Annotated in this window: 57 protein-coding genes and 1 pseudogene (1 of these 58 only partly in view); 31 read left to right on the plus strand and 27 right to left on the minus strand. The window is 72.3% G+C overall.

The features are described from left to right. Positions 1–202: transposase (locus tag D581_RS01000000137785; RefSeq protein WP_032753176.1), on the minus strand; the 202-nt coding region annotated here is incomplete at its 3' end. Between the two features lie 463 nt (positions 203–665). On the opposite strand from D581_RS01000000137785, the gene D581_RS0127125 reads away from it, so the two are divergent. The 3 genes from D581_RS0127125 to D581_RS0127135 all read left to right on the plus strand — a co-directional run bounded on the left by D581_RS0127125 (position 666) and on the right by D581_RS0127135 (position 2,787). After that, the gene (locus D581_RS0127125) at positions 666–872 is read left to right on the plus strand and encodes a hypothetical protein (RefSeq protein WP_018960296.1); all 207 of its coding nucleotides are present in this window, start codon (positions 666–668) and stop codon (positions 870–872) included. Between the two features lie 246 nt (positions 873–1,118). Further along, a complete protein-coding gene (locus D581_RS0127130; protein WP_018960297.1) occupies positions 1,119–2,240 on the plus strand; it encodes an adenosylhomocysteinase in 1,122 nt (373 codons plus the stop codon). Between the two features lie 4 nt (positions 2,241–2,244). Next, positions 2,245–2,787 carry an NUDIX domain-containing protein gene (locus tag D581_RS0127135; RefSeq protein ID WP_018960298.1) on the plus strand — a complete coding sequence of 181 codons (543 nt, stop codon included), beginning with the start codon at positions 2,245–2,247 and terminating at the stop codon, positions 2,785–2,787. 70 nt (positions 2,788–2,857) lie between these two features. On the opposite strand, the gene D581_RS0127140 is transcribed toward D581_RS0127135, so the two are convergent. Then, the gene (locus D581_RS0127140) at positions 2,858–3,115 is read right to left on the minus strand and encodes a GntR family transcriptional regulator (RefSeq protein WP_026290951.1); all 258 of its coding nucleotides are present in this window, start codon (positions 3,113–3,115) and stop codon (positions 2,858–2,860) included. 175 nt (positions 3,116–3,290) lie between these two features. Here D581_RS0127140 and D581_RS0127145 point away from each other — a divergent pair, with 175 nt between their 5' ends. Both D581_RS0127145 and D581_RS0127150 read left to right on the plus strand, forming a co-directional pair. Continuing rightward, positions 3,291–3,635: a hypothetical protein gene (locus D581_RS0127145; RefSeq protein WP_018960300.1), complete on the plus strand. Its 345-nt coding sequence runs from the start codon at positions 3,291–3,293 to the stop codon at positions 3,633–3,635. Then, on the plus strand, positions 3,632–3,853 hold the full coding sequence (locus D581_RS0127150; protein ID WP_018960301.1) for a hypothetical protein: 222 nt from the start codon (positions 3,632–3,634) through the stop codon (positions 3,851–3,853). Before D581_RS0127145 ends, D581_RS0127150 begins: the two co-directional genes overlap by 4 nt. Positions 3,854–3,933: 80 nt before the next feature. Here the strand turns inward: D581_RS0127150 and D581_RS0127155 are convergent, their stop codons facing one another. Both D581_RS0127155 and D581_RS0127160 read right to left on the minus strand, forming a co-directional pair. Beyond that, positions 3,934–4,281 carry a VOC family protein gene (locus D581_RS0127155; RefSeq protein WP_018960302.1) on the minus strand — a complete coding sequence of 116 codons (348 nt, stop codon included), beginning with the start codon at positions 4,279–4,281 and terminating at the stop codon, positions 3,934–3,936. Between the two features lie 98 nt (positions 4,282–4,379). Beyond that, on the minus strand, positions 4,380–4,970 hold the full coding sequence (locus tag D581_RS0127160) for a dihydrofolate reductase family protein (RefSeq protein ID WP_018960303.1): 591 nt from the start codon (positions 4,968–4,970) through the stop codon (positions 4,380–4,382). A gap of 308 nt (positions 4,971–5,278) precedes the next feature. Between D581_RS0127160 and D581_RS0127165 the strand changes: the two genes are divergently transcribed. The 3 genes from D581_RS0127165 (at position 5,279) to D581_RS0127175 (ending at position 6,875) form a co-directional block, all read left to right on the plus strand. Beyond that, positions 5,279–5,515, plus strand: coding sequence for a DUF6243 family protein (locus D581_RS0127165; protein WP_018960304.1), 237 nt, complete (start codon positions 5,279–5,281; stop codon positions 5,513–5,515). Positions 5,516–5,771: 256 nt separating this feature from the next. Continuing rightward, positions 5,772–6,287, plus strand: a complete 516-nt coding sequence (locus D581_RS01000000137790; protein ID WP_032753180.1) for a MarR family winged helix-turn-helix transcriptional regulator — start codon at positions 5,772–5,774, stop codon at positions 6,285–6,287. 165 nt (positions 6,288–6,452) lie between these two features. Further along, a complete protein-coding gene (locus D581_RS0127175; protein WP_018960306.1) occupies positions 6,453–6,875 on the plus strand; it encodes a hypothetical protein in 423 nt (140 codons plus the stop codon). 136 nt (positions 6,876–7,011) lie between these two features. Here the strand turns inward: D581_RS0127175 and D581_RS0127180 are convergent, their stop codons facing one another. Continuing rightward, complete coding sequence (locus D581_RS0127180; protein WP_018960307.1) at positions 7,012–8,271, minus strand: MFS transporter; 1,260 nt, start codon at positions 8,269–8,271, stop codon at positions 7,012–7,014. A gap of 88 nt (positions 8,272–8,359) precedes the next feature. On the opposite strand from D581_RS0127180, the gene D581_RS0127185 reads away from it, so the two are divergent. Both D581_RS0127185 and D581_RS0127190 read left to right on the plus strand, forming a co-directional pair. Next, positions 8,360–9,340: a winged helix-turn-helix domain-containing protein gene (locus D581_RS0127185; RefSeq protein WP_018960308.1), complete on the plus strand. Its 981-nt coding sequence runs from the start codon at positions 8,360–8,362 to the stop codon at positions 9,338–9,340. A 121-nt stretch (positions 9,341–9,461) separates the two neighbouring features. After that, the gene (locus D581_RS0127190; protein WP_018960309.1) at positions 9,462–9,716 is read left to right on the plus strand and encodes a DUF6332 family protein; all 255 of its coding nucleotides are present in this window, start codon (positions 9,462–9,464) and stop codon (positions 9,714–9,716) included. A 114-nt stretch (positions 9,717–9,830) separates the two neighbouring features. Here D581_RS0127190 and D581_RS0127195 read toward each other — a convergent pair whose 3' ends face one another. From D581_RS0127195 to D581_RS0127210, 4 genes are all read right to left on the minus strand, one after another. Then, the gene (locus tag D581_RS0127195) at positions 9,831–10,067 is read right to left on the minus strand and encodes a hypothetical protein (protein WP_018960310.1); all 237 of its coding nucleotides are present in this window, start codon (positions 10,065–10,067) and stop codon (positions 9,831–9,833) included. 161 nt (positions 10,068–10,228) lie between these two features. Then, the gene (locus D581_RS0127200; protein ID WP_018960311.1) at positions 10,229–10,534 is read right to left on the minus strand and encodes a YrhB domain-containing protein; all 306 of its coding nucleotides are present in this window, start codon (positions 10,532–10,534) and stop codon (positions 10,229–10,231) included. Positions 10,535–10,739: 205 nt separating this feature from the next. Then, on the minus strand, positions 10,740–11,915 hold the full coding sequence (locus tag D581_RS0127205; RefSeq protein WP_106434466.1) for a MarR family transcriptional regulator: 1,176 nt from the start codon (positions 11,913–11,915) through the stop codon (positions 10,740–10,742). A 1,047-nt stretch (positions 11,916–12,962) separates the two neighbouring features. Then, positions 12,963–13,343, minus strand: coding sequence for an HIT family protein (locus tag D581_RS0127210; protein WP_018960313.1), 381 nt, complete (start codon positions 13,341–13,343; stop codon positions 12,963–12,965). 397 nt (positions 13,344–13,740) lie between these two features. Here D581_RS0127210 and D581_RS1000000140125 point away from each other — a divergent pair. After that, positions 13,741–13,974 (plus strand): annotated as a pseudogene (locus D581_RS1000000140125) (methyltransferase domain-containing protein); the annotation flags it as partial. A 52-nt stretch (positions 13,975–14,026) separates the two neighbouring features. Here the strand turns inward: D581_RS1000000140125 and D581_RS0127220 are convergent. The 3 genes from D581_RS0127220 to D581_RS0127230 all read right to left on the minus strand — a co-directional run bounded on the left by D581_RS0127220 (position 14,027) and on the right by D581_RS0127230 (position 17,010). Further along, the gene (locus tag D581_RS0127220) at positions 14,027–14,695 is read right to left on the minus strand and encodes a DUF6461 domain-containing protein (protein WP_018960314.1); all 669 of its coding nucleotides are present in this window, start codon (positions 14,693–14,695) and stop codon (positions 14,027–14,029) included. Positions 14,696–14,785: 90 nt separating this feature from the next. Beyond that, complete coding sequence (locus tag D581_RS0127225; RefSeq protein ID WP_018960315.1) at positions 14,786–15,952, minus strand: alanine--tRNA ligase-related protein; 1,167 nt, start codon at positions 15,950–15,952, stop codon at positions 14,786–14,788. A gap of 377 nt (positions 15,953–16,329) precedes the next feature. Further along, positions 16,330–17,010: a helix-turn-helix domain-containing protein gene (locus D581_RS0127230; protein WP_018960316.1), complete on the minus strand. Its 681-nt coding sequence runs from the start codon at positions 17,008–17,010 to the stop codon at positions 16,330–16,332. A 118-nt stretch (positions 17,011–17,128) separates the two neighbouring features. Between D581_RS0127230 and D581_RS0127235 the strand changes: the two genes are divergently transcribed. Further along, positions 17,129–17,794, plus strand: a complete 666-nt coding sequence (locus tag D581_RS0127235) for a class I SAM-dependent methyltransferase (protein WP_018960317.1) — start codon at positions 17,129–17,131, stop codon at positions 17,792–17,794. A gap of 42 nt (positions 17,795–17,836) precedes the next feature. Here the strand turns inward: D581_RS0127235 and D581_RS0127240 are convergent, their stop codons facing one another. Then, positions 17,837–18,442, minus strand: a complete 606-nt coding sequence (locus D581_RS0127240) for a DM13 domain-containing protein (RefSeq protein WP_078625944.1) — start codon at positions 18,440–18,442, stop codon at positions 17,837–17,839. After that, on the minus strand, positions 18,442–18,777 hold the full coding sequence (locus D581_RS1000000141385) for a hypothetical protein (protein WP_158688641.1): 336 nt from the start codon (positions 18,775–18,777) through the stop codon (positions 18,442–18,444). The genes D581_RS0127240 and D581_RS1000000141385 overlap by 1 nt, the downstream gene beginning before the upstream one ends. A gap of 123 nt (positions 18,778–18,900) precedes the next feature. On the opposite strand from D581_RS1000000141385, the gene D581_RS0127245 reads away from it, so the two are divergent. Together D581_RS0127245 and D581_RS0127250 are read left to right on the plus strand one after the other, a co-directional pair. Then, positions 18,901–19,107 (plus strand): hypothetical protein, encoded by a 207-nt coding sequence (locus tag D581_RS0127245; protein WP_018960319.1) that lies wholly within the window; start codon positions 18,901–18,903, stop codon positions 19,105–19,107. A gap of 7 nt (positions 19,108–19,114) precedes the next feature. Beyond that, entirely contained in the window at positions 19,115–20,227 is a 1,113-nt protein-coding gene (locus tag D581_RS0127250) for a sensor histidine kinase (protein WP_018960320.1), read from the plus strand. Here the strand turns inward: D581_RS0127250 and D581_RS0127255 are convergent. Together D581_RS0127255 and D581_RS0127260 are read right to left on the minus strand one after the other, a co-directional pair. Further along, a complete protein-coding gene (locus D581_RS0127255) occupies positions 20,224–20,625 on the minus strand; it encodes a VOC family protein (protein WP_018960321.1) in 402 nt (133 codons plus the stop codon). The genes D581_RS0127250 and D581_RS0127255 overlap by 4 nt on opposite strands. Positions 20,626–20,779: 154 nt before the next feature. Further along, entirely contained in the window at positions 20,780–21,880 is a 1,101-nt protein-coding gene (locus D581_RS0127260; RefSeq protein WP_018960322.1) for a citrate synthase 2, read from the minus strand. 331 nt (positions 21,881–22,211) lie between these two features. On the opposite strand from D581_RS0127260, the gene pdxH reads away from it, so the two are divergent. Next, the gene (gene pdxH, locus D581_RS0127265) at positions 22,212–22,856 is read left to right on the plus strand and encodes a pyridoxamine 5'-phosphate oxidase (protein WP_018960323.1); all 645 of its coding nucleotides are present in this window, start codon (positions 22,212–22,214) and stop codon (positions 22,854–22,856) included. A gap of 278 nt (positions 22,857–23,134) precedes the next feature. Here the strand turns inward: pdxH and D581_RS0127270 are convergent, their stop codons facing one another. Next, positions 23,135–24,592, minus strand: a complete 1,458-nt coding sequence (locus D581_RS0127270; protein WP_018960324.1) for a phytase — start codon at positions 24,590–24,592, stop codon at positions 23,135–23,137. 496 nt (positions 24,593–25,088) lie between these two features. On the opposite strand from D581_RS0127270, the gene D581_RS0127275 reads away from it, so the two are divergent. Next, the gene (locus D581_RS0127275; RefSeq protein ID WP_018960325.1) at positions 25,089–26,507 is read left to right on the plus strand and encodes a PAS domain-containing protein; all 1,419 of its coding nucleotides are present in this window, start codon (positions 25,089–25,091) and stop codon (positions 26,505–26,507) included. A gap of 189 nt (positions 26,508–26,696) precedes the next feature. Here D581_RS0127275 and D581_RS0127280 read toward each other — a convergent pair whose 3' ends face one another. Next, on the minus strand, positions 26,697–27,941 hold the full coding sequence (locus D581_RS0127280) for a hypothetical protein (protein WP_018960326.1): 1,245 nt from the start codon (positions 27,939–27,941) through the stop codon (positions 26,697–26,699). A gap of 264 nt (positions 27,942–28,205) precedes the next feature. Further along, entirely contained in the window at positions 28,206–28,961 is a 756-nt protein-coding gene (locus tag D581_RS0127285; protein ID WP_018960327.1) for an SIS domain-containing protein, read from the minus strand. Positions 28,962–29,181: 220 nt separating this feature from the next. On the opposite strand from D581_RS0127285, the gene D581_RS0127290 reads away from it, so the two are divergent. Together D581_RS0127290 and D581_RS0127295 are read left to right on the plus strand one after the other, a co-directional pair. Beyond that, positions 29,182–29,874: an iron-dependent transcriptional repressor DtxR gene (locus D581_RS0127290; protein WP_018960328.1), complete on the plus strand. Its 693-nt coding sequence runs from the start codon at positions 29,182–29,184 to the stop codon at positions 29,872–29,874. A 722-nt stretch (positions 29,875–30,596) separates the two neighbouring features. Then, complete coding sequence (locus tag D581_RS0127295) at positions 30,597–31,490, plus strand: alpha/beta fold hydrolase (RefSeq protein ID WP_018960329.1); 894 nt, start codon at positions 30,597–30,599, stop codon at positions 31,488–31,490. A gap of 41 nt (positions 31,491–31,531) precedes the next feature. Here the strand turns inward: D581_RS0127295 and D581_RS0127300 are convergent, their stop codons facing one another. From D581_RS0127300 to D581_RS0127310, 3 genes are all read right to left on the minus strand, one after another. Next, the gene (locus D581_RS0127300) at positions 31,532–33,169 is read right to left on the minus strand and encodes a hypothetical protein (RefSeq protein WP_026290953.1); all 1,638 of its coding nucleotides are present in this window, start codon (positions 33,167–33,169) and stop codon (positions 31,532–31,534) included. Then, positions 33,166–34,041, minus strand: a complete 876-nt coding sequence (locus D581_RS0127305) for an ABC transporter ATP-binding protein (protein ID WP_026290954.1) — start codon at positions 34,039–34,041, stop codon at positions 33,166–33,168. The genes D581_RS0127300 and D581_RS0127305 overlap by 4 nt, the downstream gene beginning before the upstream one ends. Positions 34,042–34,125: 84 nt before the next feature. Next, the gene (locus tag D581_RS0127310) at positions 34,126–34,812 is read right to left on the minus strand and encodes a bifunctional DNA primase/polymerase (protein ID WP_026290955.1); all 687 of its coding nucleotides are present in this window, start codon (positions 34,810–34,812) and stop codon (positions 34,126–34,128) included. Between the two features lie 290 nt (positions 34,813–35,102). Between D581_RS0127310 and D581_RS0127315 the strand changes: the two genes are divergently transcribed. Together D581_RS0127315 and D581_RS01000000137795 are read left to right on the plus strand one after the other, a co-directional pair. Then, positions 35,103–36,485 (plus strand): NsdA family TPR-like regulatory protein, encoded by a 1,383-nt coding sequence (locus D581_RS0127315; RefSeq protein ID WP_026290956.1) that lies wholly within the window; start codon positions 35,103–35,105, stop codon positions 36,483–36,485. 187 nt (positions 36,486–36,672) lie between these two features. Continuing rightward, positions 36,673–38,409: a hypothetical protein gene (locus D581_RS01000000137795; RefSeq protein WP_032753151.1), complete on the plus strand. Its 1,737-nt coding sequence runs from the start codon at positions 36,673–36,675 to the stop codon at positions 38,407–38,409. A gap of 38 nt (positions 38,410–38,447) precedes the next feature. On the opposite strand, the gene D581_RS0127330 is transcribed toward D581_RS01000000137795, so the two are convergent. Further along, positions 38,448–39,719, minus strand: coding sequence for an ABC transporter substrate-binding protein (locus D581_RS0127330; protein WP_018960337.1), 1,272 nt, complete (start codon positions 39,717–39,719; stop codon positions 38,448–38,450). A gap of 174 nt (positions 39,720–39,893) precedes the next feature. Between D581_RS0127330 and D581_RS0127335 the strand changes: the two genes are divergently transcribed. Then, a complete protein-coding gene (locus D581_RS0127335; protein WP_018960338.1) occupies positions 39,894–40,340 on the plus strand; it encodes an SCO4402 family protein in 447 nt (148 codons plus the stop codon). Between the two features lie 28 nt (positions 40,341–40,368). Next, a complete protein-coding gene (purU, locus tag D581_RS0127340; protein WP_018960339.1) occupies positions 40,369–41,265 on the plus strand; it encodes a formyltetrahydrofolate deformylase in 897 nt (298 codons plus the stop codon). Positions 41,266–41,338: 73 nt separating this feature from the next. Here purU and D581_RS0127345 read toward each other — a convergent pair whose 3' ends face one another. After that, a complete protein-coding gene (locus tag D581_RS0127345) occupies positions 41,339–42,811 on the minus strand; it encodes a zf-HC2 domain-containing protein (protein WP_018960340.1) in 1,473 nt (490 codons plus the stop codon). Continuing rightward, positions 42,808–43,401 carry an RNA polymerase sigma factor gene (locus D581_RS0127350; RefSeq protein WP_026290957.1) on the minus strand — a complete coding sequence of 198 codons (594 nt, stop codon included), beginning with the start codon at positions 43,399–43,401 and terminating at the stop codon, positions 42,808–42,810. Before D581_RS0127350 ends, D581_RS0127345 begins: the two co-directional genes overlap by 4 nt. Before the next feature lie 365 nt (positions 43,402–43,766). Between D581_RS0127350 and D581_RS0127355 the strand changes: the two genes are divergently transcribed. Both D581_RS0127355 and D581_RS0127360 read left to right on the plus strand, forming a co-directional pair. Next, positions 43,767–44,141 carry an STAS domain-containing protein gene (locus D581_RS0127355; protein WP_018960342.1) on the plus strand — a complete coding sequence of 125 codons (375 nt, stop codon included), beginning with the start codon at positions 43,767–43,769 and terminating at the stop codon, positions 44,139–44,141. Positions 44,142–44,225: 84 nt separating this feature from the next. Then, a complete protein-coding gene (locus tag D581_RS0127360) occupies positions 44,226–44,747 on the plus strand; it encodes an EF-hand domain-containing protein (protein WP_018960343.1) in 522 nt (173 codons plus the stop codon). A gap of 222 nt (positions 44,748–44,969) precedes the next feature. Here the strand turns inward: D581_RS0127360 and D581_RS0127365 are convergent, their stop codons facing one another. Beyond that, a complete protein-coding gene (locus D581_RS0127365; protein ID WP_018960344.1) occupies positions 44,970–46,541 on the minus strand; it encodes an AMP-binding protein in 1,572 nt (523 codons plus the stop codon). A 198-nt stretch (positions 46,542–46,739) separates the two neighbouring features. Here D581_RS0127365 and D581_RS0127370 point away from each other — a divergent pair, with 198 nt between their 5' ends. From D581_RS0127370 to D581_RS0127385, 4 genes are all read left to right on the plus strand, one after another. Further along, complete coding sequence (locus D581_RS0127370; protein WP_018960345.1) at positions 46,740–47,939, plus strand: amidohydrolase family protein; 1,200 nt, start codon at positions 46,740–46,742, stop codon at positions 47,937–47,939. 12 nt (positions 47,940–47,951) lie between these two features. Then, positions 47,952–49,109, plus strand: a complete 1,158-nt coding sequence (locus D581_RS0127375; RefSeq protein WP_018960346.1) for an acyl-CoA dehydrogenase family protein — start codon at positions 47,952–47,954, stop codon at positions 49,107–49,109. A 7-nt stretch (positions 49,110–49,116) separates the two neighbouring features. Continuing rightward, entirely contained in the window at positions 49,117–50,112 is a 996-nt protein-coding gene (locus tag D581_RS0127380) for an acyl-CoA dehydrogenase family protein (protein ID WP_018960347.1), read from the plus strand. Positions 50,113–50,519: 407 nt separating this feature from the next. After that, entirely contained in the window at positions 50,520–51,017 is a 498-nt protein-coding gene (locus tag D581_RS0127385) for an ATP-binding protein (RefSeq protein ID WP_018960348.1), read from the plus strand. A gap of 66 nt (positions 51,018–51,083) precedes the next feature. Here D581_RS0127385 and D581_RS0127390 read toward each other — a convergent pair whose 3' ends face one another. After that, positions 51,084–52,010: a cyclase family protein gene (locus tag D581_RS0127390; protein ID WP_026290958.1), complete on the minus strand. Its 927-nt coding sequence runs from the start codon at positions 52,008–52,010 to the stop codon at positions 51,084–51,086. Positions 52,011–52,094: 84 nt separating this feature from the next. On the opposite strand from D581_RS0127390, the gene D581_RS0127395 reads away from it, so the two are divergent. The 3 genes from D581_RS0127395 to D581_RS0127405 all read left to right on the plus strand — a co-directional run. Beyond that, complete coding sequence (locus D581_RS0127395) at positions 52,095–53,027, plus strand: SDR family oxidoreductase (RefSeq protein ID WP_018960350.1); 933 nt, start codon at positions 52,095–52,097, stop codon at positions 53,025–53,027. 230 nt (positions 53,028–53,257) lie between these two features. Then, positions 53,258–54,382: an acyl-CoA dehydrogenase family protein gene (locus D581_RS01000000137800; protein ID WP_018960351.1), complete on the plus strand. Its 1,125-nt coding sequence runs from the start codon at positions 53,258–53,260 to the stop codon at positions 54,380–54,382. Continuing rightward, on the plus strand, positions 54,379–55,113 hold the 5' portion of the coding sequence (locus tag D581_RS0127405; RefSeq protein ID WP_018960352.1) for a Zn-dependent alcohol dehydrogenase. The gene runs 315 nt beyond the window's last position; 735 of the gene's 1,050 nt are visible here — the first part of the coding sequence; its start codon is at positions 54,379–54,381; its stop codon lies beyond the right edge, outside the window. Before D581_RS01000000137800 ends, D581_RS0127405 begins: the two co-directional genes overlap by 4 nt.

Raw genomic sequence — 55,113 nt, forward strand, 5'->3', positions numbered from 1 at the left:
CCGGCGAGACGCCGAACGACTCCGGCAGATACCGCCACGCGCACCCGCTCGTCAGCACGTACACCACGGCCGCGAACACCGCTCGCTCGTCCACCGGAGCAGTACCCCCGCCCTGCGGACGGGACGTGAATCTTGGTAACAACGGAGCTGTCAGCTCCCACAGTTCGTCCGGAACCAGCCGACGCGACAGATCAACCCTCACGGTGCAGCATCATGCCGCACCACCAAAGCGCCACGTGAGACATCCTCTAAGTCCTGTCCTCTTCCCAACGGTACCGCCGTGCGTGGTCGGACGGTTGCCTAGTGCGAGTACAGACCACCAAGGGGTGACAGCGCAGGGAGGGCAAGGACATGGAGCAAGAGCACAGCGAAGTTGGAGGGAGCCCGCTCGCTCCCCGCCGGCTCGCAGTGCCTCCGGGCGGGCAGGCTGAACGGCAGCGCGAGCGCTGGGAGGCTGGTGCGGTCGTGGTGGCCCGTCAGGACTTCCCCGAACGAGGTGAGCTGCCCGTCCGGTCGGCGTTCCTGTGGCCCCGGTGCACGTGTGGTTCCCCGCAGTGCCCGGACACGGCGGGAGCGGCCGACGACGACTGGTCGCAGAGCCCGACCATGCAGCGCATTCGCCCCTTGATCGAGGCGGAGAACGACCGTTCACGCGGGGGGCGTCCGTGAGCGCCGAGACGGCCGAGAAGCCCGCTGTGGATCTCTTTACGGGCACGCCGTACGCGAACAGCCCCGAAGGGTGGTGGACGCCGTACGGGGGCGCGCTGGACGTGAAGTCGGGTGTGGTCTACCTGCCCGGCCCCTATCACCCCCCGTCGCCTTTCCACGCCGAGGACTGTCCGGACTGCATCCCCCGGCGGGGCAGCCCGTGAGGCGAGTCCGCCGCTACGGGTGGGCCACGTTCGTCTTCACGGTCGCCGCCCTGGCAACAGCGCTTCCCACACTGGCGGTGACAGGCCGCCTCTGATTCCCGTCCCCCTCGCGGTGCCGCACAGCTCCCCCGTGCTGATTGCACAGGCCCGCCAGGGGGGCGGGCATGGGTCACCGCCCCTTCGGCACTGCCGCTGATGCCGTGCGGGCGGGGCCCGCAACTACTACAGACAGAAGAGGGAGCGCCAATGGAAACCACCGAGCGCGCGAGACTTGACGCGTTCTTCGGCAAGATCACCGCAACGTTCGCCCCGAGCGAGCGTCCGTCCTCTCTGCTGATCACCCATCTCTTGCCCGAGCGCCCCTCGTTCGTCGAGGCCGTGGGCAAGGTGACGCAGCTCCGCGCGGTGCTGCCCAAGCCCAAGTCCATCCACGCGAACGCCCGCCGCGAGATCGAAAGGGCGCACCCGTGCGACGAGCTGTCCCGAGAGCTGTTCAGCGACCCCGACACGGCCGTGAGCTACCTGGAGAACAGAGCGGCCGGTGAACAGCTCGTCTTACTCGATGTGGGCGGCTACTTCGCCCCCGCGCTGGACGCAATCTGTGAGCGGTTTTCGGGAAAGATCCTCGGCGTGGTCGAGGACACCGAGAACGGCCACCGCCGCTACGCCGAACGGGACAAGCTGCCGTGTCCCGTGATCAGCGTGGCTCGCTCGCCGCTCAAGGAACCGGAAGACTTCCTGGTCGGACAGTCCGTCGTGTTCTCCACGGAAGCGCTGCTGCGGCAGCGGAACGACATCCTGCACGGGCGTCCCGCCCTGGTGATCGGCTTCGGCAAGCTGGGAAGCTCGATTGCCCGCCTGCTGCACGTCAAGGGTGTTCGCGTCATCGTCTACGACGTGAACCCCGTGCGGCGGGCACAAGCCATGTCGCAGGGGTTCGAGGTGGCCCGAGACCGCGACCAGGCCATAGCGACGGCGGGTCTCGTGCTGTGCGCGACGGGTCAACTGTCGCTGCGTGGCGAGGACTTCCCGCAGCTCAAGAACGGTGCGTACGTCGCTACGGTGACCAGCTCGGAAGACGAGCTGGAGTTGAGTGGGCTTCCCTCGGGCTACGCCCGCGACAGCGCCGGCGAGCACGTCACCTGCTACAGCACGCGGGGGCACTACTTCTATCTGCTGAACGGGGGCGAGGCGGTCAACTTCATCCACGGCGCGAGCGTTGGACCGTTCATCGCGCTCGTTCAGGGCGAACTCTTGGCGGGCGCCGCCAAACTCGCCCGTGGGGACCTGGACAGCGCTATGCATGAGGTGTCCACCACCGACCGGGAAGCCATCGCGGCTGTCTGGCTCCACTACTACAACAGGTGATCGAATGCCCATCACGGCAGACCACATCCGTACGACCGTCGCCGAGTACGCCGACGCGCACCCCGAGGATAAGCACGCCCTTGTCCCACTCGGTGAGCTGCTGGACCAGGGCGCCGACGTGACGAGCCGGAAGGAGTCCCGTGGGCACGTGACCGCCGGAGCAGTGCTCGTCAACAACCAGGGGGAAGCGCTGTTCATCCATCATGTGGCGCTCGACAGGTGGCTGACCCCCGGCGGGCACCTGGAACCCGAGGACATGAACCTGATGGGCGCGGCGCTGCGCGAGCTGATCGAGGAAACGGGAATCGCGCTCAGCGTCTCCCCCGCACAGGCGACCCCCGTACACATCGATGTGCACCCCATCCCCGCCAACGAGAGCAAGGGTGAGGGCGCCCACTGGCACGCGGACTTCCGTTACCTCTTCCGTGCGAGCGGCGACCAGGCCGTGAAGCTGCAAGAGGAGGAGGTGAGCGGGTACGCGTGGCGCAGCGTGGACACGATCGCTGACGAGGTTCTGCGTTCACGGGTCGCCGCCGCGCTCCGCTAGGTGGGCACAGTCGGCCCCGCCTGTCCGTGTCTCCCCCCGTCGAGGACAGGTGGGGCCGTGTGCTGTCTCTCTAGCCCTCGCCCTTACTGCGGTCGCGCACGTACGTGCCCCGCTGCGGCACCGTAAAGACGTGCCCCTCATCCCGCAGGAATCGCACCGCATTGCGGACGGTCTCTCGGGCCACACCGAAGCGCTGCACAAGGGACGCCTCAGAGGGAATCCGCCGGTTCACGGGCAGAGTGCCGCTCTCAATGTCGGCGATGATCACCGCCGCGATTTGCCGGTAGACCGGCGTTGGGGATTCGTGATCAATCTCAGATGCAGCCATAAAGGCAAGAGTAGACAACCGGCCACGTTGCCTTGCGAAGGTAGACGTCTATCAACTGAGGTAGACGAAGGTAGGCCAGTCGCCTTACCGTCGGACACGAAAACGCCCCGACAGACCGCTTAGGACCGGTCCGCCGGGGCTCCGCCGAAACAGCTTTTGGGAGCTGAAACGACTTATGCGCGATCTTATCGCCTGTGCCCTGTTGTCCCTGCTGCTGCCCGCCCGTGGACGACACGCGGCAGGCTCCGCCCCCACCTCCGAGCTCCTGCCCCCTGTCATCTGCGCCCCGACGACCCCGATTCCGGCGCATGTCCTCGCCCGCTCGATTCCGTCCCCGTGGCGCCACCGCGTAGGGCCGTGGCTGGTCGCGCGGGAAGCCGAGCGGACGCTAGACCTGTGCGTGATCCGGGAGCGTCGGCGCGCTGCCGTACTCGCTGCTGAAGGGGTGGGCTACCCCTACACGTACGAGGGTGCTCCGTTCCCCGCGTCCGCGTTCGCCGCTGCGGGGGTGTCGGCGTGATCCGCGATGCAGTCACCAGCGAGGGCCCCGAGTTCGCCCGGTCCGTGTTCACGGTCTGCGGGCACTGGACCGACGTTCCCGTGATCATCGGCGAAGTGCAGAGCCAGAGCGGCGGAGCCTGGTACACCTACTACGCGTGCGCTGAACATGCGCACCAGTACCCGCAGCGTGCGCAGTGGAACGAGCTTCCCGCGATGCGCTGGACCCCTCGGCGCTGACCAGTCCCGGACAGTGAAACGCCCCGTGCGGCCAAGTGCCGTGCGGAGCTCTGTCGTTGGTGCTGACGTGGCGCGTATGCTCAGAACCGGTAGTCAGATGTGTTGGGATCGGCGAGGATCGCCCAGCCCGAACCATCGGGATTCCGGTGATCGCCGACGAACGTGGCGCCGAGTTCCAGCAGCCGGCCCACCTCCTGATCGCGCGAGGTCTCCGGCCGCAGGCACAGATGGAGTCTGTTCTTGATCGTCTTGGCCTCGGGCACCTGATTGAAGTGCAGCACCGGGCCCTCCGCCAGAAGCACCTGGGCCTCCCGGACACCAGGCCTGTCCTCCGGGTGCAGCGGACGACCTGTCACACCGCTCCAGAACCGGGCCAGCCCGTAGGCATCCGCACAGTCGATCGCCACGTTCTGCACCACCGAAACCATGCGCCCCAGCCTTCCTGATCTTCCCGCGGAACGCCACCGACCTGCGCCCGTTCCGCGTCCGCGCGAGCAGCAGTGTGTTCGCTGCCGCCGATGAGGCCTTACCCCTCGGCGGCGCGGCGGTAGGTGTTGATCAGGACACCGGACGGTGTCGGCCGGGTCGCGGTGAGCGTCAGGTGACGAGGGCTCCCGCCATCGGCGAAGAGCCGCTTCCCACCGCCCAGGAGGAGAGGGAAGACGAGCAGCCGGTACTCGTCGACGAGGTCGTGCTCGATCAGGGTCGCGAGCAGCTCTCCGCTGCCCAGCACCACCGTCTCGTTCCCCGACGCGGCCGTGATCCGGCCGATCTCCGCCACCGGATCGGCCCCGAGGAGGACGGAGTTCGCCCAGCTCAGCTCCTTCAGCGTGCGGGACACGACGTACTTGGGCATCGCGTTCATCGCGGCCACAGCGGGGTCGTTCAGGTCGGCGTACGGCCAGGTCGCGGCGAAGATCTCGTAGGTCCTGCGGCCCAGGAGCAGAGCGCCGGCACCGGCCGTGGCCTCGCTCATGAACCGCTCGACCACCTCGTCGACGTACGGCAGCACCCAGCCGCCCTGATCGAACCCACCGTCCCGGTCCTCGTCGGCCGAGAGGACCGACTGCATGACGCCGTCCAACGAGACGAAGTTGACTACGACCAGCTGACCCATGTACTGCTCCTGTCCGTGCTGTTGCGTTGGTGCGGTTGCCTTCATCGATACTGACCGCACGCGGGAACGGAACTCATCGGTCGCGGCGGCGTGGGTCACGGCCCTCTTGCTTCTTGTGCGAGTCCGGCAGCCTCCACCCGAAAGCGGTGGTGTGCGGGGGGCGCCGGGACCGGGTAACGTCTTTGTCATTCCAGACGCCGATTTACGAGTGAGCGCGTGATGGGCCGCCGCTGACGTCCTGCCGACGTCGCCGCCCGTCCCCCACCGGTGAATCCGTAGATCACTTCACATCGCAACCGGGAGAACCCGTGACCGTGAGCAAGAACATCAACAACCCCGTGGGCCAGGGTGGCGGCCAGCGCAAGAAGCTGTCCCGCGCCGAACGGCAGAACAACGGCCCGCACCGCAATCTGGACCGCCGGAGCGCCGCCGACCAGAAGGCGGAGCTGGTGCGCAAGATGCGCGAGAAGACCGGCACGGCCGAGGGCACCGGTCAGGCGGGCGACGACACCGCCCAGTCGGGCGACGACACTGCCCAGGGCTGACGCCCCGCCGTCGCGGGGCGGCACCCACGGGGCAGGGATGCACCACACAGGATGGGGCATCCCGGCCCCCGGCGGCGTCCGAATGATCGTTCGCCTTCGCGCGGCGTTCTGCATGAACGCCGCGTTCCGCATGTACGCCGCGTTCATGCAGAACGCGGCGTTCCGCATGTACGCCGCGTTCCGCATGTACGCCGCGCTCTGCATGAACGCTGCATTCCGATTGTTCGGCGCGCCAGGGAAACGTAGCGTCCCGATCATGGGATCAACGACCGGAAACACCACCGACCAGGCGCCGGCGAACCCGGCCGCCACCGATGACATGCTGGCCACTCAGCCGATCGGCTACTGGAGCGACCTGGCCCACGCGACCGTCACGCGGCATCTGCGTGACGCGATGGCCAGGATCGACGTCACACAGCCGCAGTACTGGGTACTCAACAGCGTGAACGGCGGCGGCCCCGCCGGGCCGAGCCGCGATGAGGTCGTCGATGGGCTGACGCACCTCGCCGACGGGCCGCACGAGATAGCCAGGGTCGTGGACCAGCTGCTGCACCGCGAGTGGCTCAGGACCGATGACGGGCAGCGGCTGCACCTGACGGACGCCGGGGAGGCCGCCCGGGTGCGGCTGCGTGAGCTGGCGACCGAGGTACGCGCCGAAGTCCACCAGGGCATCAGCGACGAGGAGTACGTGGCCGCGCTCAAGGTGCTGCGCAGGATGGTCGCCAATATCGAGGGCGTCGGAAATCCGGGGGCGACGCCTCGCACTTCATGATGCTCGGGCTCGCCGATGCGAGGGGCTGATGACCTCGGAGGTAATTGAGGCCCTCCGTGGGGCCGCCTACCTTCGACATTGTTCGGAGGCCGACACTGTTCGGAGGTCCCACGGAGGGGCCGCTTCCATCCGGGCGACTCCCTGGCGCACGAGAGGAAGACGACCATGACTTCGACGCAGTACGACGGGGTTACCTCCTACGCGAGGGCGACGGGATCCGACGGTCTCGCGAGGCTGGCGCTCAAGCTGGACGCGGTGGTCACCGGCCTCAACGGCGTCGCGTACCTGGCACTCGCCACGGTCCTCGACTCCTTCTTCGGCATCACGACGGCAGTCCAGTACCCGGTCGGGGTCTTCCTGCTCCTCTACGCGCTGGGAGTGCTCGCCGTCGGGACGCGGAAGGAGATCAGCCGCACGGGCCTGACGGCGGTCATCGTGGCGAACCTGCTGTGGGTCGTGCTCAGTCTGGTGGCTGCGGTCTCCGGCGTACTGTCCCCGACCGGCGTCGGCACGGTCTGGATCGTGCTCCAGAGCCTGACCGTCGGCGGCTTCGCCGCCCTCCAGTACGTCGGGCTCAAGCGGCTGTGAGCCCGTCCGGAGGGGCCCGGGGAGCCCCGGGTCGGGTCCGGGGAGCCACCGGGTCGGGTCCGGGGGACGCGGGTCGGTCCTGCGAGCCCCGGGGAATGCGCCGGACCTCGGCGTCGGGCCGCGCCCGCCGAGCACGTCAGCGTCTCGTCATCGAGGTGGGCGGGTCCGGGTGCCAGGTGAGAATCCAGCCGGCGGTGAGCGCCACCGCGCCGCCCGCGACAGCGATGGCACCACCTGTTCCGACGACTGTGGCCACCGTGCCCAGGCAGACTGGTCCGACGCCCTGCAACGTCATGCTGCCGGAGCCGAGCAGGCCGAAGGCCTGGCCCCGGCCGTCCTGCGGCAGGGCGTCCAGGAACGGGCGTTGCAGGCCGAGGCCGTAGGCGTATCCGAGGCCGCTGAGCAGCAGCAGGCCGGACGAGACGCCCACCCCGGGCTCGGCGGCGAAGCCGATCAGAGGCAGGCCCGCCAGCGCGACCAACGGGGCTACCAGCCGCTCCCGGGTGCGTGGCCGTACCAGTCGACCCACCAGCAGGTCACCGACGAGCATGCCAATCGGCAGACAGCCCATCAGCACCGCGTACCCGCCGGGCGCGAAGCGGCGTTCTCCCGCGTAGGCGACGATGAGGCCTTCCGCGCCCGCTACGAGCGCGACGGGCAGCCACTGGGCCAGCATCAGCCGTCGCACCGTGCGTCCGCGCAGCAGCAGCCCCGCACCTTGGAGGCTCGCACGGACGGCCCCGCCATCGCCCCCGGCGCTGCCGGGTGCGCCGTCGAACTCCCCCGGCTTCAACCGGGGGAGCCGGATGCGGACAGCGAGTGCGCAGCCGATGTACAGAACGGCACTGACGGCGAGCGCCCGGCGTGGGCCGAGTGCCGCGACGGCCGCACCTCCCAGCGCCAGACCGAACAACTGCGCGCCGGCACCGGCGATGTTGTTCAGCGACCGGCCCAGTACGTAGGCGTCACCCTCCAGTGACTGGGCGACCAGCCGACTCGACGCGCCATGGAACACCGGTGTGGCGAGAGAGACCAGCGCCACGACACCGAGGCTCGCCGCGACCGGCATCCGCACCAGGGCGAGCAGCAGAGCGGTGGCGCACGTCAAGGCGTAGCCGCCGGTGATGAGCGCGCGGGGCGGCAGCCGGTCGGCCAGCGAGCCCAGCAACAGCGAACCGAACAGCTGCGGGATGAAGCCGATACCGAAGGCCACTGCGCTGAGCAGTGCGGAGCCGGTGGACGCGAAGACCAGAACCGAGAACGTGGTGATCCGCAGCGCGTCCGCCGTGATGGCGACGGCGCGGGTCGAGAAGAGCAGCCGGAAGCGCGGCTCGGCCAGCACCTCTCGGTAGGTGGCACGGTGGTCGCCCCGCGCGGGCTCGGCGGTTGAGGTCATGACGCGCAGCCTCACCGTGGGCCCACGTCACAGACCAATGATTCGTCGCTGGACGAATCGGAACAACGTCCCGCGGTAGCGTGGCCGGGTGCTGCGCTTCGAAGTCTCCGTCGAGGACCTGCTGCGCAGCCGCTTCGCCCTGTCGCCCGCGATGGACCTGTGCTTCCTGCTGGGCTCGCTCGCCGGCCGGGACAGGCCACTGCCGCGAGCCTGGGCCGCCCGGCTCCTGCCGGCCTTTGAACGGCTTCGCCGTGAGAGCGAACTGAACGCCGTCATCGCTCTGCAGACCCCGCACGGCGGACCGAACTTCGTCGCTCCGCCCCCGCGCGGCCTCAACCAGACCTGGGCGGACGACCTGGCCAGGATCCGGGCCACCCCGCTGGAAGCGGCCCGCCGCGAATTCGCCGCCAACGCGACCGGCCCGTCCGTCCGTGATCCCCGCATACGTGCGGTGCTGGACTCACCGGACGCCGTCTCCAGGATCGCCGAGGCGATGGACCGGGCGTGGCACGAACTGCTCGCCCCGGACTGGCCGCAACTGCGCGCGATCTGTGAGCGCGACATCGTGCACCGGGTGGGGGTGATCGGCGAACACGGATGGGCCACGACCATCGAGAGCCTGCACGCGAGCATCACCTGGCAGGCCGGCGGCATCGAGATCGGCCACTTCCCCCACGTCGGGACGGTCCGCCTCGCCGGCGACGGGCTCCTGCTGATCCCTTCGGTCTTCGTCAGGAACATCGCCGCCCACACGGAAGACCCCTGGCCCCGCACCTTGATCTATCGCGCCCGCGGCACCGCCGCCCTGTGGGGCGAACAGGAGACCGCCCCCCGCCCGGACGCGCTGACCGCCCTGGTCGGCCGGGCCCGAGCCCGGCTGCTGTTGACGCTGGACGCCCCGGCCAGCACCAGCCACCTCGCCCGGAGCCTCGCCATGGCACCCGGCGCGGTGGGAGACCACCTCGCCATCCTGAGGAGCGCGGGACTGCTCGCCCGCGCCCGGTCCGGACGGTCGGTGCTCTACCGGCGTACCCCGCTCGGCGAGGCACTGGTCGCCGGTTCGGGCTGAGGGCTCGGACAGGCACTGTCCTTTCGGCGTGCTTTTTGGAGCAGGCCAGGGCGGTGAACCGTGGGGCCGGACGCCGACTGCATCAGGCACCAGGGCTTGACCGCGCTGCGAGACTTCCGGCATGGATATGGGGCGCGAGTCGCGGTGGGAGAAGGACGCGATGACGGTAGAGATCGCCTTTGCCCTGGTGACCGCTGCTGTCCTCGCCGCGGTGGTCTTCGTCGTCGCGCTGATCCTCACTCTCGTCCTTGACCTCTCCGCTGCGGCCTCCGAAGGCGTACGGACGGGGGGAGCCCTGGTCGGAGGGGCGGCCGGGGTATGGCGTCTGGTACGGGTCCTGTGTCGCTTCGACGTGGAGCGCCGTAAAGGCCACTGACGGCACGGCTCGATGCGGCGCGGCAGAGCCCGTCGGGGAGGGCGGAGGGCCTCGGACAGCGGCAGGTGGAGCGGGCTCCGGGGCGGGCCGGCTCCACCTGGAGCGGCTGCGGCCTCAGCGGTACCGGATCACGTGCAACGCGTGGACGCCGGTCGGGTCGAACGACACGGGTTCCTCGGACGAGCCGTCGAGGAGTAGTACTCCCGTCGCTGTGGTGACTCCGTTGACCAGCCATCCCACGGCCTCGCGGCCCCGGCCGTCCGTGCGGCGGATCCAGATCAGGGCCCGTGACCCGGCAGGGAAGGTCGACAGTTCGTCGACCGCCGAAGACCAGACCTGGTGATCCGACATCGACAGGACGGGACCGAGCGGCGCCGGGCTGCTGCACGGTCCGGCAGGCCATGAGCCAGGCCGTGGCCGACTCGGCCACAGGGTGGGGCGCCGCCGGTTCCGCGAGCCCGCGATAGGTATGGGCGAGCCAGGTTGCGGCCTGTTGGTCGGGGCGGAGCATGCTACTGCCCTTTCCTGGGGGGCCAGTTGCCCGAGGCTTGGAGGGCCATGTATTCGTCTGTCGGCGGGAAAGTAGGGGCGAAGTGCGCGGCGGACCGGTCGTGCGGGACCACGATCACGGCAGAGAAGGGGGCCTGAGTGAAATCTCCTGTTTCGATGTGCTCCTTGAAATCGAAGCAGACTGTCCAGCCGTAGGTGAATTCAATAGCAGTATCCGGGCGCATGACGATGGAGTCCGCTCGGTCCGGGTATGCGACCTGCTGTAGGAACGCTTCGGCGCTTCTCACGGCTTCGTCTTGGGTCACCATCCAGGAAGCTCCCCTCCCTCTCTTGCACATGCTCAGGAAACGGCGTCCGCAGGTTTGGGTCCACGATCTCGCGTCGTATGCCAACTTCGTGAGCGCCGCGTAGACGACGGCGGCTGACGCCGATGAGTGCGCAGAGGCAGTAACAGCGAGGGACGACACCCCGGCAAGGGTAGACCGCGTCTCGCCGAGACCCTGTTACGAGTCCTCAAGGGGCCTTGAGTAAGTCACGGAGGCCGGCGACATGTGCCCCGATGTCGCGGGCGCCGGCCGCTACCTCAGCAGTACATGCCGGGGAAGCGGCCGTTCCGGCGAGGTGGGCGGCGCGGCAGGGGCGGCAGAGCCCGTCGGGGAGGGCCTCGGGGCGTCCGGGGGCGCCGCAGTCGGTGCACTCCACCAGGACGCGGCGGGCGGGTGCGGCGGGCAGGGCCTGCTCGGCGGGCAGCCGGGGCGGGATCTTGTCGGTGAGGCGGCGGCGGACGAAGCCGACCGGGGAGTCGACGCGCTCGGGGAGCCCTGCGGTGAGGGCGGCGGTCAGGTAGTCCGCGTCCACACCCCGGGCGAACCAGGCCGTAGCCGCCGCCTCCAAGGCGGTGCAGTCGTCGGCGGACAACGCCAGGCGTCGGTCCGTGCGGCCGAGTCGGGCCAGGGCGAGGTAGGCAGGGGAGTGGGGTGCGGCGGGCGGAGCGGTCGGGCCCGACGGCGGAGCCGAGCTCTGGGCCGGGCCCGGTGCGGGCGCTGTGCCCGGGGGGTCGGCCGGGGTGCGCTGGTGCGGTACGGAGGTGGGGGCTGGCGGCTCCGCAGGCTCTGCGGGCCCCTGGGCGGCGTCCGCGTGAGATGGCTCCGGGGATTCCGGGGTGGCTTCTCCTTGGGGTCCGCCCGGCAGCGCGGGCGGGGGCGGGTCCTCGGACGGGACCCAGGGAGGCGGAGGAGCGGCGGTGGCGGAGGCCGTCACTCCGGGCGCGGGGCGGGCGGCCCCGGCGTCCTCGGTGGCGAGGTAGGTGTTCCACCAGTCGTTGTCGCGTGCGGTGCGGGACCAGAACGTGCGGAACGCCCAGCGGGTCTCGTCGCCCACGCCGACCGCGCATCGGACGCGCCGCAGGTGGCCGGCGACGGAGAGGCTGGTCAGGGAGGTGGAGATGGCCTGTTGGCCGTAGAGCGGGAGCTGCTTGGCCAGGGTCTTCACGCTCATCGAGGCGCCCTCGGGGAGGTGGTCGACGAATCCGGCGACGTACCGCTCGCGGGCCGGGAGGAGCGCGAAGTCGCCCGGGGTGTGCGGGCGTTGGTCCGGCGCGGAGCGTTTGCCGTAGCCGGGCTTGGCCATCGGGTACGCGGCGGAGAGTGCGGGAACGGGCAGGGCGGAGCTAGTGTGCTGGGTAGCCACGGGATCGGCTTTCTGGGTTATCGATCTTGCGGTGAGACCCCGGCCTGGTGCTTCCAACACTGGTCGGGGTCGTTTGGTTCTCGCACCGTAAGCAGTCGTGACGCTGTGCCGCAAGCTGTCACGATTAGTCATACTTGCTGACCGTTACGGGGTAGGGAGGTGGGGGAGGTTTTCCCAACCCTCTTCTTCTACCTACCGGTTAAAGAGGGAGCTCGAACCCCGGGTCCCGCATCCCGAAGCCCGAGTCTTGGCACCCGAGCTTCGGGTCGGGTACCCCGCTCACGTACCCCCGGAAGAGTGACGCGGCCCGCCCCGAAGCCCGAAGCTCAGGGCTCGGGACCCGAGCTTCGGGACGCGCTCGCCCGGTCACCGCCAGGCAGGCCCAGCGCTATGGTGCTGTGCACCGACTCGGTCGGGCGCGAGGAACGCCCCTGCGTGCGCGGGGACCATCCCTACACCGAGACCGACGAGACCGGCGCGGTGGGAACACCCCCGCGTGCGCGGGGACCATAGTTCGTGACCTGCGGGTCTATACGGCCGAGGGGGCCGCAGTGCCTTGGTGACCGGTCTCGCCGATGTGCACGCCCTCTGCCTGCGTCCGGACTGCGTCTGCCCGTGCCATGCGGCGGCCACCGTTCTCCGGGAGGCCGGATGAGCGTCAGCTTGTCGGCTGCGGATGTGCCTACCTGTGAGGCGTGTTGGCGTTCCCCGGTGACCGCCGCCCGGCACCTGTTGCTCGTCCGACTCGGCGTTCGAGACGGTGGGCTCGCCGCTCTGGACGTGCCCGCCGTCCTGGTGCCCCTGCCGACTTCCGTCAGCCGCGGGGACCAGATCGACAACGCACGCGCCTACGCCGCCCAGTACCCCGGAGCGCTGCCGGGTCGTCGCCGACGAGGAGCTGACCGACCCCGGCGTACTCGTCCGGGCCTGTACCGCCCTGTCCGCCGTCCCCCTCGGCGGGCAGGGCTCCAGTCCCGAGGTGGGGGCTGCGGCCGGCCGCATCGCCGACCTCGTCCTGCGGGCGGCGGCCCGGAGCCGGTAGCACGGTCAGTCGTGGTTGCCGTACATGTTGCGGATCGCCGTCTCGCTCTCGCCCCGGAAGATGACGTGCCAGTGCAGGTGCTTCGACTCCTGGTACAGGCCCAGGTTCGTGGTCACCGCCGACGCCCCGTACTCCTTCTCGACCCCGGCGGCCACCTCCCGCACCACGGCCACCACCTCAATCAGCAAGTCCTCCTCGGCGTTGCCGAGGTCGGTGAGCGAAGGGACGTGTTCCTTGGGGATCACCACGATGTGCACAGGGTACGACGGGTTGGTGTGGTGGAAGGCCAGCACCCGGTCCGTCTCCACCACCTTCTCAATCTCAACCGTCCCGGCGAGTGCCTGGTTGCAGTAGAAGTCGGAAACAGCAGTCGCGGTACCGGTCACAGGGGCGCACCTTCACTGGGCGGCAATATCGGATCGGCACCCGCCCCGCATAGTCAACGGGCAAGCGCCAACGGCAGCGTACGAGACCTCAGTCCCCAGTCGAAATCCTTCAATGCCGTTTCACAGAAGGGATGTTCAACAAACTCACCCGTTCGAGGAGAACCGCAGCACGCCACACCTCAGCATGCATGATCCATCACGGAGGGAAGCGCCGATGACGGCCGTACTCGATTCCGCTGCGACGACAGCGCCCACTGTTCCTCAAGTCCTTGAGCTGGAGCTCACCAGCCGCTGCCAGCTCACCTGCGACGCGCTCTGCTTCGTGCAGGCCGGGCCCACCAAGGGACACGGCACCATGTCCGCCGACGAGTGGAAGGACGTCGTCAGCCAGGCTTCCGGCCTCGGTGTGCAGAGGACCCGGGAGGACGGGGGTGCTGCGACGGCCGCCTCGGGGGAGGAGGTGTGGCAGTACGGGCCCGGGTTCCTGTGGGAGGAGATCGAGCAGGCCTGGTGGGAGTACGAGTCGGTGGGGCGGCCCGACGGCGGGCAGTTCGGGCTGACCGTGACCGGCCGGGGCCAGCAGGTGTGGCTGCGGGACCCGGGCGCGGTCATCCGACCCAGCAGGGCGTAGCGCTGGCCGGGCGCAGGTCGTGGCCCAGGGCGGCGGACGGCGATTCTGCCGTTCAGGTTCGGGGCAGTCCGCTTGAAGGACCGAAATCCAGGACGGCCCCGGGCGGAACCGGTCCCTCTCCCGCGTAGGTGTGACCCAGGGGTACCCCTGGTGTGTCGTCCTCGGCGTGCGTCAGGCTGGGCCAGGGCCCGGCGAGGATCGCGTCGTCCAGGGTGATGCCCAGGTGGTCGAGTACGAGGGCCACCACTGGGGCCACCCCTGAGCCCTCGCCTTCGTGTGCGGCGAGCGCTTCGTCCACCCGATCCCACCAGGGGCCGAGCGGTTCGGACCGGCTGTGCTCCATGCCGGGCTCGAAATACTCGACGCACTCACCGTCGCGCCAGTGCTGGAAGACGTCGATTCCCTCGGTGGTCGCCACGCTGTACGTCTCGGTCCCCCTGGACAACTCCGCGAGCGATTCCTCCCGGCAGCCGATGTCGCCTTCCTCCTCGACGCAGAAGGCCCACTCACCGATCCTGCCGGCCCGCAGCAGCGAGACCGTCCCGTGGTCCGATTCACCCGAGGGCAGGTCCGAGGCCGCGTCCAAGTCGAGCAGGCGCGCCCGCTCCGGATCGGCGCCGTAGCGGGCGAACACCTCCTCGGGGCCGAGGCCGCGGGTGAAGGTCGCGCACATCCAGGCCCCCGCCCACTCCAGCGAACCCGCGTCCGCGTCTGCTCCCATGATCTGCCTCCGTCATCCACACGTCAGGGTCGAGCCTTCCGGGCTCCCCGCAGTGTGCCAAGTCCGGCGGGGGCGATCCGCTTCACCTCCTCACTCCTCGCGCAGGTTCAGGACCAGCTCGCGCGGCAGCCCATGGGTGTCGTGGAGGTAGTGGAAGTCCTCCTCGGTCAGCGGGCCTTGGAACCTGGGCTTGGCGATCACCCCTCGGCCGCGCTCCAGGAGCCCGCGGAACCGGTGTTCCTCTTCGAGAAGCATTTCGATCACATCGCCCGGGCGCAGGGTCTGCCGGAAGTGGTCCAGGGTGTGCTCGACCAGTTCCTCCGGCAGGTCCCCGACGCTGCGCGAGGGATCATCGCGCCACAGCAGGGTGAGCACCCGTCGTACCAGGCGGCGCAGCACGTAGCCCCGCCCCGAGTTGGCCGGGCGTACGCCGTCTCCGAGCACCACGACGGCCGAGCGAAGGTGGTCGCAGACCAGGCGCAGTGACGGCTCGTCCAGCGGCCACAGGGCGGGCACCAGGCGGCGCCAGGGGGCGAAGACGTCGCAGGCGAAGACGGACGGCTTGCCCTGGAGCAGGGAGGCCAGCCGCTCCAGGCCGAGGCCGGTGTCGACGTTGCGCTGGGGAAGCGGGACGAGGGAGCCGTCGCCGAGGCGGCGGTGGGTCATCGTGACGTGGTTCCACACCTCGACCCAGCGGTCGTCACGGGTGGGCGTCGACTGCGGCGGGCCTTCGCCGGTCCACAGGAAGATCTCCGAGTCGGGGCCGCAGGGACCGGCCGATCCGTTGGACCACCAGTTGTCCTCCACGGTGAGTTCCACGGGGACGCCGAGGCCCTGCCACAGGTCGACGGAGGCGCTGTCCGGACCGGTCCGGCCGTCACCGGCGAAGGCGGTGGCGTGCAGCAGACCGGGATCGACGCCCAGGCCCTCGGTGAGCAGCCCGTACCCCCAGTCGAGGCTGAGCGGGCCCCCGTAGTCGCCCAGCGACCAGGTGCCGAGCATCTGGAAGACCGTCAGGTGCGTGGCGTCGCCGACCTCGTCCAGGTCCGTGGTGCGCAGACAGCGCTGTACGTTCACCAGCCGCCGGCCCAGCGGGTGGGGGCGGCCCTCCAGGTACGGCGTGAGTGGGTGCATGCCGGAGGTGGTGAAGAGTACGGGGTCGCCGTCGGGTGGCAGCAGGGTCGAGCCGGTGATGCGGCGGTGGCCGCGCTCCTCGTAGTACTCGACGAACGTGCTGACCAGCTGGTCCGTGCGCATGGGTGGGGCTCCTTCGCGTTGCGGCGGGGAGGCACCGGAGAACGGGACCGTTCGGTCACCCGGCCGGGGCCAGGGGCGCCACGGCACTGCCGACGGACCGTTTCCGGTCGCCGGGGGGTGTGAAGGTCAGGCGGCGGCAACCGGCGAGCTGGTCGCTCGCGCGGTCGCGGTGGTGCTGAGGCCGGTGACGTTCATGCGGCCGAGCCTAGCTCGCCCCGGCCACCGGGGCACGTGAATTCAGCGGGGCGACGGGTGGCCGTCGGCGGGTGGGCCCGTGCCGGGTTGCCCGGTGCCGGTGCCGGTGCCGGTGCCGTTGGGGCGTGGGGGCGGCCTCGGGGCCGTCCACCCCGCCGGCCTCGGCGCGCGGGCGGCGGGGCTCAGGTCCCGCCCTCGGCCGGCCCCCGCTCCGGCCCCTGGCGGGCCCTCAGGTGGGCCCGTTCGCCCTGGTGGCCGAAGAGGACCAGGAGTTCCACCGTCCGGTCGTCGTCGGGGCCGAGCCAGTGCGGCACGTGGGTGTCGAACTCGGCCGCCTCGCCCGGCTTCAGGACCAGCGTCCGTTCGCCCAGGATCAGCCGCAGCCGCCCGGCCAGCACGTACAACCACTCGAAGCCCTCGTGGGTCCGCAGGGTCGGCTCGGTGTCCGGTCCCGGCGGGATCAGCAGCTTGTGGGCCTGGACGCCGCCGGGGCGGCTGAGCGGTACGTAGGTGAGGCCGTCGCGGGTGACCGGGCGGAGGTGGATGCGCGGGTCGCCCGTGCGGGGCGCGCCCACCAGTTCGTCCAGCGGCACCGCGTGGACCTCCGCCAGCGGCAGCAGCAACTCCAGCGTCGGCTTGCGCGTGCCGCCCTCCAGGCGGGACAGGGTGCTCTCGTTGATCCCGGTCCGCTCGGCCAGCTCGGCGAGGGTCATCCCGTGCCTGCGCCGCAGGTCGCGGAGGCGGGGGCCCACTGCCGCCAGGACGCCGTCCTTGGCGCTTCCGGTGTCCTTGGCGTTGCCGGTGTCCTTGGCGTTGCCGGTGTCCTTGGGCGTCTGTCGTACCGCGTCTTCTTCGGCTGCCATGCCCGCCAGGTTGCCGAAACGGCATGGGAGCTTGCAAGTGTGGCAGGCCGCGGCGCACCTTTCTGTCCAGCGGGGCGGCTCGTCCGGAGCGGCCTCATCGGGCATGAAGGGAACAGCCATGGGCAGCGACACCACCGGCGTCACCGACTCCGCCGCCTTCTGGGAGAACCACTACGCCGGCATCGACGCACAGTGGGGCACTCGCCCCAACGCGGTCCTCGCCGAGGTCATCACCGCCCTGGCCCCCGCACCGGGCGGCGGCGGACGGGCGCTGGACCTGGGGTGCGGGCACGGCGGCGACGCGCTCTGGCTCGCCTCGCTCGGCTGGGACGTCACCGCCGTCGACGTCTCGTCCACCGCCCTGGGCCGGGTCGCCGCCGGGGCCGCCGCGGCCGGGCTGACCGACCGTGTCCACCCGAGCCGGCACGACCTGGCCCGGACCTTCCCCGACGGGACCTTCGATCTGGTGACCGCCAGCTATTTCCACACCCCTGTGGAGATCCCCCGCGAGCAGGTACTCCGGCGGGCCGTCGGGGCCGTCGCCCCGGGCGGCCTGTTGGTGTTGGTCGAGCACGCCTCGCTCGCTCCCTGGTCCTGGCGGGACGGCCACGAGGACGTACGCTTCCCCGCCCCCGACGACGTACTCGCGTCCCTGCGGCTCGGCGACGGGTGGCGGACCGAGCTGTGCCACGCGCCCCGCCGGACCGCCACGGGGCCCGGCGGTGAGACGGCGACCGTGACCGACAACGTCATCGCCGTCCGACGCGCCGACACCCGGGACTGAGCCGCCCTCGGGCGTGGCAGGCGGACGTCCGCCGGACCGGGTTCAGGCAGGGGCGAGTTCGGCCGCCCCGAAGGAGACGCTGAAGCGGGCGCACCAGATGCTCACGCTGGTGAACTCTTCGAGGTCGATGCCGGCCGGCAGGGCGTAGTTCTGGTCGCCCTTGTTGCCCTTGAGCTTGCCGAGACTCTCGTGAGCGCCGTCGTCGAACACGCTCCAGCCCGCTCTGCCTTCCTTGACCGGAGCGTCGGTGATCCAGACGTGCAGATCGGGGCCGTTGCTGGTGTCCAGGCCCTCCAGACGCAGAGTGCGCGAGCCGTCGGGCAGGCGGACCACCTTGACCGTGCCCCTCGTGCGGTGTTCGTGGCTGATCAGCTCACCCGTCGCCAGCGTCTCCGGTCCCGGCGGCGCCGGTGGTGCTGTGGACCGGGAGGCGCCGGGGGAAGGCGGCGCGGTCTCCGGCGGGGCGGTGGGGACGGCCAGTTCCTCGCGTACGGTCTCGTCCTGCCACAGCTTCCACGGCTGGAACCAGTACAGACCCCCACTCACGGCCAGCGTGGCGGCGATCAGCGCGGCGGCGAGCACCGGCCCGCGCGATCGCGATCGCCGTCGCTTCGGAGCGTCCGGGCGCTGCGGATCGTGCGTCGTCATCATCTCGCCTCTCTTCGGGCCTGCCGGTCGTCGGGTGCGAGCCGTAACCCCGTGTGCATCGGTACGGGAAGGACGCCCGCGCGCCACTGGACCCAGTAGACGCGCCCGAACAGGGCCCACCAGGGTCTTCGTACGCCGACGACGATTCCCGGGTTGTCGCCCTCGCGGTAGTGGAACACCTCGTCCCCGACCCGTAACGCGACGGGGGCGGGCGTCCCCGACAGCGGAGTCGCGGACGGGGAAGAGAGCGCGGAAGGGGAAGAGTGCGGGGGCGGGGACTGCGGGGAGGCGCTGCGGCAGGGGTCGTCGGCGTCGCCGGACAAGGTGAAGGGCATGCCCACCACTCTATGAACGCGAAGCGGGCATAAGGGACTTCAAGTTCTTACGAAAGCGGGACGTCGACGGCTGGACCAGGGCCGGACGCCCCGGGCGCCGTCGACCGGTGCGAGGCTGGGGCCATGCAGACACCACCGCCGGACGCCGGGCTCCGCGTGCTCGTCGTGGACCTCGTCGTGGACGACGGCCCGACCCTGGCCGGGGCCGTCGCGGGGCACCCGGGACGCGCCGTCCACGTCACCCGCGCCGACGACGGGCCGGCGGCCCCGGCGTGCGCCGCGCGGCGCAGGTCCGGCCGGCCGGGGCACTCCACGACGACCGAAGGCTGACGGACCCGTGCTGGACATACTCATCATCGCCCTGCTGGCCTTCCTGGGCGCCGCGGTGGCCGGTCTGCTCGGCGCCCTGGCGCTGCGGCTCCTGCGGCACCGTTCCCTCGTGGTCACCCTCACGGTCGTCGCCGCCGTCGCGGTCCTCGCGATGCTGCTCGGAACCCTGGCCGTGGCCTGGGAGATGTTCCTGTCGCCGCACGACCTGAACGTGATCGTGATCGTCGTGGCGATGGCCGCCGTGGTCTCCCTCGCCACCGCGCTGCTGCTCGGCCGCTGGGTGGTCGCCCGCAGCCTGGCCCTGACCGAGGCGGCCCGCTCGTTCGGCGACGGCGGCAGCTTCGCCGCGCCCGCGCGGGCGGCGACCGCGGAACTGACGGCGCTGAGCGCGGAGCTGGAGTCCAGCAGCGCCAAGCTGGCGGAGTCGAGGGACCGTGAACGCGCCCTGGAGACATCACGGCGAGAGCTGGTGGCCTGGATCTCGCACGACCTGCGTACGCCGCTCGCGGGGCTGCGCGCCATGTCCGAGGCCCTGGAGGACGGTGTGGCCGCCGAGCCCGACCGCTATCTGCGCCAGATCCGCTCCGAGGTCGAACGCCTCGACACCCTGGTCGGCGACCTCTTCGAGCTGTCCCGCATCCACGCGGGCGCCCTCGCCCTGAGCCGCGCCCGGATCTCCGTCTACGACCTGGTCGCCGACGCCATGGCCGGGGCCGACCCGCTCGCCCGGGAGCACGGAGTGCGGCTGGTCGGCGAGACGGTCGACTGTGTGCCGGTGGAGGTCGACAGCAAGGAGATGAGCCGCGTTCTGGGCAACCTCCTGGTGAACGCGATCCACCGCACGCCCTCCGACGGCACGGTCGCGGTGGCCGCGCGGCGCACCGACTACGGTGTCGTCCTGTCCGTCACCGACAGCTGCGGCGGAATCCCCGAGGAGGACCTGCCACGCGTCTTCGACACCGGCTGGCGCGGCAACCACGCCCGTACGCCGCCGGCGGGAGCGGGACTCGGCCTGGCCATCGTGGCGGGCATCGTCGAAGCCCACCAGGGCCGGGCCGCCGTACGCAACGTGATGGGCGGCTGCCGCTTCGAAGTCACCCTGCCCGCGACACGCGCTTAGGACCGGCCCGGGGCCGGGTCGTTGACGAACAGGCAGAACGGATGGCCCACCGGGTCGAACAGCACCCGTACGTCGTGCTGCGGCTGGAACTCCGCAGGCGTCGCGCCCTCCGCCACCGCGTGGGCCACGCCTGCCTCCAGGTCCGTCACCTCGAAGTCCAGGTGCAGCATCATCAGCTGGTCGCCGGGGGACGCGGGCCAGATCGGAGGCACGTACGCCTTCTCCGTCTGGAAGCCCAGGCCGGAGCCGCCGCCGGGCGGGAGGAGCTTCACCCACCCCGGCTCCTCCTGCACCGGCTCCCACCCCAGGAGGCGGCGGTAGAAGTCCGCCAGCTCCGCCGCGTCAGGGGCGTCGAGCACCGTGCTGGAGAGGGTCAGAGACGGTCGGGGGGTGGTCATGGTGAGCCTCCTCGCTCCGGGGATGATGAGGTCGAGATGTGCGGGGCGTGCGGGGGTGTGCCAGTACGCCTACCCCGTACCCGGGGTGTGCCGGTACGCCTACCCCGTACCCGCGCCTTCACCAGCCGCGAGCCCCGCGTCCGCCCCGCCCCTCTCACTCCGTGATGGCGTCGTACCCCTCGATCTCGCGCGGGTCCCGCGTCCCCGGGCCGATGTACGTCGCCGACGGGCGCACCAGGCGGCCCGTGCGCTTCTGCTCCAGGATGTGCGCCGACCAGCCCGCCGTACGGGCACAGGTGAACATCGACGTGAACATGGGCGCCGGGACCTCCGCGAAGTCCAGCACGATCGCTGCCCAGAACTCCACGTTCGTCGCCAGGACCCGGTCCGGACGCCGCGCGTGCAGCTCCTCCAGCGCCGCCTTCTCCAGCGCCTCCGCCACCTCGAAGCGCGGGGCGGCCAGCTCGCGGGCCGTGCGGCGCAGGACGCGGGCGCGGGGGTCCTCGGCGCGGTAGACGCGGTGGCCGAAGCCCATCAGGCGTTCGCCCCGGTCCAGGGCCTGCTTCACGTACGCGCTCGCGTCGCCCGTACGCTCGATCTCCTCGATCATGCCGAGGACCCGGGACGGGGCGCCGCCGTGCAGCGGGCCCGACATCGCGCCCACCGCCCCGGACAGGGCGGCCGCGACGTCCGCGCCCGTCGAGGCGATGACCCGGGCCGTGAACGTCGAGGCGTTCATGCCGTGCTCGGCCGCCGACGTCCAGTACGCGTCGACCGCCTTCACGTGCTTCGGGTCCGGCTCGCCGCGCCAGCGGATCATGAACCGCTCCACCACCGACCCCGCCTTGTCGATCTCGCTCTGCGGCACCATCGGCCGCCCCTGGCCGCGTGCCGACTGGGCGACGTAGGACAGCGCCATCACAGCCGCCCGCGCGAGGTCGTCGCGGGCGGTCGCCTCGTCGATGTCCAGCAGCGGCTTCAGACCCCAGACGGGGGCCAGCATCGCCAGCGCCGACTGCACGTCGACCCGGATGTCACCGGAGTGCACGGGGAGCGGGAACGGCTCGGCGGGCGGCAGCCCGGGGTTGAACGCCCCGTCCACCAGCAGGCCCCACACGTTTCCGAACGAGACATGGCCGACGAGATCCTCGATGTCGACCCCGCGGTAACGGAGCGAACCGCCTTCCTTGTCCGGTTCGGCGATCTCCGTTTCGAATGCGACGACTCCCTCAAGGCCGGGTACGAAGTCGGACATCAGGCGGCTCCCTCGGTTCGGCGGGCGGCGGGCGGGCGGCAGACCCGGATCGGCGGCCGTGGCGTACGGAGTGTGCATGTACCCGAAGGTGCGTGCGTGTACCCGGGAGGCCGCCGCTGTGCGAAGACCCCAGGGGCCTGCCCCAAGATATTGGCGGGTTCCCACGGAGCGGGGAAGCGTGACATCCGGCACAGGGCTCCATTTCGGCGGTGCGTGGTTACGGGCCCTCCCCGCCGGGCACACTGAGCCGCTGCGGCAGGATGGGCCTGTGCCCACACCAGAAGATTCCTCGGGATCCCTCCCTGACGATTGCACCACCGATCCGGCGGCGATGCGCGAGCAGTACCGCTCGGAGGACTTCACCGAGCACGACCTCAGCCCCGATCCGATGGACCAGTTCGCCCGCTGGTTCCGCCAGGTCGCCGCCGGCGGGGTGCTGCACGAGCCCAACGCGATGATCGTCTCCACCGCCGCCCCGGACGGCCGCCCGTCCTCGCGCACCGTGCTCCTCAAGCAGTACGACGACCGGGGCTTCGTCTTCTTCACGAACTACGACTCCCGCAAGGGCCGCGAGCTGGCCGCCAACCCGTACGTCTCGCTGCTGTTCCCCTGGCACCCGCTGGCCCGCCAGGTCATCGTCACCGGCACCGCCCTGCGCACCTCCCGCGCCGAGACCGTGGGCTACTTCCGTACCCGCCCGCACGGCTCCCAGCTCGGCGCGTGGGCCAGCGCCCAGTCCACCGTCGTCGGCTCCCGCGAGGAGCTGATCCGCCGGTACGAGGAGCTGGCCGCCCGCTACCCCGAGGGCGAGAAGGTCCCGGCCCCGCCGCACTGGGGCGGCTTCCGGGTGGTGCCCGAGACGATCGAGTTCTGGCAGGGGCACGAGAACCGGCTGCACGACCGGCTGCGGTACGTGAGGGAGGGCGGCGACGAGCCGGGCGCCGGTAAGTGGCGCGTGGAGCGGCTCTGCCCGTGATCCTGCCGCCGTAAGCGCTTTTTTGCGGGGCCGGGAAACGCAGAAACCCGCAGGCTCTGGTTCCTCCGTGCACAGAGGAGCCGGCCGGACTTACCGGCGAGCCTGCGGGTCGGTGACTGCTTGGGATTGGCCGGCGTCCGGCCTGCACTGCAGAAAGAGTGCGACGACGGGCGTCAGCCCGCAGTCACCTCACGAGTCCGAGAAGAAATCACTTCTTGAACACCTCCTTTCCTGTGTGCCCACAGCCTAGGAGCGTCCCGGATCGCGGTTCAACCGATTTATCCGGTGACTTTCTCCGCGCCGGTCTTTCCCCCGGTGCCCGTGAGTCCCAGCGCGCCCCGGACCTTCCTCAGGTCGACGAATTTGAAGCCGGTGGCCTCCCGCCCGTCCTGCCCCGGGGTGGCGCTGCCGTCCTGGACGACGAGCAGGCCGCCCGGGTACCGGCTGCCGAGCGGTGCGTTCAGCACCGCCGCGCCGTCGCAGACCTCGGACCCGTCGAGCGTCGCCGAGGCCGCCGTCACGCGGAAGCCGCCCGCGTACCGGGGGAGGGCCCCGTTCTCGCGACCGGCCCCGTTCTCGCGGTCGGACCCCTTCTCGCGGTCGGTCCGGCGGGCGTACACGGCGAAGGTGTCGTCGCCCTGGCTGGAGGCCAGCAGATACCGGTCGCCGTTCCGCTCGGGGAGCAGGGTCAGCCCCTCCACGTCGGCCGAGATCCGCGTGCCGCCGAAGCCCGGGTCCTCACCGGGGGCGCACTCCTCGCTCTCCTCGTCGTACGTCCCCGGCACGCCGTACTCGCGGACCTTGTCGACCAGCACCGGCTTCCCCCGCAGGTCGGCGGGCATCCGCCAGACACCCACGTCCTCCTGGCCCGCGTAGAGCGTGCCGTCGGCCGGGTCGACCACCATCCCCTCGACCTGGGGCAGCTCGCCCGGTTCACCGCACGGCGTCCAGGACGTGCCGTCGGGCAGCCGGAACACGGAGGGCAGGTCGAGGCTCCGGACCTTGCGGTACGTCACGGTGCCGGACCGGGTCGGGAGCAGTTCCAGCAGCGCGACCGAGGTGCGGTTGCGCCGGCTGGCCAGCGCGTACGAACGACCGCTGCGGCGGTCCGTCCAGGTGGCCAGGCCGTACGCCGTCGCCTGCTCGTCGACCTCGTCCTGATCGGCGGAGAACACCCGGGGCGCGGCCGGGTCGGTGACGTCGGTCAGCGGGCCGCCCGGCCGGGACGGATCGATGCGGTGGATGCGCAGCCGGTCGTGGCCGCGGTCGGAGGTGACGGCCAGGTCCGCCGCCCCGCCCGGGGACAGCCGCAGTCCGTGGACCAGGTCGACGTTGTTGAAGCGGCCCGGGGCGTCGTCGGGGCCGGGCGCGGCCGGCGCGGGGAGCGACTGCACCAGCCGGGCGTCCAGACCGTAGACCCGCAGCCCGCCCTCCTTGGCGGTGGCGATCACCAGGCTGTCGTCCGGAGCGACGGGATTGCGCCAGATCGCGGGGTCGTCCGCGTTGGCGTTGCCGCCCTGCTCGTCGTCGTACAGCGTGGCGGTCTCGGCGCGCGGGGTGACGGCGGGGAGCGGCCCGGGGCCGCCCTGCCGGGCTGCCGGAACCGAGGGCGCGGCGGGAACCGAGGGCGCGGCGGGTGCGGGCGCGGCGGCGATGAGTGTCGCGAGCGCGGCGCAGACGACGAGGGCGGTCGTCGCCCCCGTCGCTGTAGGGCGTGTGGTGCGGAAGGGCGTCACGGAGGAGCTCCTTGCGGTCGAGGGTCGGAGGAGCGGAGCGGGGCGGGGCCGGGTGCGGCTGGGAGCGGCAGAGCTGGCGGGAGGGGCTGTGCGGGCCTGGAGCGGCCGGGTCCGCGGCGTGCCGGGGCGGCCCGGGGTGACCCGAGACGTGCGAAGACGACCCGGGGCGTACGAGGAGGGCGGGTGCCAGAGCGTGTGCGACGGCGAGGGCGACCCAAGGATGGGCGGGGCCGGTGGACTCCGTGTGACGTCGTCACCACGCACCGCCGTGATGCCGGTGAACTCCCCACGCCGGAGGGATCGACGGGGCCCGGCCGTGTTCGCTCGCGGTGTGGCGTGAAAGCGATGGGAAGCGAGGGGAGTCCACCGGTGGGGGAAATGATTTTCGGCGAAGTTGATGTGTGCTGGGTCACGTTCGAGTTGAATGGTCTGACGTGCAGCAATACACGCGGCGACGCGTGGGGGAACGGCCGACACGTGTCGCGGGGGGTGCGGAGTGGGTGCTTTCAGCAGCAGCGGGACCACCGACGAGCTCGGGCCGGACGAGGATCCCGGCGGCGGGCCCCCCGGGTGCTCCGCGGACCCCGGGCCCCCGGCCGGCGAGGGCGGAACCCCCGGTGAGCCTCCCGGGTCCGAACTGCTGGCGGCGTTGCTCGACGGCATGGACGCCGCGCTCTGCGCGTTCGACGCGGCCGGCACGGTCACCCACTGGAACCGCGAGGCCGAACGCGTCCTGGGCTGGACGGCGCACGAGGCCGTGGGACGCAACGGCTTCGCGGGCTGGGCGGTGCGCAGGGCCGACGCGGACGAGGTGCGGGCGCGGCTGATGTCGGCCATGGACGCGCCGGGACGGCAGGTGCACGAGTTCGCGCTGCTGCGCAAGGACGGCGGCCGGGTGCTGGTGCGGACCCAGTCCGCCGGGGTGCGTGGCGCGGACGGGAAGCCCGCCGGGGTCTACTGCGCGTTCAGCGAGGTGCACGCCCAGATCGACCTGGAGCGGGCCATCGCGCTGAGCGAGGCGCTGCTGGAGGACGTGTCCTGGGGCGTGGTCCTCGTCGACGTCGACCTGCGTCCGACGGTCGTCAACGCGTACGCGGCCCGCGCGCTCGGCGGGGGCCGCACCGCTCTCCTCGGCCGTCCGCTCGGCGAACTGGTGGTCCAGGGCGTCGAGGAGCTGGAGGCGGCCCTGCACCATGTGCTCGCCGAAGGCGCCCCGGCCGCCCCGGCCGAGCTGTGGGTGAGCCTGCGGACGGCCGAGGGCGAACGGCGCCGGTGCTGGCGCAGCGGGTTCCTGCGGCTGGCCTCGCCGCTGACGGAGGAACCGGTCCCGCTCGGGGTGGGGTGGCTGTTCCGGGACGTCACCGCCGCGAAGCTCGCGGAGCGGGAGGCCGATCGGCTGCGGTTCCGGACGAGCCAGCTGCACCGGGCCGCCCGTACGGCCTCCGAGTGCGAGGACCCGATGGAGGCGGCGACCGCCCTGCTGGACTTCGCACTCGCCGGGTTCGCCGACCACGTCCTGGTCGACCTGGTGGCGGGCGAGCGGCTGGTGCGTACGGCCGCCACGCCCTTTGACGCTCCCGGCCCCTGCCTCCCGGTGTCCGGCGGCTCTGTACCGGCCCGCTACGGCCCCGGCCACCCGGCCCTCCGGTCGGTCGAGCGCACCGGCTCCGTCCGGACGAGCGCGGGCACCGGGGACGCGGCGCACGCCTGGGCGGCGGAACGCTGCTGGCCCCGCGACGCGGCGCACGCGCTCTGCGCGGTGCTCCGCAGCCGGGGCCGGACGCTGGGCGTGCTGACGTTCCTCCGCGCGGCGAACCGGTCCGCCTTTGAACGTGCCGACGCGGCGTACGCGGAGACGGTCGCGGCCCGGGTCGCGGGAGCGGTCGACCTCGCCCAGGTGACGGCGGGGACGTAGGCGGCCTCTCGGCGCGCGCTTCCGGCAGGCGCTTCACCGCCGGTCCCGCCCGACCCAGCCGGCAGGCGCACGGGGTGGGGCAGGCAGGAGCACGGACGGACCCGCCGCGTCTCACCCGTGCCCGCGCCGGCCCCGCCCACGAGCCGGGCGCCCCTGAGCCGGGCGGTCACGGGCCGGGCGCCCGTGGTCTCACCCGCGCCTGCGACGGCTGCCCGCCCTGGGCCGCTCGGGATCCCGGGGCGGCGCAGGGGCGTTCTCCCCGACGGCCTCCGCGAGCGCCCCGTAGTACTGCGCCGGCCGGGCCTCGAACTCCGCCCAGGTGGCCAGTTCGTCCGCGTCCGTGTCCGGGCCGCGCAGCAGGTCGACCGATGCCTGCGCGAACCGCTCCGCCGCGCCCTCCCGTTCGGCCTCGGTCAGCACGAGGCGCAGCTTGTGCACCGCCGACAGGACGTTCTCGCGCTCGTACGGCGAGGTCCTCAACATCTCCCGCACGCCGGCGGCGGGTTCGGCGGCGAGGAGCAGTGGCTCCAGCCGCGCGGCCAGCTCACCGCCGGTCCGTGCCGCGTGGCGTGCGCCGGGCCCGGCGTCCACGAGCACCCGGAGCGCGGCGAGCAGCGCGGTGGTGCGCGGATCCGGGCCCGCGTCGAACCGGACCGTCACCTCCCGGCCCACCGTGTCGGCCGTCCGTCGGGCCGCGGCCACCGTCTGCTCGGCCAGGTCCCGCTCCATGCCGAAGAACTGGGCCAGCGCCCACGCCCCGGCGTCGAGCACGTCCCGTACGGTGCGGACGCCGCTCCGCTCCAACTCCGCGGCCCGTAGCCGCTGCTCCGCCAGGCCCCGCATCCGGCTCACCGGAATCCGGCCCAGCTCCCCGTCCACCAGCTCCTGGTGGAGCGGCGCCCAGGCCGCCCGTACCGCTTCCTCGGCCCGGCGGTGGTCCTGGGCCACCAGCTCGGCGGCCTCCATGAGCCGGGTCGCCCGGCGGACGAGCCTGGGCCGCACGCCGCGCGCCCGGCGCAGCGAGCGGACGTTGCCGCCGACGACGGCGACGACCGTCAGGGGCAGCCCGGTCATCGCCAGCGCGTCGGAGAGCTCGATCCGCGCGTCGTCGGCGGCGGTGTCTTCCTCCAGGGAGTACAGGTCACCCTGGTCGGGTCCCTCGGCCAGCACCCACCCCAGGTCCCACCCGAATCCCCGGTCGTCGTAGTGCGGCGCCTTCAGCGTGGTCTCCCGCTCGGGGTCGCACCGGTAGGACCCTTCGAGTTCGCCGGCCCCGTACGGGTCGACCCAGGTCACGGTGCACGCGCCGTCCGGCTTCTCGTCGAGCACCGTCAGCTCGACCTGCTCAAGCTCGGGGAAGTCCGGCCTGGTCGCGTACAAGACACCCGACCAGGTGATCAGTGCCAGTCCGAGGGCCAGTACCCACCGGAACACGGGTACGTGTCTCACCCTGACCCCCGAACATCTCGCCGACGGGGCGCTCCTGCGCCCCGAGCGCTCAGCCTGGGCCGGGAGAGGGCGGAAGGACAAGGACGGGAACGGGCAGCGGTGGGAGCCCGCTGACTGCCTGCTTCCGGCAACCCGGCCCGGAGCCCGGGCTCAGCGGCGGGATCTTAGCGGCGGGATCTCAGCGGCGAGGGCTCAACGGCGAGGGCTCAACGGCGGGACGCCGGGTGGTGCGACGTCGCGCGCAGGCGCTCAGTGGCGGTAGAAGATCCGGTCCCGGTACTCCGTCATGACCCGGCCGTTCCACTCGTGGCCGCCGTCGACGTTGCCCGAGCGCAGCATCGGCGGCTCGACGCCCCGGGCCACCAGCCGCTCGACGGCGGCGGCCAGCATCGCCTGCATGATCGCGCTGGTCACCACGGTCGAGGCGGGGGCGAAGGGGGCGTCGACGCCGGGGGCCGTCAGCTCCGCGTCGCCGATCGCGATCTTGCTGTCCAGGACGATGTCGCAGTGGTCGCGCAGGAAGCCGCCCGAGGCGTGCCGGGAGCGGGTGCTCTCCGCGTACGCGACCGAGGTGAGGCCGATGACCTTCAGCCCGAGGGCGCGGGCGTTCTGGGCCATCTCGACCGGCAGGGCGTTGCGCCCGGACAGCGAGACGATCACCAGGAGGTCCCCGGCGGTGGCGGGGCTGGAGTCCAGGACGGCCGAGGCGAGGCCGTCGACCCGCTCCAGCGCCGAGCCGAGCGTGGCGGGCATGACGTCCACGCCGACCACGCCGGGCACGGTGAGCAGGTTCATCAGCGCCAGGCCGCCCGCACGGTAGACGACGTCCTGGGCGGCCAGTGAGGAGTGGCCCGCGCCGAAGGCGAAGAGCCTGCCGCCGGACTCGACGGTGTCCGCGACGGCCGCGCCGGCGGCGGCGATGCTGTCCGCCTCCTCGTCCCGCACCCGCGTCAGCAGGCCGATCGCCGCATCGAAGAACTGACCGGCCAGCTTGCTGTCGCTCATCGGGGGAGCCCTTTCGACGGGGGATGGGGCGTGCGGGAATGCCGGTGCCGCCGATCACGTTGCGGTCTGGACCAGTGGACTGTCAATAGCGCCTTGTGACCCCGGCCGCACGGACTTCCCCCCGTCTTCCACCGGGGCGGCACGGTTGTCGGCGGTATGCGTCAGAATTGGTGCAGGGCCATCGCACGACGTTTTCTAGTCACAGCATCGAGGGGCACGTATGTCCGGACTGATCGACACCACGGAGATGTATCTCCGCACCATCCTCGAACTGGAAGAGGAAGGCGTGGTCCCCATGCGCGCCCGCATCGCCGAACGGCTGGACCAGAGCGGTCCGACCGTCAGCCAGACGGTGGCCCGCATGGAGCGCGACGGACTGGTCCAGGTCGCGGGGGACCGCCATCTGGAGCTGACCGAGGAGGGCCGGCGCCTCGCCACCCGCGTCATGCGCAAGCACCGGCTCGCCGAGTGTCTGCTCGTGGACGTCATCGGCCTGGAGTGGGAGCAGGTCCACGCCGAGGCCTGCCGCTGGGAGCACGTGATGAGCGAGGCGGTGGAGCGGCGTGTGCTGGAGCTGCTGCGTCACCCGACGGAGTCGCCGTACGGGAATCCCATCCCGGGCCTGGAGGAGCTGGGCGAGAAGGCCGGGGCCGACCCGTTCCTGGACGACTCCATGGTGAGCCTGGCCGAGCTCGACCCGGGCGCGGAGGGCAAGACCGTGGTCGTGCGCCGGATCGGGGAGCCGATCCAGACCGACGCCCAGCTGATGTACACGCTGCGCAGGGCCGGGGTGCAGCCCGGGTCCGTCGTCAGCGTGACGGAGTCGCCCGGCGGGGTGCTGGTCGGCTCCAGCGGGGAGGCGGCCGAGCTCGACTCCGAGGTCGCCTCGCACGTCTTCGTCGCCAAGCGCTGACCCGGCTGCCGCCAAGCGCTGACCCGGCTGCCGCCCGGTGCTGACCCGGCTGCCGCTCGGTGCTGACGCGGCTGCCGCTCGGTGCCGACGCGTTCGTCGCCCGGTATCGGTCCGGTGGCCGGCCGTGCGTCGGCCACGGCAACACAACCGTGATGTCCGCTCGCCGGTTTCCGCCCGGAATGCCAGCGGCCGGACGCGTCACATGCCAGGCTGAGGCCAGGCAGAGGACCTGAGGGTGTCGGCCGGCTCCGGCCGGCACGGTCGGGGAGGGAGCAGGGAATGCGCCCGTCGTACCAACGCGCGCACCGCACGGTGCCCGGCGCGCTTCTCGATGCCCTGAAGAACACCCCCAGGGATGCCCTGAGCAATGCCCTGATCCCGGCAGGTGCGGGGCCGTGCGCGCCGCGGCCTGCCATCGTTGTCGAGGGTGTCGGGCCGGGTGCCCGGACAGGGGGCGGCCCCGGCGTCCGAAGGCGCCGGGGCCGTTCCTCCCCTGTGCTGACCCGGAGCCCCGAGCTCTCAAGGTCAGTTCCCGCGGGCCCCTGTCCCCGAGCGGCCCGCCTCCCGATGAAGATCTCCCCAGGCCGGTCGGCATCAATCCTTGACCGGTGTCACTCGAACGTGGGGTCTTCGGTGGCGAAACTCATTTTCGAATAAGTGTTCGATAGTCTGGCGGGGTGCGACCACACGGTGATCGAGGACCAGAAGGGGGTGCCAGGACTATGGTGCGGCGCATCGATGTGACCGGAACCGACGGCGTACGCCTCGCGGCATGGGAGTTCGCCGATCCGCCCAAGGGGCGCGCGGAGGCGGACACCGCGCCCGGGGTCTTACTGCTGCACGGGCTGATGGGCCGGGCCTCGCACTGGGCCCCGACCGCCCGCTGGCTGGCCGAACGGCACCGCGCGGTCGGCCTCGACCAGCGGGGCCACGGCCGCAGCGACAAGCCCGCCGACGGCCCGTACACCCGCGACGCCTACGTCTCCGACGCCGAGGCCGCGATCGAACAGCTCGGTCTCGGCCCCGTCACCGTCGTCGGCCACGCCATGGGAGCGCTCACGGGCTGGCAGCTCGCAGCCAAGCGCCCCGACCTCGTCCGCGCCCTCGTCGTCTGCGACATGCGGGCCTCCGCCCTCGGGGCGGCCTCCCAGCGCGAGTGGAGCGACTGGTTCGACTCCTGGCCGCTGCCCTTCGCCACTCTCGCCGACGTACGGAAGTGGTTCGGCGAGGACGACCCCTGGGTGGAGCGGCCGAACCCCTCGCGCGGCGAGTTCTACGCGGAGGTGATGGCCGAGCGGGAAGACGGCTGGCGCCCCGTCTTCTCCCGCCACCAGATGCTCCGCACCCGCGCCACCTGGGTCTTCGACGCCCACTGGGAGGAGCTGGCCCAGGTCCAGTGCCCCGCCCTGGTGCTGCGCGGCCTCGACGGGGAGCTGGGCCGCGCCGAGGCCCAGGAGATGGTCCGGGTCCTGCCCCGCGGCCAGTACGCGGAAGTGGTGGACGCGGGCCACCTCGTCCACTACGACCAGCCGGAGGGCTGGCGGGCCGCGGTCGAACCCTTCCTGGAACAGGTCGCCGAGGACAACCGGGACGACCGCGAACCGGTCTCCCCGTAGCCGTAGCCGTAGCCGAAGTCGGAGCCGAAGTCGTCGGCGGCTCAGCCCTTGCTGACCGCCGCCAGGATCTCCGGCAGCCGGGCCGCCGTGCGCCGCGCGGCGATCCGCAGCCCCGCCCACCCGACGAGCGCCCCGTACGCGAGCCCGCCCGGAACCAGGAGCCACAGCGCGTCGTGGCGGTCCGTGACGTGCATCCAGATGGTCGGCACGATCACCGGCGCGGCCAGCAGCGCGGCGGCCACCATGCCGCCGAGGATCGAGATCCAGGCCAGACCGCCCTGCCCCGGCGCCACGTTCTTGAACGCGCCCTCCTGCGGAATCGAGTACGGGAACAGCGCCGAGGCCACCGCGCCCGTCGCCAGCATCGAGCCCAGCAGCGCGAACGACAGGCCGAGCGCCCCCGGCAGCGCCTGCCAGTCACCGATCACCGCCGCCGTCACCGCGCAGACGATCAGCGTGAACGGCAGGGTGAGCAGCAGCAGGACCAGCGCCCGCGCCCGCAGTTCGACGTACGCGTCCCGGGGCGAGGAGATCGTCAGCGCCACCATCCAGAAGGCCGAGGTGTCCTGGCCGAACTGGTTGTACATCTGCATGCCGAGCATCCCGGCCGCGAAGCAGGCGAAGTAGACCGAGCCGGTGCCCTGGACCGCGTTGAGCAGCGGCACGATCGCCCCGACCGCCAGCGCCGTCACCCAGGCCGCCTTGGTCTTCGGGTCCCGGGCCACGTACCGCAGGCCGCGCTGCATCACCGTCGCGGTGCGGCCCTCCGGCAACAGCGCCGACAGACCGCCCCGGCCGGACTCCTTACGGGCCGGCTCCGCCGCCGCCAGGGTCGAACCGTCCGGCGAGGTCATCAGCCTCACCAGGGTCCGCCGCCACATCCACATCAGCGCCGCCAGGGCCGCCACCGTGATCAGGAGCTGGGCGACGGCGACCCCGTACGCGCCGTCCGAGGCCGCGTCCACCGACGCCACTGCGGAGGCGCCGGGCAGCCAGCGGACCACGTCGCCCGCCGGTTCCAGCGCGGACAGCCCGCCGGCCCGGCCGAGCCGCTGCGCGCCGAAGTTGACGAACTGGATGCCCACCGCGATCACCAGCCCGCTGAGCACCGCGAGGTCGCGGCCCTTGCGGGAGTTCAGCAGCCGGACGTTGGCCGTGGCCACCGCCCGGGACAGCGCCACGCAGAGCAGCATCGTCAGCGGGACCGCGAGCACCGCGAACACCGCGCCCGCCGCCCCGTGCGCCGACGCGATGACCGAACCGGCCACCAGGCACAGGGTGAACAGCGGGCCGATGCCGATCATCGAGGACACCAGCAGGGCCCGGACCAGCGGCTCCGGCCGCAGCGGCAGCATCACCAGCCGGGTCGGGTCGAGGGTGTCGTCACCGCTGGGGAAGAACAGCGGCAGCACCGCCCAGCCGAGCGCCACGACACCGGTCAGCAGCACCACGACGGTGCCCGCGTGCTCGTTGCCGCGCAGCAGCACCAGGCCGAGCACCTGACCCGCGGCGAGCAGCAGCGTGAAGACCAGGGAGGTGATGAACACCGCCTTGCGCCCGGAGGACTGCCGCAGTCCGTTGCGCAGCAGCGTCAGCTTGAGCCGGACGAAGATCGGGGTCAGGCCCGTCACCGGCGCCGCGGGGGCGGCCGAGGTGACCGGGGCGTCCAGCACGCTCATCGGGAGCCGCCCAGCCAGTCGAGGGAGTCGCCGGCGTCCCGGCCGCCCGCGCCGACCAGTTCGAGGAAGGCGCTCTGCAACGAAGGGGCGTCGCCGCGCACCTCGGCCAGGGTGCCCTGCGCCTTGATCCGGCCCGCCGCCATCACGGCCACCCAGTCGCACAGCGACTCGACCAGCTCCATCACATGGCTGGAGAAGACCACGGTCGCCCCGGACCGGGTGTAGCGCTCCAGCACGCCCCGGATGGTCTGCGCCGAGACCGGGTCGACGCCCTCGAACGGTTCGTCCAGGAAGAGCACTTCGGGGTTGTGGAGCAGCGCCGCCGCGAGCCCGATCTTCTTCCGCATGCCGGTCGAGTAGTCCACGACCAGCTTGTGCTGCGAGCCCGCGAGATCCAGCACGTCCAGCAACTGGGTGGCCCGCTTGTCCACCTCGTCCCCCGGCAGGCCGCGCAACCGTCCGTTGTAGGCCAGCAGTTCACGCCCCGAAAGCCGCTCGAACAGCCGCAGTCCCTCCGGCAGCACCCCGATCCGGGACTTCACCTCGACCGGGTCCGTCCACACGTCGTGGCCCGCGACCTCGATCTTCCCCATGTCCGGCCGCAGCAGCCCGGTGACCATCGAGAGCGTCGTCGTCTTGCCCGCCCCGTTCGGCCCCACCAAGCCGACGAACTTCCCCGCGGGAAGCTCCAGATCGATCCCCGCGACGGCGACCTGGTCCCCGAACCGCTTCCACAGCCCCTGGACGCGGACGGCGGGCCGCGCCTCCTGGGCACCGCCCGCCGTCAGGTCCTTCGCCGCGTCTGTCTCCGCGTCTGTCTCCGCGCCTGTCTCCACGCCTGTCTTCGTACGTGCATCTGCCCGGTCCGGCATGGCACAGCCTTTCGATATCCCCATAGGTGGGGACCACCCTACGAAAGGCCTGACCGGAGCCCCCGGAGACGCCGTCCGGGCGCTCTACGGAACGCGGGTACGGGCGTCGGCCGCCTCCCGTGCGCAGGCGTACGCCAGCGGGCTGATCAGCTCGGCCACATCGGGCAGCCAGCGGTTGGCATGGGTGGGCCTCCGGGCCCACTGCACGGCCCCCCGGGCGCCGACCCGGGTGGGCGGCGCGGCGACGTAGTGGCCCTCGCCGAGGCCGGTCAGATCGATCGCCTCGGCGTTCCAGCCGAGCCCGCGCACCAGGTCGGAGGTCTTGGCGGCGGCGCCCGGCAGCACGAGGAACAGCATCCGGCGGTCGGGTGTGCGGGTGACCGGGCCCAGCGTCAGGTCCATCCGCTCCATCCGGGCCAGCGCCAGGAACCCCGCGGACTCCGGGACCTCCAGCGCGTCGAAGGTCCGGCCGGTCGGCAGCAGCACCGAGGCGCGGGGCTGCCTGCTCCACATGCGCCGGGCGGCGGCCCCGCTGCCGGTCGCCCGGCTCGGCCAGTCGTGCCGGTCCGCGTGGGCCCCCGGCAGGGCGCAGCCGGCGTCGCCGCACGAACACCGCTCCCCGCCGCCCACCGCCTCCAGCCAGGCGCCGGGGAACACGTCCCAATGACGCTCTTCCGCATACCGCACAGCGGCGTCGAGCAGATGCTCGCCCCGCTGCTGAGGGACCTGTGCGGCTTCCGTGACTCCAATGGGCTCTTCCACGCCGTGCACAACTCCGGCCGTCACCTGGGGTTACGGCCTCCCCTGAACCGGGGCCCGGCGCATCGAACCCGCACGCGGGGCGCATCGGTGCACGAGTGGGGGCGCGCGTGAGGCGTCGCACCGAAGGGCGGGTAACCACCTCCAGGACCGCCGCCCAGGGCCGCTCGCGGACCTCCGCGACGGAGCAACGCGCCATGGCCGTACCGAATGCCGATGGAATATGCGCATTTCTTGAGTATGTGACGGGCAGTGATCCCTTCCACCGATCACTGCACATAACCGATGCTTCAGGGGGACATATGGCTGCAAGGCCTCTCGTAGCCCGCCAGCCCAACGAACGGCTCCAGACGCTCATCCAGGAAGCCGCCTGTTCCAACGCGGGCCTCGCGCGCCGCGTGAACATGGTCGGGGCCGAGCGGGGTCTCGACCTGCGCTACGACAAGACCTCCGTGGCCCGTTGGCTGCGGGGACAGCAGCCCCGGGGCCGGGCCCCGGGGATCATCGCCGAGGCGCTCGGCCGCAAGCTCGGCCGTACGGTCACGATCGACGAGATCGGCATGGCCAACGGCAAGAACCTGGCCTCCGGCGTCGGCCTCCAGTACGCGCCGACTGTCGCCGGGGCCGTGGAGCAGGTCTGCGAGCTGTGGCGCAGCGACGTGGGCCGGCGCGATCTGCTCGCCGGGTCGGCGGTCGCCGCGTCCGCGCTGGTCGAACCCAGCCGGGACTGGCTGATCTCCGGCCCGGACGCCCAGGTCGAGCGGACGGCGGGGGCCCGGGTCGGGATGTCCGACGTCGAGGCGGTGCGGGCGATGACCGCCGCGTTGACCGACCTCGACCACCGCTTCGGCAGCGGCCATGTGCGGCCGGTGCTCGTGCACTACCTCAACAGCGTGGTCTCCGGCCTGCTTTCGGGGGCGTACCGCGAACAGGTGGGGCGGCAGCTGTTCGGTGCGGTGGCCCGGCTCGCCGAGCTCGGCGGCTACATGGCGGTCGACACCGGCCAGCCCGGCCTCGCCCAGCGCTACTACATCCAGGCGCTCCGGCTCGCACAGGCGGCGGGCGACCGGGCCTACGGCGGTTATGTGCTCGCCGCGTCGATGAGCCATCTCGCCGCCCAGCTCGGCAACCCCCGCGAGATCGCCCAACTGGCCCGTGCCGCGCAGGAAGGGGCCCGGGGGCACGTCACGCCCCGCGCCCAGGCGATGTTCTACGCGGCGGAGGCCCGGGGGCACGCGCTGCTCGGGGACGCCAGGACCTGCCACGCGGTGTCGGGGCGGGCGGTCGCCGCGCTGGAGCAGGCGAGCCCGGAGTCGGGCGACGACCCGGTCTGGATCGCGCACTTCGACGCGGGCTACCTCGCGGACGAACTGGCCCACTGCCACCGGGACCTGGGGCAGCCGGAGCAGGCGGCCCGGCGGGCGAAGGAGGCGCTGGCCGCGCTGCCGGAGACCCGGGCCAGGCGCCGGGGCATCGCGCTGGTGCTGCTGGCCTCGGCCCAGGTGCAGCAGCGGGAGGTGGAGCGGGCGTGCCAGACGGGCACCCGGGCGATGGAGCTGCTGTCGACGGTGCGCTCCAGCCGGGGCGCCGAGTATCTCGACGACCTCCAGCAGCGGCTCGCGCCCTACGGGGAGGAGCCCGCGGTACGGGAGTTCGGCGAGCGGCTGGAGCTCCAGGCGGCTTGAGGGCACGGGGTCGCCGATGCGGTCCGGGCCGTGTTCGTGACGGTCCGGCCGTTAACAGCGTCGCGGGGCGGCGGGGTGTTACCGGCCCTGTGAAGGGGTCGTGAGGGGCACCACGCGCTTGGCGGAGGCGGGTGACCACCCGATAGCGTGAGCCGACGGTTCCGTAGGTTCACACGTAGGAGTCCTGGTGACGCAGAGCGGACAGGGCGGCGAGCACGAGCTCCCCGCCGCACGACCCGCGCACGAGGGTGTCGTGCTGCCTGCCGACGGCGGAGCCCCCTGGACCCCCGGGGCGCCCGGGCAGGGCGGGCAGGGCGGGCAGGGCGGGCAGCAGGGCGAGCAGGCGGCGCCCGCGGGCGGTCAGCCGTGGGGCGGGCAGTGGGGGCCGCCGGGACCGCAGCAGCAGCCGGCCGCGGGTTACGGCTACCCGCCCGCGCAGCCCCTGCCGCCCGCGCAGCAGTCACCGGGCCCGGAGGCGTACCAGCAGCCCGGGGCGTATCAGCAGCCCCAGCAGCCGGGTGCGTACCAGCAGCCTCAGCAGCAGCCCGGCTCCTACCCGCAGCCGCAGCAACTGCCGCACCAGCAGCATCCGCAGCAGCCCGGCGCGTACCCGCAGCAGTACCCCCACCAGCAGAACCAGCAGAACCAGCAGAACCAGCAGCCTCAGCAACCACAGCCGTACGCGCAGCCGCTGCCGCCGGAGGCAGGGCCGGGCGCCCAGGGCGGTCAGGGGGGTCAGGGTGTTCCCGGCGGGGACGCGGACGCGACGCAGTACATCGCGCCCGTCCCGGGCGGTCCCGGCCCCGTGGGGCTCCCGCAGGGCGGCGGCGGGGACGCGGACGCCACGCAGTACATCGCGCCCGTCCCGGGCGGTCCCAGCCCTGTGGGGCCCTCGCAGGGCGGCGGGGACGCCGACGCGACCCAGTACATACCCCCGGTGCCCGGAGGGGCCCCGTACGGGATCAGGCCGGGCGCGCCGGGGGACCGGCAGCCGCCCGCGGAGTTCGACAACCTGTTCCGTTCCGAGGGACCCGCGGGCGCCACGCAGCAGATGCCGCAGTTCGACGCCGGGCAGCAGCCCCCGCCCCCGTACCAGCAGCAGGGCTATCAGCCCCAGCAAGCCCAGCAGCCCCACCAGCCCCACCAGCCCCACCAGCCCCAGCGGGCGCCCCAGGGCGGCCAGTTGCCGCCGCAGGCGCCCGGGAGCTACCAGTCGGGCCTCCAGGGCTTCCAGGGCCGCGCGGAGCAGGACGGGCCGGCCCCGCGGCCGAGCGGCGACGCCCCGCGCCGGCGGTCCGCGCATGTTCCGCTGATCGCCGCGGTCGTCGTGGGCTGCGCCGTCATCGGACTCGGCGCGGGCGCGCTGCTGAGCGGCGGCAACGATCCTGGTGAGGACGACAAGCAGCCGGTCGCCTCGCAGAGTTCACCAGCGGCCACGGAGCCCACCGCCGAGGCGGCACCCGATCCGGCGAAGCCACAGGCCGAGGCGCTGGACAAGCTGCTGGCCGACAGCAACAACAGCCGGGCCGCGGTGATCAGCGCGGTCGAGAAGATCAAGTCCTGCAAGGACCTCGACCGGGCCAACACCGACCTCAAGGGCGCCGCCCAGCAGCGCCGCGACCTGGTGACCCGGCTCGAAGGGCTGACCGTGGACAAGCTCCCGCAGCACGCGGAGCTGACCGACTCGCTGAACCGGGCGTGGAAGGCCTCGGCGGCGGCCGACGAGCACTACGCGACCTGGGCGCGGCAGGCCAAGAAGAACAAGTCCGTCTGCAAGGGCGGCCAGGCCCGGTCGACGAGCGAGACGGCCAAGGCCAACCAGCAGAGCGGGGTGGCCACCCAGGCCAAGCGCGAGGCGTCCAAGCTCTGGAACGCGATCGCGGCGAAGTACGGCCTGACCAAGCACGGGGTCACCGAGCTCTGAGCCCCGGGCCGGGCCCGGCCCGATCCAAACGAAAGGGCCTAGCTGCGCGGGGCGTCCGTCAGGGCGTCCGAGACGTCGACGAAGCCCTTCCTCTGGGCGGTGAGCCGGCCCTCGCGAACCACTTGGAACGTCACCTTCGTGTTGACGATGCGCGGGTAGCTCAACGTGCCCACCAGGTCCTCGAAGCGCCAGCGGAGCGTCGGGGTCAGGCCGCCGGTGTCGACCTCGACGCCCCGGTTGAGGGCGGCCACGACCCGGCCCGGTGTGACCTTCTCGTCGTCGATCGCCCGGACGGCCGCCCGCAGCGCCGTGTACGCGATCCAGGTCGTCTGCACGGCGGTGTCGTCCGGGTCGATGCGGTTGTCCCCGAAGGCGTACTCACCGACCACCTCGCGCATCTCCTTCCAGCGCGCGTTCCTCGCGTCCGGGTACCAGCCGGTGACGTAGGCACCCTCGAAGGGGCTGTTCGGGCCGCCCGTGCGGTCGATGAGCGGCTGGCTGACGCTGCCCAGCACGGAGGAGATCCTGACCTGCTCGCCGTCCGGCTCCAGGCGGCGGAAGGAGTCGAAGAACGTCTCCGTACGGGCGCCGAGCACCGCCGTCACACAGCCGCCGTCGGACCGTTCCAGCGCCTGCGTGGCCTGCTCGTCGTAGGACGTGGCGTCCAGCGGGGCCAGGATGTCGGTGGAGGCGGGCCGGTCGGCGGCCATCAGCCCGTTGTTCAGGAGCGGCGGCATGCCGTCGCCGCCGATCGAGTCGGGCCGCACCAGCGAGACCCGCTCGCAGCTGCCGCCCAACTGCTGTCCGTGCCCGGCCAGCAGCGCCGACTGGCCACCGTTGACGGGGTACGACAGGTAACTGCTGAACTCCTCGGTTGAGGCGCCGTAGCCGCCGATGTACGGGACGCCGCCCGCCTCCAGCGCCGGCATGAAGCTCTGGCCGTGGCGGCTGTACGAGCCGACGACGGCGGCCACCTTCTTCTCGACGGCCTCCCGCGCGCACCGCTCCGCGCCGATCGCGGTGTCGCCCTCGTCGCAGACGACCACCTTCAGCTCGCGCCCGTCGATGCCGCCGGTGTCGTTGACCCAGCGCGCGTACGTCTGCGCCATGGCGGGCACCCCGGACATCTTCACCGCGTTGATGTCCTCCGACCGGTCGGGCGCCCAGGTCATCACGGTGACGGGCTCCCTGGCCCCCCCCGAGGCCCCAGGGAGCACGCCGCAGCCGGACAGCAGCACCGCCCCCGCCGCCGCCGCGCTGATGACGCCCGGGAAGGGGCGGGGAAAGGTGAGGCGTCGCCGTCCGGTCATGGACCAGGACACTTCCGGGCCCCGGGTAACGGCGCGGTGTGCCGTTCTCAACGCACGGTGACGTCCAGGTGAATTACGGGGGCCCGTGCGGAGGCGCGGTGAAGGAACGTACGATCGACGACCGTGCAGCAAGGTTCGGAGAACTCTTCCCGTCGCGGCCGTCGCTCCTCCACCATGGGCGGCATGCCGCTCACTGACATGCCGTGGTGGCGCTGGCGCACCAACGTGCGCTCGGCGCTGCACATGCTCTCCGACCCCGTCTTCCACCACGAGTGCTGGCTCGCCGGCCGGGAAGGGTACGGGGACGTCACCGACGCCGTGTACCGCCTGGTCGAGGACACCTGGCTCGACAACTGGTCCGCCGAGAAGTACGTCGGCACCATATTCAGGGACTCCGCCGAGGCCGCCGCCGTGGACGCCGCCGCCCTGCGGGTGCTGCGGATCATGCACCAGGTCGGGGCGGACGCCCCCGTCTCCGCCTATCTGGAGCACCACGGCTGGCCCGAGGCCGTCCACGCGGCCCGCGAGGCCCATGTGATGCTCGCCACCAACGACGCGGAGGATCCGGACATACCGCCCCGCTCGCTGGACGTCATCCGCATCATGACCAGGACCGCCTGAGACACGGCGGGTGTGGCACCCTACGAGGATGACCGCGCCGCAGCCCGCCCCCTCCGCCGCCTCGGACGCCGCCGCGACCGAGCAGTACGTCCTCACGCTCTCCTGCCCCGACAAACAGGGCATCGTGCACGCCGTGTCGAGCTATCTCTTCATGACCGGCTGCAACATCGAGGACAGTCAGCAGTTCGGGGACCACGACACGGGTCTGTTCTTCATGCGCGTCCACTTCTCGGCCGACGCCACCGTGACGGTGGACAAGCTCCGCGCCAGCTTCGCCGCGATCGGGGAGGCCTTCCGCATGGAGTGGCAGATCCACCGGCCCGCCGAGCGCATGCGGGTCGTGCTGATGGTCAGCCGGTTCGGCCACTGCCTCAACGACCTGCTGTTCCGCTCCCGCACCGGGGCGCTGCCGGTGGAGATCGCGGCCGTTGTCTCCAACCACACGGACTTCGCCGAGCTCGTCGCCTCGTACGGCATCCCCTTCCGGCACCTTCCGGTGACGAAGGACAACAAGGCGGAGGCCGAGGCGCGACTGCTGGAGCTGGTCCGCGAGGAGGACGTCGAGCTGGTCGTCCTGGCCCGCTACATGCAGGTCCTCTCCGACGACCTGTGCAAGCAGCTGAGCGGCCGGATCATCAACATCCACCACTCGTTCCTGCCGAGCTTCAAGGGCGCCAAGCCCTACCACCAGGCGCACGCGCGCGGGGTGAAGCTGATCGGCGCGACCGCGCACTACGTCACCGCCGACCTCGACGAGGGCCCGATCATCGAGCAGGAGGTCGAGCGCGTCGGTCACGGCGTGACGCCGGACCAGCTGGTCGCCATCGGCCGGGACGTGGAGTGCCAGGCGCTGGCGCGCGCGGTGAAGTGGCACGCGGAGCGGCGCATCCTGCTCAACGGCCGCCGTACGGTGATCTTCGCGTAAGGGCTGTTCCGGAACCCGGCGCCGTTCGGCGGGTCCTACAGCCGACGGTAGGACCTACAGCCGACGGTAGGACCTACAGTCGGCTGAGCGAGGCCGTCGCGAACAGTACGTCGCGGATGGCCTCGCGGTCGCCCTCCTGGCCGGCCGCCGCTTCCACGGGCGAGATGTGGCCCGCGGCGAGTCGGCAGAACTCGACCCCGTCCAGGGCCACCTGCGCCACCGTGCGTTCGGGCGAGCCGAGGGCCGCCGGCGAGTCCAGCGCGATGTACCAGTCGCCCCCGCCGTGGCCCTCGATCTCCAGATGGACCGAGCGGCCCGGCGCTCCGGCCATGACGAGGTCCTTCGCGGGTCCGGCCAGTCCGGCGCGGCGGCGCCCCGCCATGGCGGCCGGAAGCAGCCGGGCCGCCAGGTCGATCATCCGGTGCAGATGGGCCGCCGACGGGGCCTCGTACGGGTAGTCGACGGCGTCGGCGATGTCCCCGCCGTGCACCCAGCACTCGAAGGCGCGGTCCAGCAGCGCGTCCTGGAGCGGCAGGGCGAAGGCCCCGTAGGAGACGGAGGTCTCGGCGACGTTCCGCCCGGCGAAGGACGCCGTGCGGATCAGGTCGTGGCTCTGGGCCCGCCAGGGTTCACGGACGGCCCGGGTGGGCGGCCGGTGCGCCGCCGACCAGTGCCGCTCGGTGCGCTCGGTGGGGTCCAGCGGCGCCTCGCCGCCGCCGAGCGGGTCGTCGAGGCCGAGCGCGGCGGAGAGCAGCCCGTCGACCGCCGTCAGGTGGCCGATCACTCCGGCGACCGTGGTCCTGCGGCTGACCTCGCGCTCCTCCTCGAACCACCGCAGGCGCACCGGCGCGTGCCACTCCGAGTCGCCGATGTCGCGGAGCAGAGCGTCGAGCCGGGCGGTCTCGGCGTCGTACGGGGCGGCGTACTCCGGCACCGGGATCCGGGCCGGCCGGCGGCCCAGGCAGCCGTCCATCACCCGGGACCGGAGCGTCGGATCGAGATCCAGGGAGCCGTCGGTGTGCAGCAGCCCCACCGCGTCCCGCAGCCGCAGCGCCTCGTCCGCGCACGGGGCGCACGCGGTGAGGTGGTCCTCCACGGCGGCGGTCTCCTCGGCCGAACAGGCGGACAGCGCCCAGGCGCCGAGAAGGGCCTTGAGGACCCGGTGGGGGAGGTCGATGCCCGAGGCGGAGGCGGAGGTGGAGGTGGAGGCGGAGGCGGAGGTCATGAGCGGCTCCGGGAGGGACTGTTCCCATCCGGCCAGTTCTGGGAGGGCCTCTTCCGGTTCGGACGGCTCCGGTTCGGACGGCTCCGGTCCGGCCAGTTCCGGCCCGGACGACTCCGGCCCGGACGACTCCGGCCCGGGCGGCTCCGGTGCGGACTGCTCCGGCACGGCCTCGTCCGGGGCCGTCGATCCGGGCGGCGGCAGGGGAGACCGCGGTACGGACTCCAGGTCGAGGTCGTCCGCCGCCCCGCGCGGGCCCGGTATCCGGCGGGCGCCGCGTACCTCCTCCTCGCCTCCCCCGCTCTCGCGTCCGTCGCCGCTCACCGGACCCGTCCGTAACCGGGTGGCGAGGCCCCTTCGAGCGGGCGGGTGTTCGCGGTGGAGAGCAGTTGGAGCCCCAGCCGGAGCCGGCGGCGCGCCTCGTCCTCGGTCACCCCGAGGTCGGCGGCGGTCTGCCGGTAGTCCCGGCGGTGGATGTACGCCAGCTCCAGGGCCTGCCGCAGCGGCGCGGGCATCGAGGAGACGATGTAGTCGGCGCGGGCGGCGGCCGTGGCGCTGCGCACCCGCTGCTCCAGCTCCTCCGGGTCGGGCGCCGCGCCCTCGCCGTGCTCCGTCACGTACGAGGAGGCCGCCGCGCGGCGCAGCCGCTGGACGGACTGGCGGTGGGTTAGGCGGGCCACCCAGGAGCGCATCGAGCCCTGCTTCGGGTCGTAGGCCTCGGGGTTCTCCCAGACCTGGGCGAAGACCTCGCGGGTCACCAGGTCGGCGGCGTCCTCGTCGTCGAGCATCCGGTGCGCCTGGCTGTGGACGAGGGCCGCGAACCGGTCGTAGAGCTCGCCGAGCGCCGCCGCCTCACCGCAGGCCAGCCTCTGCTGCATCCTGCGGTCCCAGCGGGGTGCTGTCTCCTTTGCCATGAACCCCCCAGCCCCCGGCCCTGTCCCACCCGATTCCGTGACCCACCCTGTGCCCGTGAGGACCGAATGTAGTCCGCCGGGCGGGCGGCGCACGCGCCTTTGCGGCAACTCTCTTACCGCGACGTGTGGCCGACGACGGTAGTCGATTTTCGGCCCGGATGCCTCGCTGTCCGCCTGCTGTCCGCTCGCTGTCGCCCTGCTGTCCCCTCTGAGCAGCGGAAACGGCCCGAAGTGCTCCTTTCCGCCGGAAACCTCCTGGGCGTCGGTCGGCTCGTCGGTGTTTCATGGGGGTGCGGTGGGGCAGCCGCGAGGAGGAACGGAAACTTCCGGATTGCCGGGAGCCCCGGAACGAGAGGTCCAGTCGCGTGACGCTGAAGGTGGACGAGGCGGAGCAGGGCTCCTGGACCGTGCTGCGCATGAGCGGCGAACTCGACCTGGTGACCTCACCCGTCGTGCGCCAGTCCGTCCACGAGGCGGTGGCGGAGGGGCAGCACGATGTGGTGCTCGACCTGTCCGAGGTGTTCTTCTGCGACTCCAGCGGCGTCGGAGTGCTGATCGCCTCGCGCCGGCTGATGAAGTCCTGCGGCGGCCGGCTGCGGCTGATCCTCCCGGCCCGGGGCGCGGAGGACGGTTCGCACGTCAACAAGGTGCTCGGGGCGCTCGGGGTGCGCCGGCTGTTCGACGTCTACCCGGACACGGGGTCCGCCACCGACGAGGAGTGCAGGCCGCTGAGCGCCTGAAGCGGCTCCTTCCGATGCGAGGTTGTCACACGGGAGGCGCTGCTCGGTGACACGTGAGCGCCCCGGGCGTCGTACGCTCCCCGCATGGACAGCGCAGAGTACGAGCGAAAGATCGCGCACCGCTTCGCAGCCTTCGACCAGGACGGTAACGGCTATATCGATCGTGCCGATTTCAACGCCGCGGCGGCCCGTCTGCTCACCGAGTTCGGTACGACGGCCCGCTGCGACAAGGGGCAGGCGCTCTACACCGGTGCCGAGGCCTTCTGGCAGGGCATGGCGGGGATCGCCGATGTGGACGGGGACCAGCGGGTCACCCGTGAGGAGTTCGTGGGCGGGGCGGTGAAGCGGCTCCGGGACAACCCCGGGCGGTTCGCCGAGATCGCCCGGCCGTTCCTGCGGGCGACCATCGCGGTCGCGGACGGCGGGAACGACGGCAGGGCGTCGGTGGCGGACGTGGAGCGGGCGCTCCGGGTCCTCGGGGCCAGCGCCGAGATCGCGGGCATGGCCGCCCAGAGCCTGGACACGGACCGGGACGGGATGATCGCGGAGAGCGATGTGGTGGCGGCGTTCGCCGTGTACTTCACGGTGATCGAGCCGGACGCGTAGCGACTCCGGGCGTTACGGGGACGGCGCGCGCCGCTCCCGTAATGCCTCCCGGGCCGTTTCGGTAGCGTCCGCCGCGTCCGCCGCGTCCGCCGCGCCTGCGGACCCATGGCGCCTGCCGGCCCGAAAGGCCTCCCGCGCCGCTCCCGTAACGCCTCCCGCCCCCGCGAGGCCTGTGGCCCCCGGCTCCGCCCGCCCGGCCCGCCTCACCCTCCCTCACCCCCCTCACCCGCCGAACCGTTCCCGCAGCCGGTACTTGAGCACCTTGCGCAGCGTCTCGTTGCGCGGCAGCTCGTCCAGCACCTCCAACTGCTCGGGCACCTTATGGACGGACAGACCCGCCTCCCGCAGGTGGACGGCGAGCGCGGCCAGGGTCAGGGGCGGGGCGCCCGGCGGCTGTTCGACCACCGCGCAGACGCGTTCGCCGCGCTCCGGGTCGGGCAGCCCGATGACCGCCGCGTCGGCGACGGCGGGGTGGGTGTGGAGCAGGTCCTCGATCTCCTTGGCGGAGATGTTCTCGCCCTTGCGGATGATGATGTCCTTCAGCCGGCCGGTGAGCGTGAGGTGCCCGCTCTCCCCGAGCCGCCCCAGGTCCCCGGTGATCAGGAACCCCTCGGCGTCGAAGGCCGCGGCACAGGCCCCGGCGTCCAGATAGCCCCGGCAGACCGCCTCCCCGCGCAGCCGCACCTCGCCCTCGGCGCCGTACGGGAGGGGCTCGCCGTGCTCGCCGGCGATCCGGATCTCCATGCCCTCCGGGGGCCGCCCCTCGGTCAGGGCCAGGTTCTCCGCCGTGTCGTCCGGGGCGCCCATGGTGATCATCGGAACCTCGGTCATGCCGTAGCCGTGGGTGAGCTGGACCCCCATCTCCCGCACCACCGCGTGGTAGACCTCCGGCGGCTTCGGCGCTCCCCCGCCCGCCAGCAGACGGAGGGTCGGGATGAGCGGCCGGCCGGGGGCCTTGCGCTGTTCGGCCAGGAACATCGCGTAGAAGGCGGTCGAGCCGCCCGCCACCGTCACCCCGTGCCGCCGGTACTCCGCCAGCGCGTCCGGCAGCGCGAACTGCTCGAACATCACCGCGGGGAACCCGTACAGCAGCAGCATCACCGTGTAGTCGGGCCCGGCGACATGGGCGTACGGGAACGCCATCGAGCCCACGTCGTCGGCGGAGAGCTTCAGGGCGTGGGCGAGACAGGAGCCGCCCGCGATCAGGGAGCGGTCGGTGTGCAGGACGCCCTTGGGATCGGAGGTGGTGCCGGAGGTCCAGTAGATCCAGCGGACCTCCTCGCCCGACGAGGGGGCGGGCGGGGGCGGCAGGGCCGCCGGGTCGCCGTCGGGGAGGGTGTCGTACGCCTCGAAGACCCGCGGCGGGCGGTCGAGTTCCCCGGCGATCCGCTCGGCCATCGCGGTGTGGTCGAAGCCGCGCCAGGCGCCGGGCACGGCGAAGAACGCGGCCCCCGACTCCCGCAGCGCGAACCGCACCTCGCGGTCCCGGTAGAACGGGATGACCGGCGTCTGTACGGCCCCGAGCCGGGTCAGGGCGAAGGAGAGCAGCGCCGTCTCCAGCCGGGTCGGCAGCTGCCAGGCCACCACGCTGCCCGCCCGCACGCCCATCCCGTACAGCCCGGCGGCGACCCGCTCGGCGCGGTCCCTCAGCTCGCCGAAGGTCAGGCTCCGGTCCTCCTGGAGCAGGACCGGGCGGCCGGGGGTGAGGGCGGCACGGCGTTCGATCAGCTCCCAGAAGGTGCGGGAGGCGCCCAGGGCGTGGGCGGATGCGGTCACGTCGTTCACGGCGGTCACAGCGGCCCCTCCGAGCTGATGGTCAGTCAGATAATGCGGAGAGCGTAGGGCTCCGTGCCTTGTCAGTCCAGGGGGGCGGGGCTAGCCTGAGTGCCGCGACCGCATCTGACGGGTCATCAGAAAACTCGGAAAGCTATCGGAGACCGCTTGCACCCGGGACCGCGCCGGGCGCGCCGGGCACGCCGGAGGGACGACACCATGACGGATACGGAACTGCCTCGGATCGTCAGCGTCGACGACCATGTGATCGAGCCCGCGCACCTCTTCTCCACCTGGCTGCCCGCGAAGTACCGCGAGCGCGGACCGCAGCCGCTCACCGCGGGCATCGGGGAGCTGGCCTACACGGGCGGGAAGTACGTCATCACGATGGACCCGGACGGGCCGCCCACCGACTGGTGGATCTACGAGGACCTGAAGTTCCCGTACAAGCGGAACATCGCCGCCGTCGGCTTCGACCGCGACGACATGACCCTGGAGGGCATCACCCGCGCCGAGATGCGGCCCGGCTGCTGGGACCCGGCCGAACGCCTCAAGGACATGGACCTCAACCACGTCGAGGCCTCGCTCTGCTTCCCGACCTTCCCGCGCTTCTGCGGGCAGACCTTCGCCGAGGCGCACGACAAGGAGGTCGCCCTCGCCTGCGTGCGCGCCTACAACGACTGGATGGTCGAGGAGTGGTGCGGCGACAGCGGCGGCCGGCTGATCCCGCTCTGCATCATCCCGCTCTGGGACATCGGCCTCGCCGTCGCGGAGATCCGGCGGAACGCGGCCCGGGGCGTCCGCTCGGTCACCTTCTCCGAGATCCCGACCCACCTCGGACTGCCGTCCATCCACACCGGCTACTGGGACCCGTTCTTCGCCGTCTGCCAGGAGACCGGCACCGTCGTCAACATGCACATCGGCTCCAGCTCCCAGATGCCCGCCGCCTCCCCGGACGCGCCCCCCGCCGTGCAGGCCTCGCTCTCCTTCAACAACGCGATGGCCTCGATGATGGACTTCCTCTTCAGCGGGGTCCTGGTGAAGTTCCCGACGCTGAAACTGGCGTACAGCGAGGGCCAGATGGGGTGGATCCCGTACGCCCTGGAGCGCGCCGACGACGTCTGGGAGGAGCATCGGGCCTGGGGCGGGGTGCGCGATCTGATCCCCGAGCCGCCGTCCACGTACTACTACCGGCAGATGTTCTGCTGCTTCTTCCGCGACAAGCACGGCATCGCGTCGCTGGACGTCGTCGGCCGCGACAACGCCACCTTCGAGACCGACTACCCGCACGTGGACTCGACCTTCCCGCACACCAAGGAGGTGGCCCTCGACCACGTCAAGGGGCTGGACGAGGAGACCGTCCACAAACTGATGCGCGGAAACGCGATCCGGATGCTCGGCCTGGACCTGGACGAGTAGCCGGGGGCGGCGGTGGATCTCGCGTACACGGAGGCCGAGGAGGAGTTCCGGCGGCGGCTGCGGGAGTGGCTGGCCGGCGCCCTCCCCGGCCTGCCCCCGAAGCCCTCGCCCGACGACTGGCCCGCGCGCCGGGCCTACGACACCACCTGGCAGCGGATGCTGTACGACGCCGGGTACGCGGGCCTGCACTGGCCGGCGGACGCGGGCGGGCGGGGCGCCACCCCGACCCAGCACCTGATCTACCTGGAGGAGACGGAGAAGGCGGGCGCCCCCTACGTCGGGGCGAACTTCGTCGGGCTGCTGCACGCCGGACCGACGATCGCCGCCGAGGGCACGGCCGAGCAGCGGGCCCGCTGGCTGCCCCCGGTGCTGCGCGGCGACGAGATCTGGTGCCAGGGGTTCAGCGAGCCGGACGCGGGCTCCGACCTGGCTGCCCTGCGCACCCGGGCCGTGCGCGACGGCGACTCCTACGTGGTCAGCGGAGCCAAGATCTGGACCTCGCACGCCGAGGTCGCCGACTGGTGCGAGCTGCTGGTGCGCACCGGTCCGGACGCGCCGAAGCACCGGGGGATCAGCTGGCTCGCGATGCCGATGGACGCCCCCGGCATCACGGTCCGGCCGCTGCGGACCCTGGCCGGGTCCACGGAGTTCGCGGAGATGTTCCTCGACGAGGTCCGGGTGCCGGTGCGCAACCGGGTCGGGGCCGAGAACGACGGCTGGCGGGTCACCATGGTCACCCTCTCCTTCGAACGCGGCACGGCCTTCGTCGGCGAGGTCGTCGCCTGCCGCCGCACCCTGGACGCCCTCGCCGACGAGGCCCGGCGCAACGGGCGGTGGGACGACGCGGTCCTGCGCCGGCGCCTCGGCAGGCTCAACGCCGAGTTCCGGGCCCTGTGGCGGCTCACCCAGTGGAACGTGGCGGAGTCGGAGCGCACGGGAGGAGTCCCCGGCGCCGGCGGCTCGGTCTTCAAGCTGCGCTACTCCGGGGCCCGCCAGGAGCTGTACGAGGCGGCGGCGGAGGTGCTGGGGGCCGGCGACGCGTTCGACCTGGACCAGGAATGGGTGCTGGACCGGCTCTCCTCCCTCGCGTACACGATCGCCGCGGGCACTTCCCAGATCCAGCGGAACATCGTCGCCGAGCGCATCCTCGGCCTGCCGAAGGGGCGCTGAGGCCACCGTGGACTTCCAGCTCTCGGACGACCAGCGGGCCCTGCGGGCCGGTATGCGCGACCTGCTCGACGCGGTATTCGACCGGGACCGGCTGCGGGCGGCGGTGGAGCGGGGCGGGACCCTGGACCGTTCGCTCTGGCGGGAGCTGGGCGGGGCCGGCTTCTTCGCGCTCCGGCTGCCGGAGGAGGCGGGCGGGGTGGGCCTCGGGCTGCCCGAGGCGGTGCTGCTCTTCGAGGAGGCGGGCCGGGCGCTGCTGCCGGGCCCGCTCGTCGCCACCCACCTCGCGGCGGGCCTGGTGAAGGGGGCCGCCGAGGGCGAGGCGGTGGTGACGGCCGTGGACGGGGACCTGCCGGTGGCCCACCTGGCGGAGGCGGACGCGGTGCTGGTGGGCGCCGACGCCCTCGTCGGGGAGCCGCTGCGCGCCTTCGCCGCCGCCGCCCGGCCCGTACGGTCGGTGGACCCGCTCACCCCGCTGCACCGGGTGGCAGGGCGCACGGCGGCCACGGAGGCGTACTCCGGCGCACTCCACTACGAGGGGGCGCTTCTCACTGCTGCCGAACAACTCGGCAGCGCTACCCGTACCACCGAGACAGCCGTTCAACACGCCGGGGACCGACAGCAGTTCGGATCGCCCATCGGATCGTTCCAAGCGGTCAAACACCTCTGCGCCGACATGCTCGCCCGCACCGAACCCGCCCGCGCCGCCGTGTACGCGGCCGCCGTGACGGCCGACCCGGTGGAGATCGCGGCGGCCAAACTGCTCGCCGACGAGGCGGCCGTACGCAACGCGCGCGACTGCCTCCAGATCCACGGCGGAATGGGCTTCACCTGGGAGGCAGATGTTCACCTCCACCTGAAACGGGCCTGGCTCCGGGCCGCGGCCCGGCTCGGCGGGGCCGCGGCGGAGGAGTTCCTGGCCGCCGGCCTGGGGACCGCGCGGCCGCGCTACGGCAGCTCGGCGGCGTCCGGCGGAAGGACCCCGGAAGCAGGGGGTGGAGGGTGACGCAGCGCAGCCGTGCGGCGCCGAAACCGGCTTGTGTCCTTTGCGCGGTTCGTCACCGGGTGGAGTCGGTGTCCGGCTCGGGTACGCTCCGTGGAATGCGAGTGGTTCTGGAACCGGGCGATCCGGGGGCGGCCTGTGCGGCGGCCCCGGTCCGGGGCGAGGGCTCTCGTCGGAGATGTGCCGGGCCTGCCCGAAGAGCGTTTCTCGCGGTCTCTGCGCGCTCCTGTTCGACTCCCCGCGGTGAGCGTCGCACAGTATGCACCACGCGTACTCCTTCGCGCTGGAATATGCCCGAAGCGCTTGTTGCGGTGACTGTACGTCAACCATGCTGTCGCGTAAGGGAATCACGTTCCGTGACCCTGAGGAGGCGCGAGGCGATGTGTCCGCCGGTTCGGATGGTGTGAGCGGTGCAGGTGCTTCAGGTTCAGCTGGAGGTCGGTCCGGATCCCGCGGAAGTGGGGCGGGCCCGTAGGTGGGCGCGGTCGCGTCTGGTCGGTTCCGGGATAGGGGATGACGAGCCTCTCGCCGAGACGCTCATCCTGCTGATCTCGGAGCTCGTCACCAACGCCGTCGTCCACACGGGCTGTCCCGCGGTGCTGCGGATGCTCTTCGGCGGGTCCGGGGCGTCCGGCGCGGCCGGGACCGTCCGGGTCGAGGTCGCGGACGCCAGCGACCGCCCGCCGCTCCAGCGGCACGCGGAGGGCGACGACACCGGCGGCCGGGGCCTGGAGCTGGTGGACGGCCTCGCGGACCGCTGGGGCTGGCTGCCGGAGGGCGCCGGGAAGCAGATCTGGTGCGAGGTCGACCGGAGCGGCCCGGTGCGGCCCCCGGAGGCGCGCTCGGGTGCCGGCCAGGGCGGCGAGCCGTGCGAACCGCCGTCCTGCCTCTTCACCAACCTGGCCTGAGACCGGCTTCTTCCCTTTCCACCACCTCTCCACGGCTTCCTCCCCCTTCCCTTTCGCGGAGGCCGTTCACAGGACCGCGACCGGGGCGACCGGCGAGCCGGTGGCCCCGGCGAACGGCTCCGGTGTCGCGGTGAGCAGGAAGGCGTGCCGGCCCTCTTCCGCGCAGGCCTCGGACAGCGCCTCCAGGTTCCAGTTCTGGCCCTGGAGCATGCCCATCTCGACCAGGTGCAGCGCGTGCACCGGCATCCAGAGGTCCTCGATCTCCGGGGGGAAGATCTCGAAGGTCAGGGTGTCGTCGGCGACGGCCGCGACATCCCGGGCGTGGAACCACTCGGGCGTGCGCACCGAGAGCCCCGGCGACGGATAGCCGTACGCCTGCCGGTCCCCGCCCAGCGCGAGCCGCACCTGCCCGGTCCGTACGAGCACGATGTCCCCGGCCCGTACGCGTACGCCCCCGAAGTCCTCCGCCGCGGCCAGGTCGTCCGGCGTCACGGCGTGGTCGCCGGGCAGCCGGTCCACCCCCCGGGCGCGGGCCACGTCCAGCAGCACCCCGCGCGAGACGAGGTGGGCCACGGTGGCGATCGAGGAGAACCGGGCCCCGCCGTGGGCGGTGATCGTGTCCGCCGGGCGGCCGTTGTAGATCTTCCCGCTGTGCGAGACATGGGTCAGGGCGTCCCAGTGGGTCGAGGCCTGGAGCCCCATCGTGACGGCGTCGTCGCTGGTGGCGACCGTGCCGGGGCCGAAGATCTCCTGGTTGATCTGGACCATTGTGTGCAGCGGATTGATCCGGCCCGGGATGAGTCCGCTCTGCACCCCGTCCTGCTGGAGCGGCAGCGCGAGCGGTATCCGGCGGCCGGTGCGGGCGGTGGCGACGGCCTCGCGCACGACGGCTTCGGTGATCAGGTTGAGCGTCCCGATCTCGTCGGCCCCGCCCCAGCGGCCCCAGTTGTTCACGCGCTTCGCGATCTCGTGGAACTCGGCCGGCAGGGACATGGGGGCCTCCTGGGTCTTGTGCCGGAGCATCTGGCTGCCCGTAAAATCTAACGGTCCGTCAGAAACCGCGGGAAGGGGCCGGGCATGGGGAACTTCTTGGCAGGCAGGGTGGTCGCCGTGACAGGGGCCGGCCGGGGCATCGGGCGGGCGGTCGCGCTCGCCGCGGCGGGGGAGGGGGCCCGGGTCGTCGTCAACGACTACGGAGTCTCCGTCGAGGGCTCCGAACCGGCCGGCGAGATCGCCCGGTCCGTCGCCAAGGAGATCGAGGCGGCGGGCGGCGAGGCGGTCGCGGTCGCCGACGACGTATCCACGATGGCGGGCGGGCAGCGGATCGTGGACACCGCGCTGGCGGAGTACGGCCGGCTCGACGGGGTGGTCTGCGTGGCCGGGATCCTCCGTGAGCGGATGCTGTTCAACATGTCCGAGGAGGAGTGGGACCCGGTCCTCGCCACGCACCTCAAGGGCACGTTCACGGTCTTCCGGGCCGCCTCGGCGGTGATGCGGAAGCAGGAGGGCGGGGGCACGCTGATCGGCTTCACCAGCGGCAACCACCAGGGCAGCGTCTCCCAGGCCAACTACAGCGCTGCGAAGGGCGGGATCATCTCGCTGGTGCGCAGCGCGGCGCTGGGCCTGCACAAGTACGGGGTCACGGCGAACGCGGTCGCGCCCGTGGCCCGGACCCGCATGACGGCCGGGGTGCCGACGGAGCTGAAGGAGATCGGGGAGCCGGAGGACGTGGCGGCCCTGGTGGTCTACCTGCTCAGCGAGCGGGCGCGGGCCGAGCGGATCACCGGGCAGGTGTACACGGTCGCGGGCCCGAAGATCGCGGTCTGGGCCCAGCCGAGGGAGTTGCGGGCGGCGTACGGGGAGGGGCCCTGGACCCCGGAGAGGATCGCGGACTTCCTGCCGGGGACGGTGGGGGTGGACCCGATGCCGATGCTGGCGCGGGTGGAGGAGATGGCGGCGGCGGCGAGGTCGGGCGACCGGCCGAACATCTCCAGCCCCTCCGGCGATTGAGGAGCGGGGGTCCGGGGGCGGAGCCCTCGGGGCGCTGCCCCGGACCCGGTCCTCAAACGCCGGACGGGCTTGATCAGGGGCTCCGCCCCCGAACCCCCGGTCCTCAAACGCCGGACGGGCTGGAGTTGGCACCCCGGTCCTCAGACGCCCGGCCGAGCACATTCAAGCCCCTCCGGCGATTGAGGAGCGGGGGTCTGGGGGCGGGGCCCCCAGGAAACACAGGAGGCAGCATGGACTTCCGTACCGAGGCGCGCACCTGGCTGCACAGCCACCTCGCCGACACCCCCGCCCCCGACCCCCACGCGTGGGAACGCGAGCTCGGGCGCGCCGGGTGGATCGGGATCGGCTGGCCCGGTCAGGACGGCGAGAGTTACGGCAACCGCCGTGCCACCCTCGCCCAGCAGGTCGTCTGGGCCGAGGAGTACGCCCGCTCCGCGGCCCCCGCCCGGATCGGCCACATCGGGGAGAACCTCCTAGCCCCGACCCTGATCACGTACGGCACCGAGGAGCAGAAGCAGCGCCATCTGCCCCCCGTGGCCCGGGGCGAGACGCTGTGGTGCCAGGGGTACAGCGAACCGGGGGCGGGCTCCGACCTCGCCGGGGTGCGCACCGCCGCCGTGCCGGACGGGGCCGGCGGTTACGCCGTGACCGGGCAGAAGATCTGGACCTCGCTCGCCCTGGACGCCGACTGGTGCTTCGTCCTCGCCCGCACCGACCCCGGCTCCACCCGCCACCACGGGCTGTCGTTCCTGCTGGTGGCGATGGACCAGCCGGGCCGGATCGAGGTGCGGCCGATCCGGCAGCTGACCGGGACCAGCGAGTTCAACGAGGTGTTCCTCGACGGGGCGCGGGCCTCGGAGGTCGTCGGCGGCGAGGGCAACGGCTGGCAGGTCGCCATGGGCCTCCTCGCCCTGGAGCGCGGGGTCTCCACCCTCGCCCAGCAGGTCGGGTTCGCCGAGGAGCTGGACCGGGTGGTCGCCGCCGCCGTGGCGAGCGGGGCCGCCGAGGACCCGGTCGTCAGGGCCCGGCTGGTCCGGCAGTGGGCGGAGCTGGACACGATGCGCCGGCACGCCCTGCGCACCCTGGGCTCCACCGGCGACCCGGGCGCGCCCAGCGTGGCGAAGCTGCTGTGGGGCGGCTGGCACCAGCGGCTCGGCGAACTGGCCGTGCAGGTCGCGGGCGAGGCGGGGGCCGTCGGGCCCGAGCCCTGGTCGGAGCGGCGACCGTACGAACTCGACGGTGCACAGCACCTGTTCCTCTTCAGCCGGGCCGACACCATCTACGGCGGCTCCGACGAGATCCAGCGGAACATCATCGCCGAGCGGGTGCTCGGCCTACCGAGGGAGCCCCGATGAGAGGCGTCGTCTTCGACGGCACACGGACCGAGGTCGTGGACGACCTGGAGATACGGGACCCGGGCCCCGGGGAGGTGCTGGTGGCGGTCGCCGCCGCCGGGCTCTGCCACAGCGATCTTTCGGTGATCGACGGCACGATCCCCTTCCCGGTCCCCGTCGTCCTCGGCCACGAGGGCGCGGGCGTCGTCGAGGCCGTCGGGCCCGGCGTCGTCCACGTGCGGCCCGGTGACCACGTCGCGCTCTCCACCCTCGCCAACTGCGGGGCCTGCGCCCAGTGCGACCGGGGGAGGCCGACCATGTGCCGGAAGGCCATCGGGCGGCCGGGGCGGCCGTTCTCGCGCGGTGGGAAGCCGCTGTTCCAGTTCGCCTCCAACTCCGCCTTCGCGGAACGCACGGTGGTGCGGGCCGTCCAGGCCGTGAAGATCCCGGACGACCTGCCCCTCACCTCGGCCGCCCTGATCGGCTGCGGGGTCCTGACCGGCGTCGGGGCCGTCCTCAACCGGGCGAAGGTCGGCCTGGGCGACACCGTCGTGGTCATCGGGACCGGCGGCATCGGCCTCAACGTGCTCCAGGGGGCCCGGCTGGCCGGCGCGCTCACCGTCGTCGCCGTCGACAGCAACCCGGCGAAGGAGGCGGTGGCCCGGCAGTTCGGCGCCACGCACTTCCTGACGAGCCCGGAGGGCGTGCGCGCCATCCTGCCCGACGGGGCCGACCACGCCTTCGAGTGCGTC

The sequence above is a fragment of the Streptomyces sp. CNB091 genome (assembly GCF_000377965.1).

What these genes read in the sequence shown, in the direction of transcription:
- D581_RS0127230 (WP_018960316.1), bottom strand. Translation starts at nt 17,010, where the DNA reads ATGGCAGCCGAAGAAGACGCGGTACGACAGACGCCCAAGGACACCGGC.
- D581_RS01000000137800 (WP_018960351.1), top strand. Translation starts at nt 53,258, where the DNA reads ATGGACTTCCGTACCGAGGCGCGCACCTGGCTGCACAGCCACCTCGCC.
- D581_RS0127140 (WP_026290951.1), bottom strand. Translation starts at nt 3,115, where the DNA reads ATGGCTGCATCTGAGATTGATCACGAATCCCCAACGCCGGTCTACCGG.
- D581_RS0127245 (WP_018960319.1), top strand. Translation starts at nt 18,901, where the DNA reads ATGCAGACACCACCGCCGGACGCCGGGCTCCGCGTGCTCGTCGTGGAC.
- D581_RS0127145 (WP_018960300.1), top strand. Translation starts at nt 3,291, where the DNA reads ATGCGCGATCTTATCGCCTGTGCCCTGTTGTCCCTGCTGCTGCCCGCC.
- D581_RS0127190 (WP_018960309.1), top strand. Translation starts at nt 9,462, where the DNA reads ATGGATATGGGGCGCGAGTCGCGGTGGGAGAAGGACGCGATGACGGTA.
- D581_RS0127220 (WP_018960314.1), bottom strand. Translation starts at nt 14,695, where the DNA reads ATGGGAGCAGACGCGGACGCGGGTTCGCTGGAGTGGGCGGGGGCCTGG.
- D581_RS01000000137790 (WP_032753180.1), top strand. Translation starts at nt 5,772, where the DNA reads ATGGGATCAACGACCGGAAACACCACCGACCAGGCGCCGGCGAACCCG.
- D581_RS0127290 (WP_018960328.1), top strand. Translation starts at nt 29,182, where the DNA reads ATGTCCGGACTGATCGACACCACGGAGATGTATCTCCGCACCATCCTC.
- D581_RS0127300 (WP_026290953.1), bottom strand. Translation starts at nt 33,169, where the DNA reads ATGAGCGTGCTGGACGCCCCGGTCACCTCGGCCGCCCCCGCGGCGCCG.
- D581_RS0127295 (WP_018960329.1), top strand. Translation starts at nt 30,597, where the DNA reads ATGGTGCGGCGCATCGATGTGACCGGAACCGACGGCGTACGCCTCGCG.
- D581_RS0127235 (WP_018960317.1), top strand. Translation starts at nt 17,129, where the DNA reads ATGGGCAGCGACACCACCGGCGTCACCGACTCCGCCGCCTTCTGGGAG.
- D581_RS0127360 (WP_018960343.1), top strand. Translation starts at nt 44,226, where the DNA reads ATGGACAGCGCAGAGTACGAGCGAAAGATCGCGCACCGCTTCGCAGCC.
- D581_RS0127155 (WP_018960302.1), bottom strand. Translation starts at nt 4,281, where the DNA reads ATGGTTTCGGTGGTGCAGAACGTGGCGATCGACTGTGCGGATGCCTAC.
- D581_RS0127335 (WP_018960338.1), top strand. Translation starts at nt 39,894, where the DNA reads ATGGGCGGCATGCCGCTCACTGACATGCCGTGGTGGCGCTGGCGCACC.
- pdxH (WP_018960323.1), top strand. Translation starts at nt 22,212, where the DNA reads ATGCGCGAGCAGTACCGCTCGGAGGACTTCACCGAGCACGACCTCAGC.
- D581_RS0127175 (WP_018960306.1), top strand. Translation starts at nt 6,453, where the DNA reads ATGACTTCGACGCAGTACGACGGGGTTACCTCCTACGCGAGGGCGACG.
- D581_RS0127370 (WP_018960345.1), top strand. Translation starts at nt 46,740, where the DNA reads ATGACGGATACGGAACTGCCTCGGATCGTCAGCGTCGACGACCATGTG.
- D581_RS1000000141385 (WP_158688641.1), bottom strand. Translation starts at nt 18,777, where the DNA reads ATGCCCTTCACCTTGTCCGGCGACGCCGACGACCCCTGCCGCAGCGCC.
- D581_RS0127395 (WP_018960350.1), top strand. Translation starts at nt 52,095, where the DNA reads ATGGGGAACTTCTTGGCAGGCAGGGTGGTCGCCGTGACAGGGGCCGGC.
- D581_RS0127390 (WP_026290958.1), bottom strand. Translation starts at nt 52,010, where the DNA reads ATGTCCCTGCCGGCCGAGTTCCACGAGATCGCGAAGCGCGTGAACAAC.
- D581_RS0127255 (WP_018960321.1), bottom strand. Translation starts at nt 20,625, where the DNA reads ATGACCACCCCCCGACCGTCTCTGACCCTCTCCAGCACGGTGCTCGAC.
- D581_RS0127200 (WP_018960311.1), bottom strand. Translation starts at nt 10,534, where the DNA reads ATGGTGACCCAAGACGAAGCCGTGAGAAGCGCCGAAGCGTTCCTACAG.
- D581_RS0127195 (WP_018960310.1), bottom strand. Translation starts at nt 10,067, where the DNA reads ATGTCGGATCACCAGGTCTGGTCTTCGGCGGTCGACGAACTGTCGACC.
- D581_RS0127330 (WP_018960337.1), bottom strand. Translation starts at nt 39,719, where the DNA reads ATGACCGGACGGCGACGCCTCACCTTTCCCCGCCCCTTCCCGGGCGTC.
- D581_RS0127135 (WP_018960298.1), top strand. Translation starts at nt 2,245, where the DNA reads ATGCCCATCACGGCAGACCACATCCGTACGACCGTCGCCGAGTACGCC.
- D581_RS0127260 (WP_018960322.1), bottom strand. Translation starts at nt 21,880, where the DNA reads ATGTCCGACTTCGTACCCGGCCTTGAGGGAGTCGTCGCATTCGAAACG.
- D581_RS0127240 (WP_078625944.1), bottom strand. Translation starts at nt 18,442, where the DNA reads ATGACGACGCACGATCCGCAGCGCCCGGACGCTCCGAAGCGACGGCGA.
- purU (WP_018960339.1), top strand. Translation starts at nt 40,369, where the DNA reads ATGACCGCGCCGCAGCCCGCCCCCTCCGCCGCCTCGGACGCCGCCGCG.
- D581_RS0127130 (WP_018960297.1), top strand. Translation starts at nt 1,119, where the DNA reads ATGGAAACCACCGAGCGCGCGAGACTTGACGCGTTCTTCGGCAAGATC.
- D581_RS0127160 (WP_018960303.1), bottom strand. Translation starts at nt 4,970, where the DNA reads ATGGGTCAGCTGGTCGTAGTCAACTTCGTCTCGTTGGACGGCGTCATG.
- D581_RS0127305 (WP_026290954.1), bottom strand. Translation starts at nt 34,041, where the DNA reads ATGCCGGACCGGGCAGATGCACGTACGAAGACAGGCGTGGAGACAGGC.
- D581_RS0127180 (WP_018960307.1), bottom strand. Translation starts at nt 8,271, where the DNA reads ATGACCTCAACCGCCGAGCCCGCGCGGGGCGACCACCGTGCCACCTAC.
- D581_RS0127285 (WP_018960327.1), bottom strand. Translation starts at nt 28,961, where the DNA reads ATGAGCGACAGCAAGCTGGCCGGTCAGTTCTTCGATGCGGCGATCGGC.
- D581_RS0127315 (WP_026290956.1), top strand. Translation starts at nt 35,103, where the DNA reads ATGGCTGCAAGGCCTCTCGTAGCCCGCCAGCCCAACGAACGGCTCCAG.
- D581_RS0127350 (WP_026290957.1), bottom strand. Translation starts at nt 43,401, where the DNA reads ATGGCAAAGGAGACAGCACCCCGCTGGGACCGCAGGATGCAGCAGAGG.
- D581_RS0127225 (WP_018960315.1), bottom strand. Translation starts at nt 15,952, where the DNA reads ATGCGCACGGACCAGCTGGTCAGCACGTTCGTCGAGTACTACGAGGAG.